The sequence below is a fragment of the Lysinibacillus sp. BF-4 genome, from assembly GCF_000743635.1.
GTDB classification, from domain to species: Bacteria; Bacillota; Bacilli; order Bacillales_A; family Planococcaceae; genus Metalysinibacillus; species Metalysinibacillus saudimassiliensis.
In genome coordinates this window covers 1-44,064 of sequence record NZ_JPUW01000019.1, presented here as the reverse complement: position 1 = coordinate 44,064, position 44,064 = coordinate 1, and the positions used below count along the sequence as shown (strand labels likewise).

Genomic DNA, 44,064 nt, shown 5'->3' with positions numbered 1-44,064 from the left:
ATTTTGTGTTATGCTAAGAGTAAGCAATCTTGTAATGTAAAATAACAAACAAGCAGGTGATAAGTATGTATGAACTTCAAGACTCGCGTTTTTTCATTTATGATACTACAACTTTAGTCATCCTTGGTCTTATTGTGGCAGCTATTGTTTTTTATTTCATTCGTAAAAAGAAGAAAAATGCATAACAGTAGAGAATCAAAGAGGCCGGGATTTGTCCCAGCCTCTTTTTGTTATGTACATTAGTACGGAGAGGTTTTTTTATAGGGAAAATGCTATGATTAAGGGAAAGATATAACAGGGGGTCGTCCTTTATGCTACGACAATTTCAAGTGTTAGCTGTCAATGAGGTGGACTGGGCTTTTCGTTTAACACAGCCGATAAGCAGTCGCCCGGATTATATACATACTGAGGAGCGCGTACAGTATCAGCAAGTGGTGGTCAATGTACAGGGCGTTCCCTATGATGAGACGGCATATTACCAAGAGCTGTATGAGTTATCATTACAGCAAGGCGTTACCATTTTATCGGAGGACCTTGATAAAACGATTCCGCCTGAACGTTTTCAGGCATTGCAAAAAATGTATGAACTCGTGCAAAAACAGCCTACATTAAGCCTTAATCGCTTTGTGGCGTTTTTGGATGCAGAGCATTTACTACCGCGCTATCAAAATGATTGGCAACGCGAGCTTAGATTGCAATTTATTACGATTTTACAGCAGTTTGAGCAGGATAAGGGGACACGTTATACCCATCCTGATTTTAGACGTTTGTTACTCGATTTAATTAAATGGATGTGGAACCATATTGACCCGTGGTTGAAGCAGTTTGATATGGTGACAGCAACGCCAAGCATTGTGTGGTTTGGGGCATTAACAACAAGTCAGCATTATTTTTTACGTTACTGCATAAATTGTGGCTTTGATGTGGCACTTATTACGCCAAACGAAGCGGCTGTAATCGTGCCGACCATGTCAGTGGTGAGTTACCCTACAATGCAGGCTGATGCACAATTTCCGACAGCACCACCTAAGCAACAAACAACGGTGGCATACGGAGCGCAACGCGAGATTAGTACGATATTAGGCGGAGAAGATGGCTATCTTGCCCCGTGGTCACTGCGTGAGCATGAGGCGCATGGTATTACACTACGTACCACCTATAATGAAATCGAAATTTTAGGTGAGCAACGTGCACTCGTGCGTCCTGGCTTTGAGGTAAAGCAGCATCAAGTTACCATTCCTGTACTATTTACTAAAATTTCAGGTGTGACGCTTGATGAGGCGAGCTACTGGGCGCAAATCCATCGTCTAGTAGCGCTTGACCATGCAACATTGATAGAGCAGTTTCCATTTCAAGAAGAAAATCGCGCTAATAATCAATACCACTACACGCAAGCGCTTGGGCGCGATGGTAAGCTATCTATTGACAAGATACTTGCGAGCAATTGGTGGCAACACACGCACTTGCATGACGGTGTGCAACGCTCCATTGCGGCAGCCATGATTCGGTTATGTGAGGCGCCTCGTCTTAAACGCTTAGCTGGCGAAACAGACGACGCACTTCGTTTGTATACGTTTAGTCAAGCGATGCAAATGCCGCGTGCAGTAGGTGCATTATTACAGCGCTATGATTATACGCAGGATGTCCCTAAAATTATATTGTACAATAATGAAATCAACGGTGAATTAAGCCGTGCTGATGCCGCTACATTACTTATGTTAAATGAGCTAGGTCTTGATATTGTGTTGTTTAATCCAGCGGGGCTTAATGATATTGAGCGCTATATAGATAAAGCACAATTTGACCATCATTTACTTGACGAGATGCGCTTTAACTATGCTTACCGCGCCCCTCAAACAAAATCGAGCTTAACCGATGTTTTTAAGGGTTTTTTAGGTTTTAGGAGGGATTAGTATGGAGGATATGGAGCAAATTTTACGTCAGCAGGTGGATTGTTCGGTACAAGCACTCGCACCTATTAAACGTAGCCTCGCTAAGCTAACGCCTGCAGACGTTTTGATGATTGGTAAGGATAAAGTCGAACAAATCAATGGCTTTATTAACCGCACCATGAAAGGGCTGTTAAACGAAAAAATCGACGGGCTAACAGCTGTAACGACACAAATGGGCAAGGTGATGGAAGGGCTTGACCCAAGTGATTTTGAAGACAAGCCGGTTGAGAGCCCAAGTTTTATGCAGCGTATGCTTGGTAAAAAGCCAGCGCCACCTATAAATGTTTTGCGTAAATACGAAGGGCTTGGCGCCCAGCTACAGCAAGGTTTTATTGCGATGACGGAGTATAAGCGCGCCATTGTTCAAAATAATGAGGAGCTACAGCGCCTATTTGACGAAAATACTGCGTATTATAGCTTCTTGCTTCAACATGAGCAAGCACTAGCGGAGCGAGGCGTAGAGCTCGCGCGTCAATTAGATTATGCGAAGGACGATTTTGAACGAGGTACATTAGAGGCAATGCGTGAGCTACTTGATAGCAGACGGCAAGATTTTATGATGGCGCGTACAGTAAGTACTCAACTCGCCGTACAGCTATATATGTTATCGGAAAATAACGATAAGCTACTCGCGCGCTTAGATAATGGCTTAATTTATACAGTGCCGATTTTTAAACAGCTTATTGCACAAGCACTACAGTATGAGCGGGCAAGACTGGCGAATCTTGCGCTTGGGGCATTGCCTGAGTGGCAACAAGAAGTTGCGGCAACGAAGCAAGGCGTACAACAAAGTTTAGCAGAAATTACAGCACTTGCTGAGCGCACAACATAAAAAGAAGGTGAAGCGATGTCAATTATCGCCTCACCTTCTTTTATTTTTTAATAGCCCACCATGCGCTACCTATAAAAACAGGGGCGCTGGTATAGAGCAGTAACTCATGACTTGTAAAGATGCCAACATAGAGCGCCACGAGGCTAATGCTCGCAAAACATGTAGCAACTACGCGGCGGCTACCATTTAATGCTTGTACATCTTTTTTGGCAAGTTCCATGCGCCACTTTTCAGGTTCTTCCATCAGTTTTTCGAGCTTGCGCGGTAAGCGCTGCAGCAGGCGAAGTTCGTCCACGGCCTGTTTACCAAAGTTTTTTAATGTATCTTTCCGTTTTGCTTCTTCCTTCACCCATTCAGTAATTTGTGGCTTGGCAATTTCCATAAGGTCAACGCTAGGGTCTACAATGTACAGCACACCAGCAAGTGTGGAAATAGCACGCCCAAGAAAAGCAAAACGCGCAGGTAATTGTACGGGTTGTGTACGAACGATTTCTTGTAAATCTTCCATTAGCTCCTCAACGACAGCGCCGTTAATTTGCATTAGTTCATTGGATTGATAGGCACTGACGACCTTTTCGATAGCTTTCGCTAATACTTCTTTGTCGGCGCTAGGCAGTAGGAAGCCCATTTCTTCAAGGGCATCAATGACTAAATCATAATTCGTAAATAAAATGCCGCTTGCAAGTTTGGCGATAGAAGTAGCGTCTGCATCTGTAACAGTGCCGACCATACCAAAGTCAATAAGTACAAGTGTACCATCTGGCTCAACTAAAATATTGCCAGGGTGTGGGTCTGCATGAAACTGACCGCCAACGAGTACTTGTTGTAAAAATAATGTAACGAGCTGCTCTGTTAAACTAGCGCGGTCAATATGATGCTTATCTAAAAAGGCAGTATCCGAAATACGGCTACTCTCTACCCATTCCATGACCAGTATGCGGTCAGTGGAGTATGCTTCAAAATAGCGAGGGATGCGTGTATTAGGGAAGCGCGCTTGAAAGTTTTTGCCGTTTTGTAGTTCTTGTAAAAATTGTAGTTCTGGTAGTAATACGTCCTGCATTTCGCTGTACAGTAAGTCAAAGTCGAGCTGTTTACCAAAGCTTGTGAATTTTTTTGCGAGCCAAATTACGATGCGCACCGCTTTAAAATCAATCGCAATAATGCGTGCGATATTAGGGCGCTGGATTTTAATCGCCACAGCTTCGCCTGTTGGCAATGTGCCTTTATATACTTCGCCAATAGAGGCAGAGGCTACAGCTGTAGGCGAAATCCAATCGAGCACCTCATTGACAGGGCGTTCCCAGTCTTCTTCTAATACTGCCATAGCTTCTTCGGGTTTGACGGGTGGTACACGGTCAGTTAGCCCTTCTAGCTCAGCTAAAAAACTTGGGGGCATAATGTCAGCACGTGAGGCTAAAAACTGCCCAACTTTAATCATTAACCCGCCAAGCGCGAGTGCTTTTTTATTGTATTCACGCGCTTGTTTAGTAACGAGGCGCTCCCATTTAGCATTTGTTTCAGCGGAGTTATCACCGCGATGACGCCGCTTAAAACAATACACCTGTAAAAAGAATTTCATAGCCATACTAACGATAATAAAAATACGATAGCTTGCGAGCCTTTTCATCTAACCCCTCCTAACTTCTTACCTATACCCTAAAGACGTAAAGCTAGTCAAATGAGTTGCTTGTCTCTTTTTTAAAAAGTGGTACGTATTGCTAGGTAAGAAAGGAGAAACAGGTTACTAAAAGTCACAGTTGGGTACTAGGCGCGCTAGATTGGACAGTTCAACATGAAGAAGGGGAACTGCTCAAAGTGAACAACAGGAACGATGCAAAATGAATAATGGGGTGCTCAATATGAACCATTCGGTATGACCAAATTGACCGATTCAATAGTTAAAGATTTTAAAGAACTTAAAAGATCTAAGTACTTAAAGATTTAAAAGAATAAAAGAATATAATCATGCTATCGCATGATGGGTTATTTTTTGTGGGGGAATTATAAAACAGCAAGCCAGATCTCCGAGTAACATGTAGCCGACATTGGATCGTCGTCTATGTAGCGTTCAAACCCCGCAGTAGTTGCTTTGAGGTAGCCACTCTTTGTAAAGGCGCAGTTAAATTTGCCTCAATCTACACGATGGCACGCCGCATGTCTTGCCACTTACCATCAATTCCTCTTGGTTAGTATAAGTGGTGTAGGACCTAAAAACCTGTCAATTTATGCGCGTTTAGGATAGTTGATACATAAAAGCCCCACACGCTTTTACAAACGTGGGGGGCAAGTTATTAACTACGGTAAGCCGTAATGTCTTGGTAATATTTTGTTAGGGAAGAAGCAGATACGCCAAATTGTTCAGCCATATCTTTTACCGTCATTTGAAGCGGCTCAATTAAGCCGTTTTCATTAGCGTAACGTACAGCACCAGCCGCGATGGCTGCCTCTTTACGCGCGCCTGGGCGCTCCTCTACTAAATAGTCTTCAAGCACAATACGTAGCTCTTTAAAGTCACGCTCATGCTTCGCAAGGAAGTCTTCGGCATGTTTTAACACGTTAGACTCAAATGTCGTAAACTCCTCACCATTATAACCGTTCGCAACAAGAGCTTGCCATAGTAGTAACTGCTCATCAGCACGATGTGACTTCGCAAACTTTTCAAACACAGGCTTATGCTCTGGTGCGAAGAAAATAAAGATGGATGTCGCAAGGTAGTGATTGTCCTCTAATGTGCCATCTGGCAGGATGTACGTATAGGTCATCATCCCTTCAGGAATCACGCGCTCTGTTTCGCGGCGTAGGAAGATTTCCTCGCCTGTAATCGCATGACGTACTTTTAAATAAAGCGGTGATGATACGTCAATAATTTCCCCGAAGAATAAACGCGGGCACGTCCATGACGCGTAAACTTGCTGAGATACGGGGCGCAATGTTTGCTTTTGGACTTTCTTCATATAAGACTGCCACATCTCTGGCTTTTGGAAAAAGAAGAAATGCTCAAGCGCAATCGCTTGGACAAGCTGCGGATGCAGACCTGGCAGTTGTGGTAGCCATTCAACAACTAATTCATTATACGCAGGAATTTCTGCGCGGGTTGGGTAGTCATCAAAAAATGACTGGATGGTGCGATCAATTTCTTCAAAAAACATATCGGCTACTTGTACAGCCTCTTTGTGCTCACAGCACTTTTTGTATTTCTTGCCGCTTCCACAAGGGCAAGGATCATTTCGTTTTACCAATTTCAACACTTCCTTAATATCAAACATACGTACTATAATATCGTTAATTTACTAAAATGAAAAGGAAGCGCGCATATTTTTATTGAAAATATGTGCTCGCAAACTTTTTAAACTCGGTTGCGGCAGGCAAAGCGGTCTTATGATTGAGCCACGCCATGCCAATAATTCGTTCGCAAACGGTGTTTTTAACAGGTAGTAATACTACACGCTCAGGGTTGTAGTTATCATCATGCGGCAGTAGGGTAATGCCTAACCCAGCCGCTACAAAGCCCGCAATGGTAGACACTTCGTCTAGCTCGTATGCCCAGTGTGGTGTAATTCCACACTCCCCAAAGCAACGCTCCACATTTTTACGTAGTGCATAACCTTCTTTTAAATGAATAAACGGCTCATCCGCCACATCATGCAATGTGACGCTCGTGCGCGCAGCTAAAGGGTGGTCGCTTGGCACCATAATAAATAACTCATCGCGCCACAGCTCCTGCCAAACAACGGGCGGCTCCGTATCAATTGCCGCAAGCAAGCACACATCAAGCTCACCAGCCTGCAATAATTTGAGTTGGTCATAGGAATAGTTTTGCGTAAGTTTAAAATGCACGTGCGGAAAACGTTTGCCAAAGTCGCGCAGTAAATCAGGCACGACATTTGTGCCAAGTGTATGCAAAAAGCCGAGTGAAATCATACCATAATCAGGGTTGTTTAACTCTTGTAACTCTAAAATGGCGCGGTCATATTCGAGACGCATTGTTTTGACACGCTTTAAAAAGGACTGCCCAAAGTGATTTAAATAAATCCCTCGCCCGTGGCGGTCAAATAGTGGCACACCAAGCTCTTCCTCCAAGCGGGCAATGGAGCGACTAAGCGCAGGTTGCGAAATTGACAGCTCCTCCGCTGCGCGCGTCATATGCTGAATCTTCGCCAATGTACTAAAATAGTGTAGCTGTTGCCATTCCATCCTTCATTTCTCCTTAAAAGTCGAATAACTTTTTGATTTAGTATACCATCATTCGACTCATGCATAAAAGGTATCGAAACGATGAAAACAATAAATTGTACATTATGACTTGCGGTGCTATGATGAGGACACAAAATATACACAAAACATTTCCGCAGAAGGGGATACACATATATGAACATTGCCAAACCACAATCACTAACTATCGAAAAAGGACCGAAAGCCGTACTATTATTGCATGGCTTTACTGGTAGCACAAAGGATGTTAAAAAGCTAGCTTTTCATTTAGCAGAACGTGGTTACACCGTACACGCACCAATTTACAGTGGGCATGGCGTTGAGCCAGAAGCATTACTTGAAACAACACCAGAAGACTGGTGGCAAGATGTTGTGAAGGGGTACCAATTCCTGCAACAAAAAGGTTATAAAGAAATCGCAGTAGCCGGTATTTCACTAGGCGGTGTATTTTCATTAAAGGTAGCAGAGACATTCCCTGTTAAAGCTGTCGTATCAATGTGTGCACCTATTTCACGTGATAACTCAAAAGGCTTATTTACACGCTTGTACCATTACGCACGTCTATACAAATCATTTGAAAACAAATCAAAAGATCAAATCATTTCGGAGTTACATGAGCTACGTATTACGCCAAAAGATTCGTTAGATAGTGTAACAGAAATCACAATGGAAACACGCGAGCAATTAGCTAACATTAAAGCGCCAACGTTAATTATGCAAGGTGCATTAGATGACGAGTTATATCAAGAGAGTGCGCCAATGATTTTAAATACCGTCAAAGCACAAGAAAAAGAAATTATTTGGTACCAAAACTCAGGGCATATTATTACACTCGGTAAAGAGCGTGATCAAGTGAATGAGGATGTAGCTGACTTCCTTGACCAAGTGGAATGGAAAATTGCAAATTAATTCGTAAAAGCGCGGTACTATACCGTGCTTTTTTATTTTGCCCTTGTAGCAACAAAAGATAGAACTGATGCGTCTAACGGTAGATTGATAGTAAGTCGTGCCATTTTTATAGAAAAACACTTGCGCTAGTGATTGAAAACGATTATCATTACCAAGAGGAATACATAAAAAGGGAGTTTGATGACATAATGAAAAAACCATCACTAGTTTCAGCATTGCTTGTAGGAGGGCTAATGCTTGCGGGGTGCGGCGCACAGGATGCTAAGCCAGCAGATAAAACGGCAGCAACGGAAGAAGTTGCTACGGAAAATACTGTGGACTTAACAAAGGAAATGGAAGCTTATAAAGCATTTGCACTTGAGCAGATGGATGCTTTTTTAACAGATACCGAAAAGTTTGTGACGTTATTTAAAGAAGGCAAAATAGATGAAGCTAAACATTTATACCCGCGCGTACGTATGTACTTTGAGCGCTCTGAGCCAATCGCTGAAAGCTTTGGCGATCTTGACCCTAAAATTGATGGACGTTTAGCGGATATTGAGGAAGAGGGCTTAGGTAAAGAAGACTGGACAGGTTACCACAAATTAGAGTATGCACTTTGGGTGGATAACACAACAAAAGGTTACGAGGCCATTGCAGATCAACTATTAGCAGATACGAAAGAGTTACACGCCCTTGTACAAACTGTAGAAGTTACACCTGATTTAATGATTACTGGTGCGGTTGACTTATTAAACGAAGTATCAACGTCAAAAATCACAGGTGAGGAAGAAATCTACTCACATACGGATTTATATGACTTTAAGGCAAATGTTGAAGGTGCAGAAAAAATCTTTGAGATTTTACGTGAAAAAATCGAAGCAAAAGATGCAGACCTTGTTAAAACATTAGATGAGAAGTTTGCGGCACTTGACGCGTTACTTGCGAAATATGAACAAGGCGAAGACGGCTATGTGTCGTATGAAGAATTAACAGATGAGGATACTAAAGCGCTTGCTGTAGCGGTGAACCAATTAGGTGAACCACTTAGCCAAATGGGCGTAATTATGGAGTGATAAAAAATGACTGAATGGCATGAGAAAAAAATATCTCGCCGTTCCATGTTAAAAATGACGGGCATTGGAGCTGCTGGCGCTATTATTGGCGCAAGCGGCTTTGGTGGCGTTATGAAGGCAATGGGCAGCGATTTGACAGCACCTAAAGCAGTAAAAAACAGTATTGCGTTTTATGGCAAGCATCAAGCAGGGATTACCACACCTTCGCAAACCAACGTCTATTTTGCATCACTTGATGTTGTCATTACAACAAAAAAGGAGATGCGCGAGCTAATGCAGCTATGGACGCCAATGATTGAAAAATTAATGGCTGGCGAGGAGGTCGCGACGTCTACTAATGTACATATCCCACCAAATGATACGGGCGAGGCTGAAGGGCTAGACGCTAAAAATTGTACCATTACGATTGGCGTTGGCCCGTCATTATTTGACAAAGTAGGGCTTACAGCCGAAAAACCGCGTGAATTTACGGATTTACCACATTTTCCTAAAGACCAGCTAGATCCTGCCTATACTGGCGGTGATTTATGTATTCAAGCTTGCGCGGATGACCCACAAGTTGCTTTTCATGCGGTGCGTAATTTAGTGCGTGTAGCCACAGGTAAAGTAGAAGTGAAGTGGGCACAAGCAGGTTTTAACGCCTTTCCGCCTGGCGGAGGTACACCGCGTAACTTATTTGCCTTTAAAGATGGTACAGAAAACCCCGTGCCTGACAAAGAGGACCATGTCGTGTGGATACAACCTGGTGAGTCTAAGGCATGGCTTGCAGGCGGCACGTATTTAGCTGTACGCCGTATTCAAATGCATTTAGAAACTTGGGATCGCACTTCACTGCAAGAGCAGGAAAATACCTTCGGCCGCCACCGTGACACGGGTGCGCCAATGGGGATGAAGGACGAGTTTGATAATACGGACGAGGCTGAGCTACCTGCCACGTCACATGTGCATTTAGCGCGTCAAACAAAAGCGCGTATGTTACGTCGCTCCTTCTCGTATGCATCAGGTACAATGACACAAACCGGTGCGCATGATGCAGGGCTATTATTTATTTCCTTCCAAAAACACCCGCAACAATTTATTGATGTGCAAAATAGTTTTGGGCGTTTAGATAAATTAAATGAGTACATTACACATCGCGGCAGTGCGTTATTTGCCTGCTTCCCCGGTGTACAAAAGGGGAGTTACTTAGGTGAAACGCTATTTAAGTAGTTTACTAATGATACTGGTTTTACTCATTGCTTTACCTGTGCAAGCAGAGAGCACATATCGTCATTATTTTATTGCGATTAGTGATGCGCTTATGCAAACAAAGCAACAACAAGATGAAGAAGCACATAAAACGCTTGTTCGTTTTAATGAGGAGTGGCAAAACGTAACCTCAGATCAACCAACGCAAAAAAAAGCGGTGGATGAGGCGCTAGCGTTAGCGTTAAGTGCGGATTCGCATGATGACCGTTTGGCGGCATTAACGGATTTATCTAATGCGCTTGTAGCGTTAGATAAAGCCGAAAATCCTGTAGATGAAGCGGCACAGCGCGCGGAGTTTGGGCAAAAGATGAAGCCAGTACTGCAGACATTTGAGCAAGCAGTAGCGGCTGAGGATGTGGCAGCACTGGATGCGGCTTATAAAACGTTTAATGCCAGCTGGAATAAAAACGAACGCCCTGTGCGTGAACAAAGTATTGCGATGTATGGGCAAATCGAAACACAAATGGCTTTTATCCGCATCGCAATTAGTGAGGACGAGCCTGATATGGCAGCTATCCAAGCTAATTTTGATGACCTAAAACAATCTATTACGGATTTTGTAGCAGGTAAAGAAACCGCTGAAGTTGTAGAAGGCGAGTTTTCATTGCAAACATTACTTGACCATATCGCGGCAGCTAAAGGCGCAATTGCGGATGAGGATTATAACGCGGCAGCTGATGAAATCCGTGCGTTTATTATGGTGTGGCCGCGTGTAGAGATGGATATTTCGACGCGTGATGGTAAACTTTACACGAAAATTGAAAGTACCATGCCACTAGTAGTAAGTGGTTTAACAAAGAAAGATGTAGATGCGGACGCAATTGATGCGCAGCTCGATGAGTTTGCGACAGCTATTAGTTTAATTGCCGAAAAAACCGACTATACGTTTTGGGATGCGGCACTTATTTTACTACGTGAAGGCTTAGAGGCCATGTTAATTATTATGGCGCTTGTGACATTTTTACAACGTGCTAACCAGCATCACTTGAAGAAATGGGTGTATGTTGGCGCATTAGCAGGTGTTGTACTTTCTGTAGTGGCGGCTTTTGCGATGTCACTTGTGTTTTCGGCAAGCAGTATGGATGCTAACCGCGAAATTATTGAGGGCTACGTTGGTTTAATTGCGGCAGCTATGATGATTGGTGTGGGTGTTTGGCTGCACACTAAATCAACAGCTAACGCATGGAATGACTACATTGAGCGTCAAATGGGACGCGCTATTTCGACAGGGTCAGTTGTCGCGATGGCTATGATTAGTTTCTTGTCGGTGTTCCGCGAAGGTGCAGAAACTGTAATTTTTTATATGGGGATTGCGCCAAGCATTACAGCGGGCGAGCTAGCATTAGGTGTGTTAGTTGCGGTAGTTGTGCTAGCACTTGTGGCGTTTATGTTCGTAAAAACATCGGTTAAAATTCCGATTCATTTATTCTTTAAAATTGCGACAGTATTTATTTATGTGTTGGCCTTTAAAATTATTGGTGTGAGCGTGCATACGCTACAGTTAATGAATAAAGTGCCTACGCATATTGTGGACGGTGTGCCAATGGTTCCTGTGATTGGGCTTTACCCAACAGTCGAAACATTAGTAGCCCAAGCGATTTTACTTAGTATTATTGCGGTAACAATCATTTGGCAAAAACGTCAGCGATAAACGAAGAGCTGGGACATAACTCGATTTTTAGGGGAGATATAAAATTTGAGTAGTCATTTTCTTGGCTAAATAATTCATTTAATGTACTTGAAAGCGAAAAATGTGAGGCGATTTTGAAAATCGTCTCACATTTTTTCTTTTGTCCCAGCCTCTTTTGTGCTACAAAGTACTTCAGGGCTGAACAGTGGTTTTTACTTTTTGTTGAATCCAGTAAAAGCCCACTAGCCCCTCGCTCTTTTCACCCCTCGCAACAGAAAACCAAAAGCCCGTTTTCGTTGTGATGTGCTCCAAAGTACTTCAGGGCTGAACAGTGGTTTTTACTTTTTAATGGCCCCGACGATGTATTGGCCGAAGGGGAGGCGGGCGATGGTCCATGCAATGGCGATGCACAGGGCGACGGTTAGGGTGACAATGATAACGATGGTCACCTTAAATGACAGCCCAAAACGCATAATAAAGCCAGAGCCAAACCATAGTACCTGCCAATGAATGAGGTAAATCATAAAGGCGTAGCGGCTAAGTACACGCACAATTTTAAAGTAGGGTAATTTTTGCCCCCACGCTAAAATTAAGGCGCTCATGCTACAAACAAAGGGGATAAGGTCAAGCCTTCTTGAATGAATGCCCGTATGCCCAAGTTTCATATTAATAAAAATAAGCATCGCGCTTAGTAGTGCTGTGACAAGTGTCCACCAGCGATAGCGTAGTAGTGCTGCCGCAAGTTTTTTGTAGTGCTTGCCTGCGAGGTAGGCAATAGCAAAATAGCCAAGCCAACCTGTAAGTAGCAGTCGAAATTGCGTTTGATGCGTCATAAAAAAAGGGTACGGCAATTGAATAAGCGCATGATGAACTAAAGAAATACAAAGGGCTAGCGGCAAAACAACAACATCTGCGAGCTTGTATTTTTTTACTAGCGCATAGAGCGCGTACAATTGTAAAATGACAATCACGAACCAGCCAACAAAATCTCCGCGAAAGAAATTTTGTAGCACTGTAATAAAAAATAAATCCTTACGATAAATTGTTTCAGCAATGCCTGCATAAATAATTGCCCAAGCCATATAAGGTATCAATAAAAAGCGAATGCGCTTTGACCAAAAATTTGATGGCAATTGGTTGGGGTATTTGTGCGCTAAAATAATAATCGACAATACAATAAATGTCGGTGTTGCGAAGCATAATAAAATGCGAATAAAGTGAAGCGCCGTATGTTCAGCGTAAAACTCGTTATGAAATGTCATCCACGTTGTCGTGTGCAACGTAACGATACTTAAGCAGGCAATTGCTCTGAGTAGATCCCATTCCTTAATCAAATCATACAACCTCCAAAAACGTGTTCCACACCATGATACCATTAGTAACGTATAAATATGTCAAATTTAGAACAAAATTTACGCATTATTTTGATTTTTCGCTTATAATGAAAGAAGACAAGGAGTGATACACTATGGTACAAAGTTTACCGAAGCGTGCCGACGTTAACATTAACGAAACGTGGGATTTAGCGCATATTTTTGCAACAGAAGAAGCCTATACACAAGCATTACATGACATCGAGCAGCAGGTGGAGCAATTTGCAGATACGTGGCTGGATAAGTTTTCTACAGCGGAGCAAGTTGTTGCTATGCTACGTGACTACGAAAAGTTACAGCAGGCTTTTGTGCCGGTGTATTCATATGCTCAATTAGCCGAAAGTGTGGACGGCACGGATGAGCAGGCGCAAATGCGCATTAGTAAGCTCAGCAATGTATTTGCACAAATTGGCAAGGAGTTAGCATTTGTAGATAGCCAGTTGTCATTACTAGATATTGAAGTGCTAGCGACTGCTATTGAGCTTGAGCCGCAGTATGCACACCATTTAAGTGAGGTAATTCGCCGCATTCCTAATCAATTACATCCTGAGGTAGAGCGCGCGTTAGCTGCGTTGTCGTCAACTTTCCAAGCACCGTATGATTTATACAACATGATGAAAGCTGTAGACATCAAGTTTCCTGACTTTACGGTAGCGGGCGAAGCCTACCCGATTAGTTATGTGACGTTTGAGGGCGTTTGGGATTCGCATCCTGATACGGACAAGCGCCGTGCAGCCTTTGCGGCATTTAACGATACGTTAAAGGATTATGCCTTCACGACAGGTAAGGCTTACGATACGCAAGTCCAAAAGGAAAAAACGATTGCGTCACTACGCGGCTTTGATTCGGTTATTGATTATTTATTATTTGAACAAAATGTGGACCGTGATATGTATAATCGTCAAATTGACGTTATTATGGAGGAGCTTGCGCCACATATGCGTAAATACGCAAAGCTTGTACAAAAGGTCAATGGCTTAGATAAAATGACGTTTGCCGATTTAAAAGCGCCAATTGATGCGAGCTATGAACCACAAGTAACGATTGAGGAGTCAAAAAATTATATTTTTGATGCACTACGTGTAATGGGTGAGGATTATTTAACATTAATGAAGCGCTCGTATGATGAACGTTGGACGGATTTTGCACAAAATATCGGTAAAGCAACAGGCGCATTTTGCTCAACGCCTTATGGGATTCATCCGTATATTTTAATTTCATGGACGGGCAGTATGGAGGATGTTTTTGTGCTAGCGCATGAACTAGGGCATGCAGGTCATTTCTATTTAACACATGAAAACCAAAATATCTTTAATAGTGAGCCATCGCTCTACTTTATAGAGGCTCCTTCTACAACTAACGAAATGTTAATGGCAAATCATTTATTAAAAAGCTCACAAGACCCTAAATTTAAACGTTGGGTCATTGCGTCGATTGTGTCGCGTACGTATTACCATAACTTTGTGACGCATTTACTTGAGGCTGCCTATCAGCGTGAGGTATATGCTATTATTGATGAGGGCGGTAGCGTAAATGCTAGCGTACTTACGAAATTAAAACGCGAAGTGCTTGAAAAGTTCTGGGGCGAAGCGGTAGAGATTGATGACGAGGCAGCCTTAACATGGATGCGTCAACCGCATTACTATATGGGCTTATATCCATATACGTATAGCGCGGGACTAACGGTAGCAACAGCAGTAGCACAGCGTATTAAAAATGAAGGTCAAGTAGCGGTGGATGATTGGTTAAACGTATTAAAGGCAGGCGGCACAAAATCACCGAAGGAACTTGCACAGATGGCAGGCGTCGATATTTCGACAGATGCACCACTGCGCGAGACAATTGCATTTATCGGAAGTTTAATTGACGAACTTATTACGCTAACAGAGGAGATTGAAGGCTAATGAAGGAACGAAAGTGTCACGAATGTGAAACAACAATGGTTGGGGAGTGTACCATCCGCGTTGAAGGCGGAGGCTATGGTATTAAAATCCAAAAAAAGGGGCACGGGCTATTTAATCGTGTAGCAGAAAGCCCACAAGTTTATGTGTGCCCAAGCTGCGGCTATGTGGCGATGTATGTTGATAATGCTGAACGATTTGCAGACTAACGGCTTTTAGTACGAAATAAACAGGAGAATGTGCGACAGCTAGCGCACATTCTCCTGTTTTTGTTGTGGTATGAAAAAAACAAAAGCCATTTTCATTGCGATGTGCTCCAAAGTGTCTCAGGGCTGGACAGTGGTTTTTACTTTTTAATGAATCTAGTAAAAGCCCACCAACCTCTTACGTTTTTCAGTCTCCGCTCAAGAAGTGGTACTTCTTGGCGAAGCCTTCCAAAACAGTCGAGGTTAAACGGTGGTTTTTACTTTTTTTGAATCCAGTAAAAAACGCCAACCCTTCATGCTTTTCACACATGTCAAATGAAACTAAAGAGCGTTTCATTGCCATGTGTTCCAAAGCGAATCAGGGTTAAGCGTCGTTTTTTACTTTTTAATGAATCTAGTAAAAGCCCACCAACCTCTTACGTTTTTCAGTCTCCGCTCAAGAAGTGGTACTTCTTGGCGAAGCCTTCCAAAACAGTCGAGGTTAAACGGTGGTTTTTACTTTTTTTGAATCCAGTAAAAAACGCCAACCCTTCATGCTTTTCACACATGTCAAATGAAACTAAAGAGCGTTTCATTGCCATGTGCTCCAAAGCGAATCAGGGCTAAGCGCCGTTTTTTACTTTTTATTAGTAAACGCCTTCTGCGATCATGCCGTCGGCTACTTTTGTGAAGCCTGCGATGTTAGCGCCAATCACAAGGTTGCCAGGGAAGCCGTATTTTTCGGCACAGCCTGTTGCGTTCGCGTAAATGTCTTTCATGATTTTGTGCAGTTGCTCATCTACGTCATCAAATGACCAGAAGATACCTGTTGCGTTTTGCGCCATCTCTAAAGCAGAAACAGCTACGCCACCAGCGTTAGCAGCTTTGGCTGGGCCAAATAAAACGCCGCTATCAATGAAAAGGTTAATGGCTTCGATTGAGCAAGGCATGTTTGCGCCTTCGCCCACAACTTTTACGCCATTATCAAGTAGTACTTGTGCTGACTCAAGGTCAATTTCATTTTGTGTTGCGCAAGGTAGGGCGATGTGGCAAGGGATTGTCCAAATGCCTTTACAGCCTTCTGTATAGGTTGCGTGCGGGTGATAGTCAACATATGTTGAAATACGGTCGCCTTTTACTTCTTTAATTTCTTTTAATGTACGAAGGCTGATGCCCTCTGGGTCATAAATATAGCCGCTTGAATCAGAGCAAGCTACAACTTTAGCGCCAAGGTGACGCGCTTTTTCGATAGCGTAAATCGCAACGTTACCTGAACCAGATACGACAACGGTTTTATTATAGAAAGATTGACCAATGTCTTTTAGCATTTCTTCTACGAAATAAACCGTACCGTAACCAGTGGCTTCTTTACGACCAAGTGAACCGCCGTAACCAGGGCGTTTACCTGTTAGTACACCAGGTTGGTAAGCACCTTGAAGGCGTTTGTATTGACCCCAGAAGTAGCCGATTTCACGTGCGCCAACACCAATATCACCTGCAGGGACATCGACATCTGGTCCGATATGACGGTATAATTCAGTCATAAAGGCTTGGCAAAAGCGCATAATCTCTGCATCTGATTTACCTTTAGGGTTAAAGTTAGAGCCACCTTTACCGCCACCAATGGCTTGACCAGTAAGGGCATTTTTAAAGATTTGCTCAAAACCTAAAAATTTCATGATGGATTCGTTCACAGATGGGTGGAAGCGAATGCCGCCTTTATAAGGGCCCATTACGTTATTGTATTGTACGCGGTAGCCGCGGTTAACTTGTGTTTTGTTGTTGTCGTCCTGCCACGCGACGCGGAATGACACTACGCGGTCAGGCTCAGCGATACGTTGTAAAATATTGTGCTCAATATATTCAGGATGTTGCTCGAACACAGGCTCAAGTGATAGGAAGATTTCTTCAACCGCTTGTAAAAACTCTGTCTCATGACCGTAAATTTGTTCAAGCTGTGCGTATACATGCTCAATATATTGCTTTGCTGCTGATTGTTCAGTTTGTAATTTTGTCATTGTCATTACCTCCAGGCTTTTTATCTTGTTATTATCGTATCGTTATTTTTCGCACTATTCAATAAAATACTTCGCTCAAATTTTTGATTTTGTGAAATAGTGAGCATAACAAAGTGAATTTAAAATTATTTTTAAATAGTAAAACCATATAATTTTGAGATAGAAAAAGGAGAGAAAACGAAAAAATGATTCATTTATTAATCGACGCTGACGCTTGTCCTGTAACGGATATCGCGCTACGCGTATCATCTAGCTATTCGATTAAACCTATCTTGTTTTGCGATACATCGCATGTCATGGAGCGAGAGGGGGCGCAAACGATTACCGTATCAAAGGGACCAGATTCCGTTGATTTTGCGCTACTGAACACGCTTACACGAAATGATATTGTAATTACACAAGATTATGGGCTTGCGGCGATGGTTTTGGCGAAAGGGGGATTTGTGCTCGATCAAAATGGCAGACAGTTTACAAATGAAAATATTGATCAGCTACTTTTTACGCGTCATTTAGGGCAACAAATACGTCGAGCAGGTGGTCGCACGAAAGGACCAAAAAAACGCACGCAAGAAAATAATTTAGCCTTTGAAACGAAATTTCGACAAATTTGTGAACACGCAATTTCGGTTGCCGAAAATGAGCAATAGGCTGTCGAAGCGGACGAGAAAGTAAACGCTCATGCATGGATTTAGTTAATTAGGTGATGAAATCCATCTCAAATTGAGATGATTAATAAATAGAAAGGCTACATTGAAAGCGAAAACTTTCGATGTAGCCTCTTTTTATTGTTAACTATTTTCGACTTCTTTTACCGTTTCCTCAACTTCAGCACGCGTGATTTTTTCGCGACCCTCTTTTAATGCTTTAAGTGTGCGATGTGCTAACGCTAATGGTAAACGACAGAATAATAATACCGTACGCTTTGAGATGTCTTCCATATAAAGGTCACCTTTTGCGAGGTTTTCGTCTGCATAGGCAAATAGCTCTGTGCGTGTCCAGCCATCAGGTACAAAGCTAACGCCACGCTCGTCCATGTCTTCTTCTTCGTTACGTAAAATATTAACTGCTTGTAGCCCGCGGCCATAACCAATAGCTAGCTCGCGGTCGGTTGTGATGCCGTAGCCCCACTCCCAAATATTTGATAGCATAACGCCAACAAGCCCTGCAACGTAATACGTATAGTCGTCTAAATCCTCGCGCGTATGTACTTGCCAGTTACGCTCAGCCCATTTTGCCATACCTGTAGCCATTTCGCTTGTAGCATCACATACAATACGGCGTGAGCCCTCAGGACAAAATGTAATCCAGTCGTGTAGGCGAAGGGTTACCTCAGGTAGGATATCCTTAACGCTTGCAATGACTTGCATAAATGCCTCGTTATCAAACGTTGGTGCGGCAAGTAGCTCGCTCGTTGCCATTAGCATTGTATGCTTGTCGGCATTAGCAATGTCGTCGTGGTCCTCGATTTCGTCGATAGCGCGCATCATAAGGTAAGCGGCTGCTACTGTGATTTTTACATCTTTTTGTAAGAAAGTAATGGGAATATAGAAGGTACGACTTGTTTCCTTTAAAACATTCATCGCTTCTTTATATAATTTTTTGTCATCTATCACGTACATATCCTCCAGTTCAAAGTAACAAACTCTCCTCTATCGTAACTGATTACACGCTAAAGTTAAAACAAAATCTTTTGCGAGGGGATTTTGTGTGCTTTTAGCTAGACATTGATATAATAGAAGGGAAGACAATTTGATTAAGGGAGAGGTTAGTATGGGTCGTTTAGCAAATAAAATCGCCGTTGTTACAGGCGGAGCATCAGGTATGGGTGAAATGATGGTGAAGCGTTTTGTTGAGGAAGGCGCAACGGTCATTGCGGCAGATATTAATGAAGCCAATCTTGAAAAAATTAAAGGCGAACATATTACTGCAGTAAAGTTAGATGTTTCTTCAGACGAAAGCTGGAAGCAAGCTATCACAACTGTAATCGAAAAATTTGGTCGTATTGATATTTTAATTAATAACGCTGGGATTTCTTCCGAAAAAACAGCGGACCAAATTACAGCAAAAGACTGGGAGCTAATGCATAATATTAACGGCTTCGGTCCATTTTTAGGCATTAAGCATGTTGCCCCTTATATGAAGGAAGCAAAACAAGGCGCGATTGTTAATATTTCGTCGTACACAGCACTTGTTGGCATGGGCATGAACGCTTATACCTCATCTAAAGGCTCTGTGCGTGCTACATCACGCGCAGCTGCAGCGGAGTTAGGCGGCTTTAATGTTCGTGTTAATGCCATCTTCCCTGGTACAATCGAAACACCGATGACGCAAGCGCTAACGGATGCAAAAGAGCAAATGGATATGCTAGTGCGCGCAACGCCAATGCAACGTCTAGGTAAGCCAGAGGAAGTTGCAAACGCGGCACTGTTTTTAGCAAGCGACGAGGCTTCGTATATTACGGGCGCTGAACTTGTCATTGACGGTGGCTACTCTGCACGCTAAACTACTAATGAAAGCTAACAGTAAAATGTTAGCTTTTTTTATTTGCCAAAAATGGAGGGATTTGTGATGAAAAAGCTTTTCGTGTTACTGTTAGCGGTTGTCGTGCTAGCAGCGTGTGAATATGATACGACTATTAAAGAGGTTAACCAAGTACCAACAAAACTTGCTGAGCAGGTGGACACTAGTCAAGCTGTACAATATATGACGCTAGATCACCGTAGCTATGTGGTAATAACAACAGATAAACATGTATCAGGTAAGGTACACGTCGAAAATGGACAATTAACGGTAGATCTTACAGAAGGCGGCAGTAAAGATAATGAGCAACAACATATTTTCCGCGTGGAGACTGCAAAGGACTATGACACAGTGAGGGTTAAAGTAAATAATGAAGAAGTTCCGCTAGAGGTTATTATGTAACAATTGTACGAAATGATGCGTCTTTTGTGCGCTCGTACATAATATTCGTTAAAACCGTAAACGTATAATTGCAAAAAGGATAACGTAGCGTTAAAGTTTAGTGAAGGCACACATAAAGGAGTAATTTTATGACAAAGGTGATAGGGATTGATACGGGGGGAACGCTAACGAAGATTGCTTATTTTGATGAGCAGGACGCGTTGCATTTTGTATCGTTTCCGTCAAATGATTTAGCAGCGGTAAAGGAATGGCTAAAAGCACACCCAGGGTTAGAGGATATTGGGGTAACGGGTGGTCGTACGGAGCAATTACGTGAAGAGCTACGTGACGAAAAAGCAATTCATTACATTGTAGAGTTTGAGGCGACGCTAAAAGGGGTGCGCTACTTATTAAAAAAAGAGGGACACTGTATTGAAGAAAGTATTATTACTAATATTGGTACAGGAACCTCAGTTCACTATATGAGCGGCAATAGTGATGTGCGTGTTGGTGGTACAGGTATTGGTGGCGGTACGTTAATCGGGCTATCTGCCTTAACTACGGGCATTACGGAGTACGAGGATATTCGGACGATGGCACAGCTCGGTAACCGCGAAGAAATTGATTTACTCGTTAAAGATATTTACCAAGGTATGGATACACCAATTGACGGTAACTTAACCGCAAGTAACTTTGGTAAGGTTGGTATTACAGAAGACCCTAAGCACCCTACAGCTGATATTTTAGCTACGGTACAGGGGCTAGTAGGTGAGGTAATTACTACACTTAGCATTCAATATGCGGAGGCGCATAACGCGGAGCATATTGTATATATTGGCTCGACGCTAAGTGATAATGACCATCTTCAAAAGGTGATTGGCAATTATACCCGTACGAAAAAACGTACACCTGTTTTTGTTGGTGACCATGGTTTTGCGGGTGCCGTTGGGGCCTTATTAAATATTATGGAGCATCAAACAGCAAGCTTGCGCGAGTAACGCAAGCTTTTTTTATTGCAACTTTAGTTGAACAGGTATATTATTTACTTAGGTAAACAACTGAGGTGAACTAGTTGAATCCGTTATTTCCATTATTATTTCAATACAATCGACAACTTACAATTGCCCTAAATGAAGTATTGCGTCCGCATGGTTTATTTAGCGCACAGTGGTCGATTGTTTATTTTTTGCATCGTAACGGGGCACAGTCCCTTACGCAAATTTGGCAAACGCTATCGGTAGAAGCACCAACCGTCACGCGTACAGTGACACGGCTCGAAAAACTCGGCTGGGTAATGCGCGTTGAGGGTGAGGATCGCCGCGAAAAAATTATTACATTAACGCCAGTAGCAGAGGATAAGCTACCCGCGATTAAAGCGGCAGTAGGTGAGTTTGAGCAGGCGGCAGTTGCACGCCTGAGTAAGGAGGAGCAAGCAATGTTGTATCAGCTTGTGGAAAAAATGAAAGGTTGATGGATGTGCCACACGAAAAAATTTGGACGAAGCGCTTTACAAGTTTGTTTGTTACGAACTTAACGGTGTTTTTTGTATTTTACGGGCTTGTGACAACGCTACCGCTTTATGCGCTAGATGTACTTAAACAAACCGATAAAGAAGCAGGGTTACTGCTGACGGCATTTTTAGTGTCAGCGATTATTGTGCGCCCCTTTTCGGGTAAATTGCTCGATGTATTTGGTAAGCACAAGTTACTACTTGTAGGGCTTACCTTCTATTTTATTTGTTCGGTATTATATTTATGGATTAAGCCACTGCCTTTATTACTGGCGCTCCGCTTCTTCCACGGGATTTGGTTTAGCATTATTACAACGGCAGCAGGCTCATTAGCAGCTGATATTGTACCAACTGCGCGTAAAGGTGCAGGGCTTGGCTATTACACCATGTCTACCAATTTAGCTGTTGTCATTGGTCCATTTATTGGGCTACTTGTTATTCAGTATAGTGATTTTAATACGTTATTTAGTATTATGAGTGCTGTAGTATTGCTTGGAGGATTGTTGGCACTTACGATTAAAACAGAGGATTTACAGCAGCCAACAGGCGCAAAGCTAACATTTAAGCTCAGCGATTTATTTGAGCGACCTTCATTACCTGTAGCTTTGATTGCGAGCTTAGTGGCGTTTTCTTATGCGAGTGTGCTGTCTTTTTTATCTGTATATGCCCAGCAAAAGGGTTTAATTGCGGCGGCGAGTTGGTTTTATGCGGTGTTTGCGGCCTCTATGCTGTTAACGCGTCCTTATGTAGGTAAGCTTTATGACCAAAAAGGTGCTGTCTATGTTATTGTGCCAGCCTTTTTATTTTTTGCGGCAGGGCTTGCAATGCTTGCTTATGTCGAAGGAGCGGCATTATTTTTAGTGGCGGGTGCTTTTGTGGGCATTGGTTATGGTTCGTTAAATACGAGTTTACAAGCATTAGCCATTCAAGCGACTGCGCCTGAACGTAGCAGTTATGCGACGGCTACATATTTTACGATGTTTGATGTGGGTATTGCGCTCGGCTCTTATGTACTAGGGATTGTAGCAATGCAGAGTGGTTATAAAACCGTTTACCTTGGCTCAGCGCTACTTGCTTTAGTTGTGCTAGGGCTGTACGCTATAGTTAAGCGTCGCGTACAGCGCGCTAGCCAAATCGAAACACTTTAACGCTTTTGCGCCTGTATGGCACGGCGCGCTAGCGAATCTGCCGCTTTATTTTGACTATCAGGAATCCAATCAATATAAAAAACGTCAAAGGTAGCAATGATGGTCATTGCTTGTTGTAGAAAAGGCTTATAGGCAGGGTTTTTTACGTAATTTTTGTTAATGGCATCAACGACAATTTTCGCATCACTTTTTGCGGCTACAAAGCTTGCGCCAAGTTGCTGTACCTCTTGCAGACCACGCACGAGCGCACTAAATTCAGCGATGTGATTATTGGTTGGGGCAATAGGCTCACTAAGTTGTTTAAGGTGACCCTCCCCACGAATAAAAATACCAATACCACTTACGCCAGGGTTGCCTGCGGATGCGCCGTCTGTAAATAATTCTATCATTCACGTCACTCCTCCGTTCTACTATAACACGAGGTGTGCTACAATATAAAAACGTGAAAAAAGAGGGGGAAGTGCTTTGACAAAAGCTATTGTCGAAAACATTGACGCGCTGCAGGATACGTATTGTCGCGATTGCCCAGTTAAGCAAGCCTTACGTGAGGACAAAGGGAAACGAGGCGCCCATCACTTCTGTATAAGTGCCTGCTCTATCGGCAAAAAACTACAGCAATTAGGCACACAATTGACAAGGTCGTAAGGAGTATTTTTCCTCCTTGCGATTTTTTTGATTGTTTCATTAAATTTTGGGGAAAGAGTAAAGTAATAAAGGGGGGAGTGTAATGCCAAAATCAAGTGCTAAAGATTTTGCAACAGAGATGTACTATGAAGGTTTATACTTTGCGGAGAAATCCAAAAATGAAGAGGAGCTAACATTAAAGCGTCGTTTTTCGCGCTATGCCATCATTAGCTATGCCACTTCATTTGAAGCATTGCTCAACTATTATTTACGCAAGGAAACCTCGGAGTTAAAGGGGAACCAATATAAAGATGTGTTTAACTATTTAGAATATGGACGACCTCGCTATGAGCCACCACATATTTTAAACACCGTACGTAGTAAGCTTGAGCTACTCGGAAAGTTGACCAAAGGGGATAGTGTAGCTGTCATTAAAAGTGATGCCTTTCACACATTTGAGGAGGATGTCATTCACTTACGCAATAATATCCTACACTATGCGCATGGTAACTTTTCGGAAGTATACGGGGAGACATTGCACCGCTCGGCAGCTAAAGGTGCAGTGGCGACACAAAACTTATTAGCCGAAATGAAGGAACAACTAAACGTCATACCACCGACGTTTTTTGGGGTAATGAAAAGACAAACAAACGAATAGTCAGCGCCTTGTTGCAATGCTACAATAGGAGTATTGCTACATAAGGAGGCAACTTGGCATGAAACGATTTTTAGTATTAGCCTTTAGCTTAGTGTTGCTTGCAGGCTGCAGTAACTATAAAGTCAAAGGTGATATGGATATTGAGGTACAAGATTTTACACACGAAAACCAGCGTGGTGAACAAGTATCGCTTGATGATTTAAAGGGAAGCCCTTGGCTTGCGACTTTTGTCTTCACCAATTGTACTACCGTATGCCCGCCTATGACGTATAACTTAACTGAGGTACAAAAGGGCTTACAAAAGGCTGGGGTTGACGATTATAAAATTGTGGCGTTTAGTATTGACCCTGACAACGATACACCAGCGGCCATTACCGATTACTTAGCAGGTTATGACATTGTTGATGACAGTAAATGGGAGTATTTAACGGGGTATAATCAGCAATATATTGAGCAGTATGCGCGCAATTCATTTAGAGCTCATGTTAAGGATGACCCAAACTCTGACCAAGTCATTCATACGACATATTTTTACTTAGTTACGCCTGACGGACACGCGATTAAATCCTATGATGGGATTGATGTGCCTGTAGAGGTGATTGTGGAGGACCTTAAAACGCTAGGAGGCAAATAAGATGGCAAAGCGGCTATTCATCTTACTCCTTATGGCTATTGTTTTAAGTGCATGCAGTAGTGCAGAGGATAAAGAAAAAGAGCTCATTAGTAGCTACTTATCAACAAAGTATGCGGTAACACCAACGACGACAGAGGAGGAGCTTGCCAAAAAGCTCGCGCCGTTCATTACGGAGGCGCTGGCTGAGGAGCAGGCAGCGAGCCATGCGCTCGCTCTGTCCATCAATGTTGCTAAAAAATACAACAGCCCATTACAAGTGGCATCCATTAGCGCCATTCCGCTAGAGGTGAGTGGGGAGTACCGTTACGTCGCTAAGCTTGTTGTAGACAATCGCCCTGTTGAGCAGCACGGGGAGCTAAGCATAAAAGACGACGTTATTACCTTTGATCAACATCAAAAGAAGAAATAACGAACTATTAAAAAACACCATTTCTTCTAGGAGACAATCGTCTTTTTTCGATAGAATATGGTGATGTATTAATTAATGGAATTGGTGGAACTTATCGAATGGCACTGTTTAGAGCAGATAAGTAATATGTCTACCTTAAAACAGTATAGTTTAAGGAGAAAATCAAAAAGGAGAAATTGAGCGCGCTCAATTTCTCCTTTTCTCATATCTGTTTGTTATAGTTTACGATCCGTATTGTTAATACCATCATGATCTTTTAAGGGATGAGTCGAATCGTGAATATCTACTTCTTCGCGGCGTACCGTTTCTGATACCGTTTCTGTATCTACTACTTTCTTTTTACCAATGACGATTTCCTCTGCAATTACGTCTTTTTTAGTGACCTCTACTTGCTCTTCCATTACAGGGATATGGATGCGGCCTTCTTCTTCATACACATGTGCCTGATCAGTAACTTCGCTAGTGTGAAGTGTAGTCTCTTTATTAACCGGGCGACGCTCGATATAAATTTCTTCGCGCTCTACGGGTACTTCAATCGTTTGTTGATCTTCTACGACATATTTTTCAACATCTACTTCACCTGTTTGCACACGCTTTTTATCAACGTGTAGTTGTTCTTCATGTAGCGCTAGATGCTCTTCTTCAGTACGGGCAACATCTGTTGGTGCATCAGATGCAGCAATAGCGTTGTCATAGTGTGTGCCATAATTTTTATCTACGTATAATAAGTATTTACCTGCGTCTAAATCACTTGCGTAACGTAGTCGTTCTTCTTCAGTTAATCCCATATTGTTAAAGTGTTGCTCTCTCACAATGTCCTCGCCCATTAATGAAGCTTTAAAACGGTCCCACCAAGAAAGGTGCTCAGTAGTGTCATAGTCAGAAAAACCACGATGCATCGAATATTGATTATCTTTTTTTGAAACGATATACATATCTTCTTCTGTAAAACCTTCCGCGCGTAGACGGTCCATCTCTAATTGAATTTCTGCTTCCGTGTCATAGATACCATACAATTTATTGTCTCGATTGTTCATGTTAATTTCTCCTCCTCATTTTTAATGCGTTTAAAACTTCATGCCTAAAATAGGCGATGCAGTTTAACTTAACACTTAACAGATACCTTAATTACTAAAGGGTTAAACCTTTTAATAATATTTTCAAATGAAAAACGCCCACACATTTTTATGTGTAAGCGTCTATGTTTATTCATTAATGTGAAAGCTTTGTTGGGGTCTTTTTTGTAAAGTAGCGCATAACATGGAACTGTTCCATTTGTGCGATTAAGTTACCAAAGAGGATAAAGCTACCGCCAATCATCACTTGTGTTGTTAAAGACTCACCAAGGAATAACATCGCAAATAGTGCAGCGAATAAAGGCTCTGCTGAAAAAATAAGTCCTGTATGTGTTGGTGATGTGTGCTGTTGCACAACAGCTTGTGCAATAAAGCAAAATGCGCTACATACTAAGCCAAGTCCTAAAATGGCAATCCATGCATTTGTTGTTTGTGGTAACTGTGGTGTTTCGAAAATCAGGCATAGTATAAGTGCGCCAACACCTGCGAAGCCAAGTTGGTAAACACCGTATGCGATTGTTTCGACTTTGTTAGTGAAGCGACCATTTAATACTAAATAAATCGAGTAACCCACTGCTGCAAGCGCCATGTATAGATCGCCTGGGCGGAAAGTGAACGAGCCTTGAGCCGTTAGGACGATGATACCGATCATTGTACAAACAAGTGCAAAGCCAACTGCGCGAGAAGGCAGTTGTTTTTCGATGAAGCTTGAAAGAATCGGTACAATGACAACCGTCAATGATAAAATAAAGCCTGCGTTTGCGGCAGTTGTTGTTTCTAAGCCAATGATGCTAAAAGCAAATAATTGCAGTAAAAACATACCTTGAATAAATGAGTACTTTAGCATTTGTGTATTGGCTTTTTTCATACGTGGGTAAAAAATTGCGCCCGCTACGAAAAATGCGAGTAAGCAGCGCTGTGCTACAATATTAAACGTTGACATTGTTTCGGCGCCCATCACCATGAAGGTGTAAGACAGCCCCCAAAACATGGTAACAACGAACATTAATAGGTTGGCTTTTGCTTGTTTGTTCATCCGTAATCACCTCTAAATTTCTTTGCTGTGCTAAAACAGTTGTTGTTTGATAATGACAACTATAAAACGTTGCTTGTGATTAGTAAAACGAATGTTTATAATAAGTTATATGAAAAAAATTCATGTGAGAAGGAAGTGTACATGAGTGAGCATAATCAAGTATGAAATCGTCAACAAAGTAGCTTTTGAAAATAGCTTTACAAAGGCCGCTGAGGCGCTTGGTATGACACAATCTGCGGTTAGTCACGCTGTATCAAGTTTGGAGCGCGAGTTTGGTTTTGTGCTCTTTCATCGCAATCGTGCAGGGTTAACATTAACCAATGAAGGTGAGGCCATGTTACGAAAAATGCGGCTGGTACTTGAGGCAGAGGAGTTAGTGCAACAAGAGGCAACGAATTTACTTGGCATGACGACAGGTACGCTACGTATTGGGGTTATTTCGAGTATTTCGTCGAGCTGGATGCCAGGGCTTATCCAAATGATGGACACGCATTACCCTGGTATTACCATTGATTTGCGTGAAGGTGATTATTATGAGATTGAGCGCTGGTTAACTAACGGGGAGATTGATGCGGGCTTTTTAAATGCGATGAACTCCGACCAATTTCAATACATTACCTTACGCAAAGATCCTCTGCTTTGTGTGGTGTCAAAAGAGAGCCGCTTTTATACAAAAAGTAAGGTAGATATTTATGAGCTACAGGATGAGCCTTTTGTGTTGATTTCGTACCGTGGAGATAATGACGTGCTACGGTTGTTAGATAAGTATGAGGTAAAGCCTGATATTCGTTTTGTATTATCAGAAGAAATGGGTGTACTGTCTATGATTGTGCACCATATTGGTATTACCATTTTGCCGCAAATGTCTATTACCTATTTGCCTAAGGGCTTAAAAGTTGTGCCCCTTATGCAAGGGAGTTACCGTACAATTGGTATTGCGCTACGCAAAAACCCTTCGCCAGCGGCTACAAAATTTGTTAGCATATTACGTGACTGGATAGACGAACAATCATAGAAAGAGTGGAGATATGTATGAATATGCAAGGAAAGACGGTATTGATTACGAGTGGTGGCACATTAGAGAAGTGGGATAATGTACGTGGGCATACTAATCTATCAAAAGGCATTATGGGCTGTTACTTAGCAGAGGAGGCGCTTAAGCAAGGGGCAAATGTTATTTATATGCATGGCTATTTTGCTAAGCTCCCTGTTAATGCAGCGCAGATGACGCTCGTTGGTTTTGAGGGCATTGAAGATTTAGGTGCTAAGTTAAAATATGCTGTGCAACAGCAAGGCGTAGACATCGTTATTATGGCAGCGGCAGGTAGTGACTGGCTAGTGGACAAAGTGTTTGACCAATCTGGTAATGAAATGACCGAACAAGGCAAAATGCCATCTGACGAACCACCTATTATTCATTTTAAAAAAGCACCAAAAATTTTAGCGCAAATTAAAACGTGGCAACCTGCTGTTACACTTGTTGGCTTTAAATTAGAAGCAACGACGGAAGTAGCAGAGCTTGTTGCGCGTGCGACAAAGCGTATGCAGTCCTCACAAGCATCCTTTATGGTAGCCAATAGCTCTAAATCATTGTACGGTGAGCACGAGCCGCACTGGATTATTGACGCGGCAGGCGAGGTTGTTAAGGCAAGTGGTAAGGAAGAAGCGGCAGTTGCATTATTCCGCTGTTTAGCGTAATGGCACGTCGTAAAAAAACGAGTACCACTGCTACGCTCGCACAAGGCGCTTCACTTATTGTGGCGGGTATTGTACTGTGGCAGACAGGTGATTTTATCCAAGGATTAGTCGCTTTCTTTGGTGTCTTTATTGGGTTAGCCTTGGCGTTATTGCTATGGCGTATGCTCACGCCAAGTAAAAGGCGCTCATTAAGTGAAATTGACGCGATGACAGGCCGCGAGTTTGAGGAGTTTTTAGGGGAAATGTTTAAGCGTCACGGTTATAAAACAAAAGTGACGAGTGCTTCTGGTGATTATGGTGCAGATTTAATCTTACACAAAGATGGGCAAAAAATTGTGGTGCAAGCTAAGCGTTATAAAAATAACGTGGGCATCCGCGCTGTACAGGAAATTATTCCCGCGGTGGCTTATTATAAGGCGGATGTAGCGTGGGTAGTAACAAATAGCTACCTTACAAAGCAAGCACAAAATCTTGCGGATTCTAATGATGTTGTTATTATTGACCGAGAGCAATTAATCAAATGGTTATAGGTGAAATGCAGTGCGCCCCACTGCATTTTGTTGTGTAAGCTAGCAAAAATAAACCAAATTAATGCACTATTTACAAAAATAGAAAAATACTATAATATTCCAACCAATAAAACATTGTACCTTCCTTTTAGGTTATGTAATAATGAAAAAGTGCTATTCCATTAGTGCGTACATAGTAGGTATTACATCACGAGAGAGAAGGAGAATGGTAATGAACAAAGCGAGAACGAGCTTTCGTACAAAGCTCAATGTATTATTTGCATTAATTTTGCTCGTGCCAACGATTAGTATTGGTGCGTTATCGTATATTACAGCAAAAAATGCCGTTGAAGACGAAATCCTATACAGCGCGGAGCAAAGTGTAGGTGCGATTAATGGTGTGATTGACGAGCTATTAGATCAAAAGCTGACAAATGTACAGGCGATGGTTAATAAAATTAACGCAGGCCCTTTTAGCAATCAGCAGACGTATATTCGTACCATTTTTGAGCAATATGAGCAACAGCAAGGTGATGTACTCAATGTATTTATTGGTACAGAGAAGGGTGAGTATTTAAACGTACCACCGCGTAAAATCGAAAAAACCTATGACCCTCGTCAGCGCGATTGGTATAAACAAGCTATGGCTGCAAACGGCAAGGCGATTATTACAGAGCCGTACGAGGAGGCTTTTACAAAAAATGTAGTAGTGACTATTGCCCAGCAGTCCCTTGATAAAAAAGGTGTTGTAGCGATTTCGGTTAAATTAAATGCCATTCAGCAGATGGCGGAGTCAGTAGCGATTGGTCGCGAGGGCTTTTCAGCAATTCTTTCGCAAAATCGCGTAGTAATTACCCACCCGACGCTTGATAAGGGCAAAATGGTGGATAACCCAACGGTCGAAAAAGCCTTTAAGCAAGAGAAAGGTGAGCTAGACTATACGGAAGACGGCGAGCCACGCACACTATTATATGAGACGAACGCATTAACAGGGTGGAAAATTACAGGTACTGTGCTACAAAAAGAAATTGATGCGGCAGCGTTTCCGATTTTAAAACAAACGATGCTTGTTATTGTAGTGGCGATTGCGATTAGTGCTGTCATTATTCACTTTATGGTTAAATCACTGCTACGTCCAATTATTGCGCTACGTGATGACGCTAAGCTCATTAGCACAGGCGATTTACGTAAGCCAATTGCGGTAGCTTCTGATGATGAGATTGGGCAACTTGCGCGTGCCTTTGAAACAATGCGCGTGAGTTTACGCGAGCTTGTGACAACACTTGAGCAAGATGCACAAGGTGTTGCGGAGGCTTCGTCTGGGTTATCAGCTAACGCTGAAGAAACAACAACGGCAACAGAGCGTGTGACAGCAGCTAGTCAAGAGATTGCGGCAAGTGCTGAGGAGCAAATGCACCAAGTGACACGTAATGCCGAAGCATTGCAAGAGTTAACGACAGCAATTATGCATATTACGGAAATTTCGTCAGATGTAACGACACAGTCTGAGCATGCAACAGCACAAGCATTAGAGGGTGGTACAGCTGTTGGCAATACACGTCAGCAAATGGCATCGATTTATGATTCGGTGGCGGCATCTAATGACAAAATTGCTTCGCTTGCTAAACGCTCAACAGAGATTGGCGAAATGCTAGATGTTATTACAAGCATTGCTGAGCAAACTAACTTGCTTGCGCTTAATGCGGCCATCGAAGCGGCACGCGCAGGTGAACATGGTAAAGGCTTTGCTGTTGTAGCGGATGAGGTGCGTAAGCTTGCGGAGCAGTCTCAGCGCTCTGTGCAACAAATCTTTACGGTCATTCAACATGTGCAGCAAGATACCTCACAAGCGGTTACGATTATGGCTAAAGTAACAGATGAGGTACAGCAAGGTTTAAGTGTGTCAGACGAGGCAATTACTAAGTTCCGCGCCATTGAGCATAGTATGGAAGTTATTGTGCCACGCATGGAGGAAGTTTCGGCTGCTACACAACAAATCTCAGCGGGTGTGCAAGAGGTAGCGGCAACGACAGAGGAGTTTGTCGCTTCTGCAGAGCGTAACGCCTCACATGTCGAAAATGTAGCGGCATCTTCAGAGGAGCAACTGGCTTCGATGCAAGAGATTAATGCATCAGCCCAAACGCTGTCGCATATGTCGGATGAGCTACGCGAATTACTAAAACAATTTAAAAAATAATGGACAGTCAAGGTGCGAAATGATACGCACCTTGGCTTTTTTTCGTTACTATAGGAATTAGGAGGTGTAAGGATGCAAGTAACAACGAAGCGCTTAGTCATTCGTCCGTTTAAAGAGGGTGACGCGGATGCGCTCTATAGCTACACATCAAACGCCAAAACGATGCATTATTTACCTGAAGAGCCGTTTACTCGGCAGGACGTAGCCTGTTTTATTGCTACTAAAAACGAGGCGTATGCGGTAGTGCTACAGGAGAGCAATGCTTTAATTGGGCATATTGTATTTGAGCGCTATTTTGGTAATCACTCCTACGAAATTGGTTGGGTGTTTCACCAAGATTATTGTGGTAAAGGCTATGCGACAGAAGCGGCTGCTGCTGTGCTTACGTATGGCTTTGAGGAGATGGGTTTGCACCGCGTGGTAGCCACATGTCAACCCGAAAACCATGCGTCTTACCGCATTATGGAGAAGCTTGGTATGCGTCGTGAAGGCTTGTTTTTACAATGCATCCCGTACCGCGATACGTGGTGGGACGAATACAGCTATGCCATACTCCAACAGGAATACTACGAAAAAAAGCAGCGGCTAAGTTAAGCGCTGCTTTTTACGATTTTAAATGGTGAAGGTGTGAAGGGTGTTGTAATTGCGGTGTGCGGCAAGGGTAACACTGCGTTTATCAAGCTCATAAACCGCGCTCCATAGCGTCCAGGCCGGTTGGTTCGAAAACGGATCCGCTTCGCCCACCAATTTAACATCTGCGAGTAATTGCATCGCTTCCGCAGGCGTAAGTGTGTCATTTTTTGCGCCTAGCTTATCCATCACTTTGCCGTAACGTTCATGCCCATAGCCAAAAGTCGTTTTACTAGGGTGTTGATAAAAATTAGTAGCTGCTTGACGGTTTGTTTTATGGCGCAACACGACCATCTCCTGATTGACATACTCCACAATGGCGCTTGCACCAGTGGCATCAACAATTTGGTAATGGTAGGCGCTCGCCGCTGAATCATGCATGTCATAACGTGCCATTAATGCAATCGCTTCTTCTACTGTAGCTGCTTGATCAAGTACTAAACGAATGGCGGTTGTACACATGATAGGGATATTGCCACGCTCTTGTGCAGTAGGTGTGTCAGGTAATAATAAAATACCAATGGCCAGCCCTTTTTCATTCATGCCATCCATTGGCACATAAGGAGCAGCAAGCGTTGTAATGCGATTATGCATGCCTTTTAAGCTGTCGTCGTTAGCAAAACCTAAAAAGGGCAGGTGCGTAATGGCAACACTTGCATAGCCATTTGGCGGCGTAGTATGCATCACAAGCGTTGGGCCTTGTGCTAAATCAAAATTGCGCCCAAAAAGATAGCCTGCGTCACTGTGCTTGGCGCGGAAGGTTGTGCAGCTAAGGTCAGGTATCGCAAGCGTAACAGGAAAGCCCTTCATAACATTGCGCGTCACAAAGTGAATAAGCTCTGCATCTGTACGCGCGCCTGTTTGTAAAAACTTTTCAAGCCCGTAATCCCCGTGGTAGGTCATTTCAAATAAACCTGATGCGATACGTTGTACACTTTTAAGTGTTGCGAGCTCCTTGCGAAATACATAAGCTACCGAGCTTACCGTCGTTGCGCCTAGCACACTTGTTGCTAATGCGATCTTTTTCAACCAATTTGTCATATTGCCACACTCCTCTTTTACGTTAGTATACTAAAAAGCATAAAAAAACGCATGACTCACGCTAAAGTAAGTCATGCGTTGTATTATTTTGCTTTTAGCTGAAAGACGTGGTCTGTATCGTCATAATGCAAGTTGACAGTAATCGTATCACCTTCGTCTAAAATGGTGCAGTCTTGACATTCAAAGAAGCCACTGTTTTTAATAGTACCCACTACGGACAGCTCCTCTTGCTTGGTATATGTCGTTTGTGGTGTTTCGACAGTGTAGTCAATTACTTTGCCTTTCATATCCGCCAATGCGTCGCCCTCGTATTTGATTTCGAGTATGTACGTCTTTGTTGCGTTTGCGCTTTGCTTAGCCGTTAAATTGATCTTCCAATCTTGTTCGACAGCGCGAAACGTATGTGTGTTTGATGAGCAAGCTGCTAGTACAACGGTTAATGCGGCGAGCAGCAACATAAGCTTCTTCAAAAAAATTCATCCTTTCATAGAAAAACGCACGAAGCTGTGCGTTAGTTTTTAATCACATTAGTAGCTTGTGGACCTCTGTTACCTTCAACGACGTCATACGTTACACGGTCGCCTTCTGCAAGTGTGCGAAAGCCCTCCGATTGAATTGCGGTAAAGTGCACAAAAATATCATCGCCATTATTGCCTTCAATAAAACCATAACCCTTGTCACTGTTAAACCATTTTACAACGCCTTGGTACATGTAAAGTCCCCCTTTAATAAGTAGTGAGGCACGTGGTCCTCAACACCTCAAAGTATAGCACGGGGCTACGTAAAGTAATAGCGAAAACTGTATGAATATTCTATAATGAATGTATTATACAAGAAGGAAGGTTTCATCATGACGACACATTCAAAACCAGTAACGGATTTAGACATTGCTATGCAGGCCGAGCTTCAACCGATTACACAAATTGCCGAGGCGGCGGGTATCCCGTTTGAGGCACTTGAGCAGTACGGAAAGTATAAGGCGAAGATTGACCCTAATCAAATTACGGCTGTCGGTGAGGATGCGAAAGTTGTGCTTGTAACTGCGATTAGCCCAACGCCAGCAGGTGAGGGCAAATCTACTGTAACCGTAGGATTAGCGGATGCATTACATAAATTACAGCAAAACGTAATGGTAGCATTACGTGAGCCATCTCTTGGGCCTGTGATGGGCATTAAGGGCGGGGCAGCAGGTGGCGGACACGCGCAGGTTGTACCGATGGAAGACATAAATTTACACTTTACAGGCGATTTACACGCCATTTCGACAGCAAATAACGCACTAGCTGCAATTATTGATAACCATATCCATCAGGCAATGCCTTACAAATTGATCCGCGTCGTATTATTTGGAAGCGCGTGATGGATTTAAATGACCGTGCACTACGTAATATTGTCATTGGGTTAGGTGGGCCTGTGCAGGGCATGCCACGCGAAGATGGCTTTGATATTACGGTAGCATCCGAAATTATGGCGGTATTTTGCTTAGCTACGAGCCTTGACGATTTACAGGAGCGCTTAGCAAGTATTGTGATTGGCTATACGTATACACGTGAGCCGATTTTTGTACGTGACTTGCAAGTAGAGGGTGCGCTAACCCTTTTACTAAAGGAAGCATTTAAACCCAATTTAGTACAAACACTTGAGGGTACACCTGCACTTATTCATGGGGGGCCTTTTGCTAATATTGCGCATGGCTGTAACTCTATTATGGCAACGCAAACGGCACGTAAGTTGGCTGATATTGTGGTGACAGAGGCGGGCTTTGGCTCGGATTTAGGCGCCGAAAAATTTATGAATATTAAGGCGCGTCTAGCGAAGTTTAAGCCAAGTGCTACGGTAATTGTAGCAACCATTCGTGCGTTAAAAATGCACGGCGGCGTAGCAAAAGATGCATTAGCATCCGAAGATATTGCGGCGCTTGAAGCGGGCATGGCAAACTTAGCTAAACACGTTGACATTACACGTCAGTTTGGTGTTGAGCCGATTATCGCGCTTAACCGTTTTATCACCGATACAGAGGCGGAGCTAGCAGTCGTACTTAATTGGTGTGCGGCAAATGATATTCGAGTAGCGCTTACTAATGTATGGGAGCAAGGCGGTGAGGGTGGCATTGCGCTTGCTAAACAAGTACTTGAGGTGCTTGAGCAAGACAATGACTTCCATGCGCTGTATGACGTAACGGCTTCAATCGAAGAAAAAACACGTACGATTGTGCAAAAAGTGTACGGTGGTGCAGATGTACATTTTACAGACAACGCTAAAAAACAAATGGCGCAAATCGAAAAATTTGGCTGGGACATCTTACCGATTTGTATGGCCAAAACACAGTATTCGCTATCCGATCAACCAAAGTTACTTGGACGACCAGAAGGCTTTACGGTTACTATTCGTGACATTATTCCAAAGCTTGGTGCAGGTTTCCTTGTATGCTTAACAGGTGATATTTTAACGATGCCAGGCTTGCCTAAACAGCCAGCTGCGTTAAATATGGGTGTAACCGCTGATGGCAAAGCAAAAGGTTTATTTTAATGGTTATCGTAACCGTTATTTTGGTAATGCTTGCGATTATGGTATTAGTTTTTACCCAGGGCAGTAAAGAGACCTTTGCCTTCACAACTTTTGTTAAAAGTAAACCGCAAGACACATTGCGTGCCGAGATGGAGCTCTACCGTAAAAAGGTAGGGGCAACAGAGCAAGATACCAATTGCTTTGTCACGGCATTGTTACTCGCTTCTTATAAGCAAGAGTATGCTGATGCTATTGCACACATTTGTCAACAGCGCCTTACAGGGGAGCTAGATGCAACCGCTTTTATGACCGAAATCGCGCAATATGTGTCAACGACTAGTGTAACGATGAAGGATTGGCACTCAGCTTGCCAATACGTGGGCGATTATGCTGTGCAAAATGGTTTTTCTTCCAATGATTTTACCATTGCTACGACGTCAATTATGGCGGCTGCTGTTATTACAGCGACAGCAAGCGATGATGCTAGCAGTAGTGATAGCTTTGATGGCGGCGGTGGCGGTGGCGATTTTTAACGCCTAGGCGAAAATTTGTACCTTATAAGGCCTAATGGTATATTTAGGGTATACTACGCAGGGGAGTGGAGAGTATGAAGGGTAAACGATGGGCAAAGTTTGGCATGTTACTAAGTGCACCAATGCTCGTGCTAAGTTTGCAAAGTGCACCAGTGCAAGCACAAGGCACAACAGCTGAGGCACAGTGGGAGGCATTTGATACTTTAGCCAACACGATTAAAAGTACTTATCATGTCAATGGTGCAGGTGTGTATGAAGTGATTGATACACTTGGTTTTATGTATTATGAAGGTGAGCAACTGCATATGGTTGTAGATGAGCCAGTACCAGCGCTTGCTAATGTAAAAAATGTAACGATTAAAACATCACCAACCATTACACCGTCAGCACTTAAAAAACAACAACGCGACATTGACGCTTTATTGCAAGGTACAGCGCGTAAATCAAACGTCACACAGTCGCAACTGTATAAGCAATTACGCACAGCGACATTGCAAAGCAATCAAGGTGCATCAACTACCATTTTACCTGACCGTATGCAAGTCGAAGTAACGTATGCACAGCTTGATAATCACGTTCGCCGTACATTAGAGCAAACATACGGTAATACGGTGGCATTTAACGAACAACAAGAAATACTCATCGGGTATTAATTAAAAAAATGCGGGGCGCTGAAAAGCACCTCGCATTTTTATTTTGTCTTACGCACGGCGCAAGGTCATATAATTTAGTGCAGCTAGTGCTGTACAAGCTAAAATAACAAAAGCCATAGGCATTGCGTTAGCTTCGCCCATAATACCGACAAGTGGTGAGGCCAGCCCGCCACCTATAAAAGGTAATAAACCAAGTAGAGCAGATGCACTCCCTGCATTGCTTCCTTGTTCTTGCATAGCTAGTGAAAAAGTTGATGTACCTACCATACCAACTGACGACACAACACCAAATAAGCCAAGTAATACAAAGGCAATGTGCAGTTGGAGTACGACAGCAAGCGTCAAAATAAGTGCCCCTGTTAGTGCTAACACGACACCGTATCCAAGGAGTTTGAGTTCAGGGATACGCTCGGATAGGCGACCTGTAAGTTGTGCGGCAATAATAATGCCGATACCGTTTGTCGCAAAGCATAGTGCAAAGCCAAGTTCCGAGAGCCCGTACACATTTTGTAAAACGAAGGGAGAGCCTGCAATATAAGCAAACATCGCGCTCATACCTAACGCCTGTGCAAAGGCAAGGCGCATAAAATAGCTGTCCTTAATAAGCACACCAAAGGTTTTAATTGTTTGAAGCGGGCCACCTGTAGAGCGCTTGTCTTCAGGTAGGGTTTCTTCTAAATAAAAGAAGACCGCAATAAATACTGCGACGCCGATGCCTGCTAAAATATAAAACACCGTATGCCATGTGGTAAATTGTAAAATAAAACCGCCCACGATAGGTGCTAAAATCGGTGCTGCCCCGTTAACTAATGATAACAGTGCAATAAATTTCGTTAAATCTTTACCACTATACATGTCGCGTGCTGCTGCACGAGCAATGACAGCACCTGCAGCACCTGATGCTCCTTGAATAAAGCGCATAGCGATGAGCATCCAAATTGAAGTGGCCATCGCACAAAGTACAGAGGCTACCGCAAAAATAAGTAAGGTAAAGAATAAGGCTTACGACGCCCGACCCTATCGCTTAGTGGACCAAAAATTAATTGCCCAGATGCCATACCAATGAGGCAGGCTGTTAGACTAAGTTGTGCTAGGGATGTTGTTGTATGTAAGTCCGTTGCCACGATTGGCAGTGCAGGTAAGTACATATCCATAGAGAGTGCGCCAAATGCTGTCAATGAACCAAGTATAATGACGAGCGAGAGTGGCGCACGAAAAGTTTTTTCTGTCATAAGTCTCGCCTCCCTTACTTGTTTTAGCACATTTACAATGAGAATGTCTATCATTCCTTAGTCGTACAAAAAAATAAGCGCCTCTTTCAATAATCGAAAGAGGGCGCTTATCTCGTGTATTTGAGTGAATGGTTGTATGGTTGCAAAACTATCTTCCTACTTTCTTTGAGCAAATGCTTATTTACAAATTGGGATTTTGGTTTTCTTATAACAGGTAACAGTTGCGTATTGTAGCCTCTTACGACTTACGTTTTGTGGTCGCCTACAAGTGTAAGCAAAAAGGTAAGTTGCGTGAGTTACGATACATAAAGGGGTAATTGGTCGTGAGCCAATGTTTGTAAAGCTTCACCCAAATACACAAAAGCTTGTTTTGGCTTCACTAGAGTTAGGTAACTCTTGTCCCTACTATAATACAATCAGAATTATCTGTCAATTGAAAAGCTTACGTTGTTTCGAAAGCGGCTAAAAAATGATAGAATAAAGCCATACTAAAGAGGTGGTAATAACAATGAAGGATTTTTTACAACAAGTAAAGGCAACGTATGCGGCCTTTGATGCAAGCCATGATTTTGATCATATTGAACGTGTCATGCAAAATGCAGAGGCGATTTTACAAACAGAGCCAGCGGCAGATGCTGAGTTAATTCGTTATGCGGTGTTATTGCATGATGTGAGTGATAAAAAATATACCGACTCTAAGGAGGCGGAAAATCGCCTAATTGCCATGCTTGCGTTAACAGCAGAGCGCGAGGCAAAGTTGCGCCATATTATCGAAGCGGTTTCTTTTAATGGTGGTAACGAAATTGCAACGACAATGCTAGAGGCAAAAATCGTACGTGATGCAGACCGCTTAGATGCCATTGGGGCAGTGGGTATTGCGCGTACCTTTGCTTTTGGTGGTGCTAAAGGTCGCAAGTTATACGACACTACAGAAGAAGTAAGAGAAAACATGACAGAAGCCGAGTACCGCTCGCGTAACAGCGCAAGTGTTACACACTTCTACGAAAAATTATTAAAGCTAAAGGATTTAATGACAACACAAAAAGGGCAAGAACTGGCAGCTGGTCGCCATGCCTTTATGACGCAGTTTTTACAGCAACTACAAATGGAAAGAGACGGTAAAGCATGAGCCATTTAATTGTACAAAACCTAACAAAAACAGTGGGCGATAAAACGCTCTTTAAACAAATCGAGTTTACAATTTATGAAGGTGAGCGCGCGGGGCTAATTGGCATTAACGGCACAGGTAAATCTACGTTACTGTCGATTATTGCAGGTGATTTGGATGCGGACGACGTAACTTTTGACCATCCTAATAAATACCGTATTGCTTACCTACAACAAGAGCCAACCTTTAATGAAGGCGAAACCGTACTGCAAGCTGTATTTGCGAGTGATTCGCCTGTTTTGCAACTTAACCGTGATTACGAGGATGCGCTTGTTAAGCTAACCGCCAACCCAACGTCTGAGGCATTGCAGACGGATTTATTCCGTTTACAGCAACGCATGGATACAGAAGGGGCATGGGATGTTAACGCGCTTGCCAAATCTTCATTAACAAAGCTTGGCATTACGACGTTTGATAAACCTGTTACAGAACTATCAGGCGGTCAGCAAAAGCGTGTAGCACTTGCGAAAGTATTAATTGAACCAGCAGATTTATATTTATTAGATGAGCCAACCAACCATTTAGACGCAGAGTCTACGGCATGGCTACAAGAGATGGTAACGCGCTTAAAAGGTGCAGTCATCTTTATTACCCATGACCGTTACTTTTTGGATGAGGTGGCAACGCATATTTATGAGTTGGCTGACCAAACATTGTACCGTCACACAGGTAACTACGGTGATTATTTAGAGGCACGTGCGCTACGTATTGAAATGGATGCCTCAAGTCAACAAAAGCTACAAAACCGTTACCGCTCCGAATTAAAATGGGTGCGCCGCGGTGCAAAGGCGCGTTCAACAAAGCAAAAAGCAAGGTTGCAACGCTTTGATGATATTAAAGATAATTTAGTGCGTCAGTCTGACGACGAAGATTTAGATATGAATTTAGCGACTACACGCTTAGGACGCAAGGTATTAGAAGGTGAACACGTCAAAAAAGCCTTTGCTGACCATGTCATTATTCGTGATTTTTCCTTTTTATTAAGTCAAGGCGATCGTATTGGTATCGTTGGCGCAAATGGCGCTGGTAAATCGACACTCCTTAAAATGTTAGCAGGAGAGCTAGACTCAGACGGCGGCGAAGTAATTGTAGGCTCAACGGTAAAGCGCGCGCACTTTAAACAAACGCTACCACCAATGAACGAAAATGAACGCATGATTGAGTATATTCGCGAGGCGTCTAATGATATTACTGACGCAAGTGGTATTCGTTATTCTGCGGCACAAATGCTAGAGCGCTTTTTATTCCCAGCACATGTGCATGGCACAATTATTGGCAAGCTATCAGGCGGGGAGCGCAAGCGCTTGTATTTACTACGCTTATTAATGGAGCAACCTAACGTTTTACTATTAGATGAGCCAACTAATGATTTAGATATTGAGACACTCGGCGTGCTAGAAGATTTTATTGAGCATTTCCCAGGCGTTATTATTACCATTTCCCATGATCGTTTCTTCCTTGATCGTATTGCCAAAAAACTTTGGCATGTCGAAGGTGGCGAGGTTGTAGAACACCAAATGTTGTACTCGGAATTTTTAGCCCAACAAACCGCAGCCCCAAAGGTCGAAAAAGCCCCTGTGGTAGTACAAGAAAAACCAAAGCAAGAGCGCAAAAAGTTAACCTTTAAAGAACAAAAAGAGTGGGAAACCATTAGTGCAGATATTGAAGCAGCAGAAACGCGCCTAGAAGAAATTGATGCCGAAATGGCAACAGCAGGTACTAACTTTACCTTACTACAAGAGTTAACCGATGAGCAGACAGCATTAAATGAACGGTACGAGGCATTAATTGAGCGCTGGAGTTATTTAGAAGAAATCGTAAATGGATAGGAGCAAATACTATGAAAATCATTAAAATTGAGCCAACCCCAAGCCCAAACTCTATGAAAATTGTTGTAGATCATGAGCTACCATTTGGCGAGACATATAATTTTACAAAAACAAATGCGGCAGAAGCAACGGACGAAATTGCCGCACTTTTACAAGTCGAAGGCATTAAAGGTGTATTTCGTGTAGCCGACTTTTTTGCGATTGAGCGCAATGCTAAATTCGCTTGGGAAACAGTGCTTGCCGATGTGCGCGCTGTCTTCGGTGAGGAGACGGAGGCTGTTACAGCACAGGTAACGGACAGCTACGGCGAGGTATATGTGCATGTACAAACCTACAAAAATATTCCTTTACAAGTTAAAGCCTTCTCACAAGACGAGGAAAAACGCGTAGCTATGCCTGAACGTTTTGTGCAAGCATTTGAGGCAACTATTGCTGATGAAGACGACGAAAACTATATTTTCTTACGTAAATGGCTAGATTATGGTGTACGTTACGGCGATTTATTACAAGTTGCAAAAGAAGTTGCGAAAGAACTTGATTTAACGATGACAGATGATAAACTAACAGAATTGCAACAGGCAGCACTTGCCAAACAAGAGCCGTTGCCAACGCGCAAAGCACCAATTGATTTTGAAGCATTTACCAAAGCAAGCTCTGAGGAGCGTTTTGTACTGCTTGATAATATGGTAGACCCAACCGTAGCGGACTTACCAACGCTTGCAGTAGCCCTGCAAGACGAAAAAATGAGCGTACGTCGCCTTGCGACAGTTTACCTTGGCATGGTAGAAGACGAAGCGGTTGTACCTTATATGACAGAGGCGCTACATGATAAGAGCGCAGCGGTGCGTCGTACAGCAGGTGACTGTGTGAGTGACCTTGGCTTTGTAGCTTTTGAGCCAAGTATGATGGCAGCACTGCAAGATAAAAATAAATTAGTGCGCTGGCGAGCAGCCATGTTCTTGTTTGAGACAGGTACTGAGCAGGCATTACCTGCACTGCGCGCGGCACTAGATGATAAAGAGTTTGAAGTTAAGTTACAAGTAGAGATGGCAATTGCCCGCATTGAAGGCGGGGAAGAGGCGCAAGGTTCAGTTTGGAAACAGATGATGGAGCGTTAATTACGAGGGTGCCCTATGTTACTTAGGGCATCTTTTTGTTATTTATGTATAATAAAAACTCGTTAATACGCGAATAATATTCGATTATGTCGAAACTTTGTTTGACAACGCATTCATTAGCGTGTATTGTACTAAACATGAGTATTTTGAACAAACTTTTCATTCGGAATTATCTGAAAATTACAAGGTGAGTTATTATCGGTGCAATAACAAAAACGCCCCTAAGTGTTTCAATATTCTGAAAATTCAAGTAGAGTGTAAGGAGTTTTACAATGAATAATTTTTGGCAGTTTAGTAAGGAAAACATCGCAGTAGGTTTATTTTTATTTGCCCTATTTTTAGGTGCAGGTAATATCATCGGGCCGCCGTTACTTGGGCAACAGGCGGGAGACCATATTACACTTGCCATGATTGGTTTCTTAATTACGGGTGTAGGTTTACCCCTAATTGCGATTATCGCAGCAGCTCGTGCAGGTGGTGACTTGTATACATTATCAAGTCGTGTGCACCCGATGTATGGCTTAATCTTTACATCTGTAATTTATTTAACAATCGGACCATTATTTGCAACACCACGTGTAGCTACAGTGTCATACGAAATTGGTGTTGTACCATTTTTAGAGTATTTACCAGCAGGCGTTTTAGATAGCTGGATCCCGTTATTTATTACATCATTAGTATTTTTTGCGATTGTACTTTATTTAGCGCTTAACCCAACTAAAATGGTTGACCGCATTGGTAAAGTATTAACGCCAATCTTATTGCTAATCATTTTAATCTTATTTGTTAAAAGTTTAGTTACGCCAATGGGCGCACCTGGTGCGGCACAAGGTAAATACATTGACAATCCGTTAACTGAAGGCTTTATTCAGGGATATATTACAATTGACGTATTATCAGCACTTGTATTTGCGATTGTTATTTTACAAACGCTAAAATCACGTGGCATTATGGAGCCTAAACGCCAGATTACAACAATGATCTTCTCAGCTGTTGTAGCAGCAATTGGTTTAGCCTTTGTTTATATTTCACTTGGTTATATTGGTGCAACAAGTGTGGCGGAGATTGGTTACCTTGATAATGGTGGTCAAATTATTCGTCAAGCAACTGCTGTACTATTTGGCGACTTTGGTAAAGTGTTACTCGCTGCTACTATCATTTTAGCTTGTTTAACAACAGCCGTTGGTTTAATTGTAGCTAACGCAGAGTTCTTTAACCGTGTATTCCCTAAGCTATCTTACAAAGGCTTAATTTACACATTTACATTTATTAGCGCAATGTTATCAAACGTTGGTTTAACAAAATTAATCGAAGTTACAGTACCTGTACTATTCTTTATGTACCCATTAGCGATTGTGCTAATGCTAGTATCTTTCATTGACCATTACTTCAATGAATCAAGTTTAGTCTATGCTTTAACATTAATCCCAACAGCCTTTGTAGCGCTACATGATGCGCTGTATTCGGAGGCACGTCCTTTAGGTTGGTATACAGAGTTAATTTCGAAGCTACCATTATATGAGCACCAACTTGCTTGGGTAGTACCAGCGTTAGTTGGTTTAGTTATTGGTATTATTTTATACAAGGTACTACCAAAAAAACGTCAGTACGCATAATTGCTTAAAAACCTCAAGCTC

General features: G+C 42.7%; 42 protein-coding genes and 2 pseudogenes. 31 read left to right on the top strand and 13 right to left on the bottom strand.

The features are described 5' to 3' along the window. Window positions 1–65 precede the first annotated feature (65 nt). The 3 genes from CH76_RS13720 (at window position 66) to CH76_RS07865 (ending at window position 2,784) form a co-directional block, all read left to right on the top strand. On the top strand, window positions 66–185 hold the full coding sequence (locus tag CH76_RS13720; RefSeq protein WP_081892664.1) for a FeoB-associated Cys-rich membrane protein: 120 nt from the start codon (window positions 66–68) through the stop codon (window positions 183–185). Between the two features lie 126 nt (window positions 186–311). Next, on the top strand, window positions 312–1,913 hold the full coding sequence (locus CH76_RS07870) for a YceG family protein (protein ID WP_051910283.1): 1,602 nt from the start codon (window positions 312–314) through the stop codon (window positions 1,911–1,913). 1 nt (window position 1,914) lies between these two features. Beyond that, a complete protein-coding gene (locus CH76_RS07865) occupies window positions 1,915–2,784 on the top strand; it encodes a toxic anion resistance protein (RefSeq protein ID WP_036144937.1) in 870 nt (289 codons plus the stop codon). Window positions 2,785–2,824: 40 nt separating this feature from the next. On the opposite strand, the gene CH76_RS07860 is transcribed toward CH76_RS07865, so the two are convergent. From CH76_RS07860 to CH76_RS07850, 3 genes are all read right to left on the bottom strand, one after another. Further along, window positions 2,825–4,411: an AarF/ABC1/UbiB kinase family protein gene (locus CH76_RS07860; RefSeq protein ID WP_036144936.1), complete on the bottom strand. Its 1,587-nt coding sequence runs from the start codon at window positions 4,409–4,411 to the stop codon at window positions 2,825–2,827. A gap of 664 nt (window positions 4,412–5,075) precedes the next feature. Continuing rightward, on the bottom strand, window positions 5,076–6,023 hold the full coding sequence (locus CH76_RS07855) for an SEC-C domain-containing protein (protein ID WP_036144935.1): 948 nt from the start codon (window positions 6,021–6,023) through the stop codon (window positions 5,076–5,078). A gap of 79 nt (window positions 6,024–6,102) precedes the next feature. Then, a complete protein-coding gene (locus CH76_RS07850; RefSeq protein WP_036144934.1) occupies window positions 6,103–6,978 on the bottom strand; it encodes a LysR family transcriptional regulator in 876 nt (291 codons plus the stop codon). 174 nt (window positions 6,979–7,152) lie between these two features. Here CH76_RS07850 and CH76_RS07845 point away from each other — a divergent pair, with 174 nt between their 5' ends. The 4 genes from CH76_RS07845 to CH76_RS07830 all read left to right on the top strand — a co-directional run bounded on the left by CH76_RS07845 (window position 7,153) and on the right by CH76_RS07830 (window position 11,859). Continuing rightward, complete coding sequence (locus tag CH76_RS07845) at window positions 7,153–7,905, top strand: carboxylesterase (protein ID WP_036144933.1); 753 nt, start codon at window positions 7,153–7,155, stop codon at window positions 7,903–7,905. Between the two features lie 188 nt (window positions 7,906–8,093). Next, the gene (gene efeO, locus CH76_RS07840) at window positions 8,094–8,960 is read left to right on the top strand and encodes an iron uptake system protein EfeO (RefSeq protein ID WP_036144932.1); all 867 of its coding nucleotides are present in this window, start codon (window positions 8,094–8,096) and stop codon (window positions 8,958–8,960) included. A 6-nt stretch (window positions 8,961–8,966) separates the two neighbouring features. After that, window positions 8,967–10,169 carry an iron uptake transporter deferrochelatase/peroxidase subunit gene (gene efeB / locus CH76_RS07835; RefSeq protein ID WP_036144931.1) on the top strand — a complete coding sequence of 401 codons (1,203 nt, stop codon included), beginning with the start codon at window positions 8,967–8,969 and terminating at the stop codon, window positions 10,167–10,169. Beyond that, window positions 10,150–11,859 carry an FTR1 family protein gene (locus CH76_RS07830; RefSeq protein ID WP_036144930.1) on the top strand — a complete coding sequence of 570 codons (1,710 nt, stop codon included), beginning with the start codon at window positions 10,150–10,152 and terminating at the stop codon, window positions 11,857–11,859. Before efeB ends, CH76_RS07830 begins: the two co-directional genes overlap by 20 nt. A gap of 317 nt (window positions 11,860–12,176) precedes the next feature. On the opposite strand, the gene CH76_RS07825 is transcribed toward CH76_RS07830, so the two are convergent. Beyond that, window positions 12,177–13,172, bottom strand: coding sequence for an acyltransferase family protein (locus CH76_RS07825; protein WP_036144929.1), 996 nt, complete (start codon window positions 13,170–13,172; stop codon window positions 12,177–12,179). 134 nt (window positions 13,173–13,306) lie between these two features. Between CH76_RS07825 and pepF the strand changes: the two genes are divergently transcribed. Further along, window positions 13,307–15,115 (top strand): oligoendopeptidase F, encoded by a 1,809-nt coding sequence (gene pepF / locus CH76_RS07820; protein WP_036144928.1) that lies wholly within the window; start codon window positions 13,307–13,309, stop codon window positions 15,113–15,115. Continuing rightward, window positions 15,115–15,321: a hypothetical protein gene (locus CH76_RS07815; RefSeq protein ID WP_036144927.1), complete on the top strand. Its 207-nt coding sequence runs from the start codon at window positions 15,115–15,117 to the stop codon at window positions 15,319–15,321. Before pepF ends, CH76_RS07815 begins: the two co-directional genes overlap by 1 nt. A gap of 623 nt (window positions 15,322–15,944) precedes the next feature. On the opposite strand, the gene gdhA is transcribed toward CH76_RS07815, so the two are convergent. Beyond that, on the bottom strand, window positions 15,945–17,315 hold the full coding sequence (gene gdhA, locus CH76_RS07810; protein WP_036144926.1) for an NADP-specific glutamate dehydrogenase: 1,371 nt from the start codon (window positions 17,313–17,315) through the stop codon (window positions 15,945–15,947). A gap of 185 nt (window positions 17,316–17,500) precedes the next feature. On the opposite strand from gdhA, the gene CH76_RS07805 reads away from it, so the two are divergent. Beyond that, on the top strand, window positions 17,501–17,962 hold the full coding sequence (locus CH76_RS07805) for a YaiI/YqxD family protein (RefSeq protein WP_200877343.1): 462 nt from the start codon (window positions 17,501–17,503) through the stop codon (window positions 17,960–17,962). Between the two features lie 141 nt (window positions 17,963–18,103). Here the strand turns inward: CH76_RS07805 and CH76_RS07800 are convergent, their stop codons facing one another. Beyond that, on the bottom strand, window positions 18,104–18,925 hold the full coding sequence (locus CH76_RS07800) for a squalene/phytoene synthase family protein (protein ID WP_036144940.1): 822 nt from the start codon (window positions 18,923–18,925) through the stop codon (window positions 18,104–18,106). A 160-nt stretch (window positions 18,926–19,085) separates the two neighbouring features. Here CH76_RS07800 and CH76_RS07795 point away from each other — a divergent pair, with 160 nt between their 5' ends. The 5 genes from CH76_RS07795 to CH76_RS07775 all read left to right on the top strand — a co-directional run bounded on the left by CH76_RS07795 (window position 19,086) and on the right by CH76_RS07775 (window position 22,874). Continuing rightward, on the top strand, window positions 19,086–19,817 hold the full coding sequence (locus CH76_RS07795; RefSeq protein WP_036144925.1) for an SDR family NAD(P)-dependent oxidoreductase: 732 nt from the start codon (window positions 19,086–19,088) through the stop codon (window positions 19,815–19,817). Between the two features lie 66 nt (window positions 19,818–19,883). Then, the gene (locus CH76_RS07790) at window positions 19,884–20,237 is read left to right on the top strand and encodes a hypothetical protein (RefSeq protein ID WP_036144923.1); all 354 of its coding nucleotides are present in this window, start codon (window positions 19,884–19,886) and stop codon (window positions 20,235–20,237) included. 128 nt (window positions 20,238–20,365) lie between these two features. Then, complete coding sequence (gene coaW / locus CH76_RS07785; protein ID WP_036144922.1) at window positions 20,366–21,214, top strand: type II pantothenate kinase; 849 nt, start codon at window positions 20,366–20,368, stop codon at window positions 21,212–21,214. Between the two features lie 74 nt (window positions 21,215–21,288). After that, a complete protein-coding gene (locus tag CH76_RS07780; protein ID WP_036144921.1) occupies window positions 21,289–21,687 on the top strand; it encodes a MarR family winged helix-turn-helix transcriptional regulator in 399 nt (132 codons plus the stop codon). After that, window positions 21,687–22,874, top strand: coding sequence for an MFS transporter (locus CH76_RS07775; RefSeq protein ID WP_036144920.1), 1,188 nt, complete (start codon window positions 21,687–21,689; stop codon window positions 22,872–22,874). The genes CH76_RS07780 and CH76_RS07775 overlap by 1 nt, the downstream gene beginning before the upstream one ends. On the opposite strand, the gene CH76_RS07770 is transcribed toward CH76_RS07775, so the two are convergent. Next, window positions 22,871–23,263 carry a ribonuclease HI family protein gene (locus CH76_RS07770; RefSeq protein WP_036144918.1) on the bottom strand — a complete coding sequence of 131 codons (393 nt, stop codon included), beginning with the start codon at window positions 23,261–23,263 and terminating at the stop codon, window positions 22,871–22,873. The genes CH76_RS07775 and CH76_RS07770 overlap by 4 nt on opposite strands. 76 nt (window positions 23,264–23,339) lie before the next feature. Here CH76_RS07770 and CH76_RS07765 point away from each other — a divergent pair, with 76 nt between their 5' ends. The 4 genes from CH76_RS07765 to CH76_RS07750 all read left to right on the top strand — a co-directional run bounded on the left by CH76_RS07765 (window position 23,340) and on the right by CH76_RS07750 (window position 25,199). Then, window positions 23,340–23,519, top strand: a complete 180-nt coding sequence (locus tag CH76_RS07765) for a zinc-finger domain-containing protein (protein WP_036144917.1) — start codon at window positions 23,340–23,342, stop codon at window positions 23,517–23,519. An 82-nt stretch (window positions 23,520–23,601) separates the two neighbouring features. After that, on the top strand, window positions 23,602–24,156 hold the full coding sequence (locus tag CH76_RS07760) for a hypothetical protein (protein ID WP_036144916.1): 555 nt from the start codon (window positions 23,602–23,604) through the stop codon (window positions 24,154–24,156). Between the two features lie 58 nt (window positions 24,157–24,214). Further along, a complete protein-coding gene (locus CH76_RS07755) occupies window positions 24,215–24,790 on the top strand; it encodes an SCO family protein (RefSeq protein ID WP_036144915.1) in 576 nt (191 codons plus the stop codon). 1 nt (window position 24,791) lies between these two features. Next, window positions 24,792–25,199, top strand: coding sequence for a hypothetical protein (locus CH76_RS07750; RefSeq protein ID WP_036144914.1), 408 nt, complete (start codon window positions 24,792–24,794; stop codon window positions 25,197–25,199). Between the two features lie 215 nt (window positions 25,200–25,414). Here the strand turns inward: CH76_RS07750 and CH76_RS07745 are convergent, their stop codons facing one another. Together CH76_RS07745 and CH76_RS07740 are read right to left on the bottom strand one after the other, a co-directional pair. Beyond that, window positions 25,415–26,236 carry a DUF2382 domain-containing protein gene (locus CH76_RS07745; protein ID WP_051910282.1) on the bottom strand — a complete coding sequence of 274 codons (822 nt, stop codon included), beginning with the start codon at window positions 26,234–26,236 and terminating at the stop codon, window positions 25,415–25,417. Window positions 26,237–26,411: 175 nt separating this feature from the next. Beyond that, the gene (locus CH76_RS07740) at window positions 26,412–27,311 is read right to left on the bottom strand and encodes a DMT family transporter (protein ID WP_036144913.1); all 900 of its coding nucleotides are present in this window, start codon (window positions 27,309–27,311) and stop codon (window positions 26,412–26,414) included. Window positions 27,312–27,456: 145 nt separating this feature from the next. On the opposite strand from CH76_RS07740, the gene CH76_RS07735 reads away from it, so the two are divergent. From CH76_RS07735 to CH76_RS07715, 5 genes are all read left to right on the top strand, one after another. Next, window positions 27,457–28,326 carry a LysR family transcriptional regulator gene (locus CH76_RS07735; RefSeq protein ID WP_036144912.1) on the top strand — a complete coding sequence of 290 codons (870 nt, stop codon included), beginning with the start codon at window positions 27,457–27,459 and terminating at the stop codon, window positions 28,324–28,326. A gap of 23 nt (window positions 28,327–28,349) precedes the next feature. Further along, window positions 28,350–29,009 (top strand): phosphopantothenoylcysteine decarboxylase, encoded by a 660-nt coding sequence (locus tag CH76_RS07730; protein ID WP_036144938.1) that lies wholly within the window; start codon window positions 28,350–28,352, stop codon window positions 29,007–29,009. Continuing rightward, window positions 29,009–29,539: a restriction endonuclease gene (locus CH76_RS07725; RefSeq protein ID WP_036144910.1), complete on the top strand. Its 531-nt coding sequence runs from the start codon at window positions 29,009–29,011 to the stop codon at window positions 29,537–29,539. The genes CH76_RS07730 and CH76_RS07725 overlap by 1 nt, the downstream gene beginning before the upstream one ends. 211 nt (window positions 29,540–29,750) lie before the next feature. Beyond that, window positions 29,751–31,715 carry a methyl-accepting chemotaxis protein gene (locus CH76_RS07720; RefSeq protein ID WP_036144909.1) on the top strand — a complete coding sequence of 655 codons (1,965 nt, stop codon included), beginning with the start codon at window positions 29,751–29,753 and terminating at the stop codon, window positions 31,713–31,715. A gap of 72 nt (window positions 31,716–31,787) precedes the next feature. Beyond that, a complete protein-coding gene (locus CH76_RS07715; RefSeq protein ID WP_036144908.1) occupies window positions 31,788–32,309 on the top strand; it encodes a GNAT family N-acetyltransferase in 522 nt (173 codons plus the stop codon). A gap of 18 nt (window positions 32,310–32,327) precedes the next feature. Here the strand turns inward: CH76_RS07715 and CH76_RS07710 are convergent, their stop codons facing one another. The 3 genes from CH76_RS07710 to CH76_RS07700 form a co-directional block, all read right to left on the bottom strand. Then, a complete protein-coding gene (locus CH76_RS07710) occupies window positions 32,328–33,386 on the bottom strand; it encodes a C45 family peptidase (RefSeq protein WP_036144906.1) in 1,059 nt (352 codons plus the stop codon). Window positions 33,387–33,469: 83 nt separating this feature from the next. Next, window positions 33,470–33,856, bottom strand: a complete 387-nt coding sequence (locus tag CH76_RS07705; protein ID WP_036144905.1) for a hypothetical protein — start codon at window positions 33,854–33,856, stop codon at window positions 33,470–33,472. Window positions 33,857–33,897: 41 nt separating this feature from the next. Further along, window positions 33,898–34,098: a cold-shock protein gene (locus tag CH76_RS07700; RefSeq protein ID WP_036144904.1), complete on the bottom strand. Its 201-nt coding sequence runs from the start codon at window positions 34,096–34,098 to the stop codon at window positions 33,898–33,900. A 138-nt stretch (window positions 34,099–34,236) separates the two neighbouring features. Here CH76_RS07700 and CH76_RS07695 point away from each other — a divergent pair. The 3 genes and pseudogenes from CH76_RS07695 (at window position 34,237) to CH76_RS07685 (ending at window position 37,080) form a co-directional block, all read left to right on the top strand. Further along, window positions 34,237–35,915 (top strand): annotated as a pseudogene (locus tag CH76_RS07695) (formate--tetrahydrofolate ligase). Further along, complete coding sequence (locus tag CH76_RS07690) at window positions 35,915–36,427, top strand: hypothetical protein (protein WP_036144902.1); 513 nt, start codon at window positions 35,915–35,917, stop codon at window positions 36,425–36,427. The pseudogene CH76_RS07695 and the gene CH76_RS07690 overlap by 1 nt, the downstream one beginning before the upstream one ends. Window positions 36,428–36,501: 74 nt before the next feature. After that, a complete protein-coding gene (locus CH76_RS07685; RefSeq protein WP_036144900.1) occupies window positions 36,502–37,080 on the top strand; it encodes a hypothetical protein in 579 nt (192 codons plus the stop codon). 48 nt (window positions 37,081–37,128) lie between these two features. Here the strand turns inward: CH76_RS07685 and CH76_RS07680 are convergent. Beyond that, window positions 37,129–38,312 (bottom strand): annotated as a pseudogene (locus tag CH76_RS07680) (multidrug effflux MFS transporter). A 508-nt stretch (window positions 38,313–38,820) separates the two neighbouring features. Here CH76_RS07680 and CH76_RS07675 point away from each other — a divergent pair. From CH76_RS07675 to brnQ, 4 genes are all read left to right on the top strand, one after another. Next, window positions 38,821–39,441, top strand: coding sequence for an HD domain-containing protein (locus tag CH76_RS07675; protein ID WP_036144899.1), 621 nt, complete (start codon window positions 38,821–38,823; stop codon window positions 39,439–39,441). Next, window positions 39,438–41,309 (top strand): ribosomal protection-like ABC-F family protein, encoded by a 1,872-nt coding sequence (gene abc-f / locus CH76_RS07670; protein WP_036144898.1) that lies wholly within the window; start codon window positions 39,438–39,440, stop codon window positions 41,307–41,309. Before CH76_RS07675 ends, abc-f begins: the two co-directional genes overlap by 4 nt. Window positions 41,310–41,320: 11 nt before the next feature. Continuing rightward, window positions 41,321–42,427 carry a conserved virulence factor C family protein gene (locus CH76_RS07665; protein ID WP_036144896.1) on the top strand — a complete coding sequence of 369 codons (1,107 nt, stop codon included), beginning with the start codon at window positions 41,321–41,323 and terminating at the stop codon, window positions 42,425–42,427. A 272-nt stretch (window positions 42,428–42,699) separates the two neighbouring features. Next, window positions 42,700–44,043 carry a branched-chain amino acid transport system II carrier protein gene (gene brnQ / locus CH76_RS07660; RefSeq protein WP_036144895.1) on the top strand — a complete coding sequence of 448 codons (1,344 nt, stop codon included), beginning with the start codon at window positions 42,700–42,702 and terminating at the stop codon, window positions 44,041–44,043. Window positions 44,044–44,064 lie beyond the last annotated feature (21 nt).

Bases quoted from the DNA above. Each gene is read 5' to 3' on its own strand.
- CH76_RS07690 (WP_036144902.1), top strand. From the start codon at position 35,915: ATGGTTATCGTAACCGTTATTTTGGTAATGCTTGCGATTATGGTATTA.
- CH76_RS07850 (WP_036144934.1), bottom strand. From the start codon at position 6,978: ATGGAATGGCAACAGCTACACTATTTTAGTACATTGGCGAAGATTCAG.
- CH76_RS07725 (WP_036144910.1), top strand. From the start codon at position 29,009: ATGGCACGTCGTAAAAAAACGAGTACCACTGCTACGCTCGCACAAGGC.
- CH76_RS07845 (WP_036144933.1), top strand. From the start codon at position 7,153: ATGAACATTGCCAAACCACAATCACTAACTATCGAAAAAGGACCGAAA.
- CH76_RS07715 (WP_036144908.1), top strand. From the start codon at position 31,788: ATGCAAGTAACAACGAAGCGCTTAGTCATTCGTCCGTTTAAAGAGGGT.
- CH76_RS07860 (WP_036144936.1), bottom strand. From the start codon at position 4,411: ATGAAAAGGCTCGCAAGCTATCGTATTTTTATTATCGTTAGTATGGCT.
- CH76_RS07870 (WP_051910283.1), top strand. From the start codon at position 312: ATGCTACGACAATTTCAAGTGTTAGCTGTCAATGAGGTGGACTGGGCT.
- CH76_RS07710 (WP_036144906.1), bottom strand. From the start codon at position 33,386: ATGACAAATTGGTTGAAAAAGATCGCATTAGCAACAAGTGTGCTAGGC.
- CH76_RS07775 (WP_036144920.1), top strand. From the start codon at position 21,687: ATGGATGTGCCACACGAAAAAATTTGGACGAAGCGCTTTACAAGTTTG.
- CH76_RS07730 (WP_036144938.1), top strand. From the start codon at position 28,350: ATGCAAGGAAAGACGGTATTGATTACGAGTGGTGGCACATTAGAGAAG.
- abc-f (WP_036144898.1), top strand. From the start codon at position 39,438: ATGAGCCATTTAATTGTACAAAACCTAACAAAAACAGTGGGCGATAAA.
- CH76_RS07740 (WP_036144913.1), bottom strand. From the start codon at position 27,311: ATGAACAAACAAGCAAAAGCCAACCTATTAATGTTCGTTGTTACCATG.
- CH76_RS07795 (WP_036144925.1), top strand. From the start codon at position 19,086: ATGGGTCGTTTAGCAAATAAAATCGCCGTTGTTACAGGCGGAGCATCA.
- efeO (WP_036144932.1), top strand. From the start codon at position 8,094: ATGAAAAAACCATCACTAGTTTCAGCATTGCTTGTAGGAGGGCTAATG.
- CH76_RS07760 (WP_036144916.1), top strand. From the start codon at position 23,602: ATGCCAAAATCAAGTGCTAAAGATTTTGCAACAGAGATGTACTATGAA.
- CH76_RS07720 (WP_036144909.1), top strand. From the start codon at position 29,751: ATGAACAAAGCGAGAACGAGCTTTCGTACAAAGCTCAATGTATTATTT.
- CH76_RS07770 (WP_036144918.1), bottom strand. From the start codon at position 23,263: ATGATAGAATTATTTACAGACGGCGCATCCGCAGGCAACCCTGGCGTA.
- CH76_RS07665 (WP_036144896.1), top strand. From the start codon at position 41,321: ATGAAAATCATTAAAATTGAGCCAACCCCAAGCCCAAACTCTATGAAA.
- efeB (WP_036144931.1), top strand. From the start codon at position 8,967: ATGACTGAATGGCATGAGAAAAAAATATCTCGCCGTTCCATGTTAAAA.
- brnQ (WP_036144895.1), top strand. From the start codon at position 42,700: ATGAATAATTTTTGGCAGTTTAGTAAGGAAAACATCGCAGTAGGTTTA.
- CH76_RS07790 (WP_036144923.1), top strand. From the start codon at position 19,884: ATGAAAAAGCTTTTCGTGTTACTGTTAGCGGTTGTCGTGCTAGCAGCG.
- CH76_RS07865 (WP_036144937.1), top strand. From the start codon at position 1,915: ATGGAGGATATGGAGCAAATTTTACGTCAGCAGGTGGATTGTTCGGTA.
- pepF (WP_036144928.1), top strand. From the start codon at position 13,307: ATGGTACAAAGTTTACCGAAGCGTGCCGACGTTAACATTAACGAAACG.
- gdhA (WP_036144926.1), bottom strand. From the start codon at position 17,315: ATGACAAAATTACAAACTGAACAATCAGCAGCAAAGCAATATATTGAG.
- CH76_RS13720 (WP_081892664.1), top strand. From the start codon at position 66: ATGTATGAACTTCAAGACTCGCGTTTTTTCATTTATGATACTACAACT.
- CH76_RS07750 (WP_036144914.1), top strand. From the start codon at position 24,792: ATGGCAAAGCGGCTATTCATCTTACTCCTTATGGCTATTGTTTTAAGT.
- CH76_RS07745 (WP_051910282.1), bottom strand. From the start codon at position 26,236: ATGAACAATCGAGACAATAAATTGTATGGTATCTATGACACGGAAGCA.
- CH76_RS07700 (WP_036144904.1), bottom strand. From the start codon at position 34,098: ATGTACCAAGGCGTTGTAAAATGGTTTAACAGTGACAAGGGTTATGGT.
- CH76_RS07805 (WP_200877343.1), top strand. From the start codon at position 17,501: ATGATTCATTTATTAATCGACGCTGACGCTTGTCCTGTAACGGATATC.
- CH76_RS07815 (WP_036144927.1), top strand. From the start codon at position 15,115: ATGAAGGAACGAAAGTGTCACGAATGTGAAACAACAATGGTTGGGGAG.
- coaW (WP_036144922.1), top strand. From the start codon at position 20,366: ATGACAAAGGTGATAGGGATTGATACGGGGGGAACGCTAACGAAGATT.
- CH76_RS07685 (WP_036144900.1), top strand. From the start codon at position 36,502: ATGAAGGGTAAACGATGGGCAAAGTTTGGCATGTTACTAAGTGCACCA.
- CH76_RS07675 (WP_036144899.1), top strand. From the start codon at position 38,821: ATGAAGGATTTTTTACAACAAGTAAAGGCAACGTATGCGGCCTTTGAT.
- CH76_RS07755 (WP_036144915.1), top strand. From the start codon at position 24,215: ATGAAACGATTTTTAGTATTAGCCTTTAGCTTAGTGTTGCTTGCAGGC.